Source organism: Saccharopolyspora shandongensis (assembly GCF_900106995.1).
Classification (GTDB): Bacteria; Actinomycetota; Actinomycetes; order Mycobacteriales; family Pseudonocardiaceae; genus Saccharopolyspora; species Saccharopolyspora shandongensis.
The window spans coordinates 1-50,555 of record NZ_FNOK01000066.1 but is presented as its reverse complement, the minus strand read 5'-3'; the positions used below and the strand labels follow the sequence as shown (position 1 = coordinate 50,555).

Sequence of the window (50,555 nt, the reverse complement as noted above, 5' to 3'; positions counted from 1 at the left end):
CCGGGTGTGGGTTCGGGTTCGGGGCCGGGGTCGCGGCGTGAGTTGTTGGCGATGTTGGTGGCTGCTGATCCGGATTTGCGGGTGTATGCGGGGTTGTTGGGGGATCCGGGGGCGTTGCCGGGGAAGTTGCGGGCGTATGCGGGGAAGCCGAAGAAGGATCTGCGGTTGGCTAACGCCGGGGTCACGTCGTTCATGTGGTTGAACACGATCTTGGGTGGCCGGGTTGATCAGTTGGCGTTGACGGGTAGGTACGGGCCGGAAGTGTTGCTGGGTTTGTATGAGTTGCTGCTTCGTCAGCCCCGGCGGGGTGACCGGGCGCCCAAGATCGCGTTGTTGGTGGCCGAGTTGCTGGATGTGCGGCCTGATCAGGGTTCGTCGAACTCGTGGAACCCGGGGGTCTGGTTTGCTGGTTCGTGGAACCCGCGGGACTGGTTTGGTCGTTCGTGGAACCCGCGGGACTGGTTTGCTCGCTGGAGTGGGAAGGGTCTGCCGGCGACCCGCGGCGAGAAAACCGCGCCGGAGAACCTCGAGGAGAAGGCTGCGGCGGAGGTCGTTGACGAGAAGACGCGCTCGAACGATCCCGACGACCGGGATGACTCCGGCGAGCGGGCTCTACTCGCTGAGGAGTCCGATGCGGCTTCGATCGTCTCGGCTCTCTCCGATGGGTCCGACTGGACCGATAGGACCTCCCCCGCAGAGGTCGAGCGCGACGGTGCGGGCCGGGTGCGGGAGATCCACCTCGAATCCGGCGATCCCATGACACCCGGCAAGGCCCCTGGTACGGGGCGGCCGGTGGATGTCGACGCGATCGAACCGGCGCCCCCGCTGCCGGCAGGGTTGCGACCGGTTCGCGAAGGGGATCTGTCTTCGCCGGCGGCGGGGGAGGGTCTGACGTCATCTGCGGGAGTGCGGGCGCGGAGTCGTCGGATGGGGGAGTTGAAGTCGCTGGAGGGCATCGTGGAGGCGGCGGACATTGTTCCGTATCCGCCGGGGATGCCGTCGGAGACCGTGGTGGGAGCGCGGCGTGCGCAGAAGCTGCTCCGCCAGGTCAACAGGCTTAGCGATGAGGGAAACAGGAACGATAGTCCGGTTTTTGTGGCGTTGAGCCGTTTGGTGGCCTACGAAGCGGAATGGGTCGAGGAGGCCGCCGAGGGAGCTAGGAGGGAGCGCCGTAACTGGGAGCTCATGGAGTATGCCCGCGACCTCAGCATCATCACCGGCACCTTGCGGGAGGTGTGGAGCATCCAATCCAGGCTCCCCGGTGGGGCTGGACCAGCACAGCCCTCCGACGCGAATTCCACCCAGGTGCCCTTCGGTGAGCGGGATCGGCTTTCCAGGTTGAGGGGCGACGACGAGGTGCCGTCTGCGAGCCGAAGGCCTGACGGTGGTGTTGTCTCGGCGGAGGATGCTGTCGCTGCCTCCGTGACGGACAGACCGCAGGACGAAGGTGCAGCCGTCGAGCGGACCGTGCCGTCTCGCACGGTGGATGATTTTGAGGCTCGGTGGGCCGGCTATTTGGCCGCCAATGGGGAGTTCGGTGATCAAGTTGGATTGCGGGCGGCGGCGGCCGTGCAGCGGTGGATGGGTGAGCGTCCGGAGGGGGTTGCCGGTCGGGGGCCGTCGGTCGACGAGCAAGAGCGTCTGTGGGATTCGATCACCCGTGCGGTGAGGCTGGAGATCTCGCGCCGTGCCGAATTCAACGGCTTGATCAATGCGCTTCGTAATGACTTTGCTGAGCGGACCGATACCGCGATGAAGCTGTGGGCGTATCGGATCGGCGAGGCTGCGAATCGGGTGGAGCAGTGGGAGGCGTCCGCTGACCCGGCGTCGGTAAGGATCGTCCACGGAGTGGCGACGGCGATGCTGGATCCGATGCCGCAGGCGGAGCCGGGCACGGTGGATAACGGCGTGCACGACGCAATTCTCTTAGTGCTGACCGAACTGCTGACGGATGGTCGCGATATCGCGGAGTTGATGAATGCGCTTTATGCCGACTTTGTGACACTGCTTGATATTCCATCAACAGATCCTTCGTGGCTGCGTAGTCGGGCGAAGACCGCTTCGTGGTTCGATCCCGAGCCGGTTCCCTTGCGACGTGACCAGTGGGAGAAACTGCGGCCGGCTAAGCCGGACTTCTCGGTTCAGTCCGAATTGCGGGAAGTGGCGGGTTACAGCACCCCAAGGTCTATCGTAGGAACCGAGCAGTTGGTGCGATACGACGTGCGGCGGATCAAGGTGGAGGGGCGCTGGGTTCAGGAGTACACCCTCAAATTTTTCCTGGAAACCGACTCGCTTATGGGGTTCATCGATCGCGCGACGGTCGTTGAGAAGTTACGCGCCGCGGCTGGTCGGTATTTCAACCAGGGTTACCGGTTTCCGTCGGGCGAGCAGTTCCATGTGCGGGTCGAGTTCCCGGACGATCCGGAAAATGTGCACCAGGGGATCTCCCAGGACAGCAGCATCCTCATGGATTCCGATGCGGAGCTCGCCCGGATCTTGGGGCTTTACCTGGGAATTCTGGATGAAACCCCGCAACAGCGTTGGCCCGGGTACGATGACCGGGGTGTGTTCCATCGGGACGACATGCCGGTGTCCAAGAACCAGCGGATCGCGATACCGCGCCGGAACCGGGTGTATGGCGACGAAAGCGTTATGTGGTCGGGTAGTCGTGGTGGTCGGCTGTTGCCGCGGCATCTGGCGCAGCTGGAAGAGAGCACGCGCGCATACGGTTTCCGCCCGGGGGCGGCGGACGCGGGTTCGCCGACGCTTGCCGCCATCCGGCCGGAGGATTTCGGGTCGGTGGCGCAGTGGCGGGCTTCAACGTTGGACACGCTGTTGTCGCAGAAGGACATTGATGTCGACTCGGTAATGGATGCATTGCGCTCGGTGCGGGGAAAGCGGGTCGCAGTCGAGGGACTATACCGGGAGTTCCAGGAGCATACCGGCCGGGAGCTGGATTCGGTGTTGGCCGATGTCCTAGGCGGGGAGGATGCCGCGTATGCGGCACAGTTGTTGGGAATGCGGCCTGATTCCCTTGACACCGGTGACCCCGAGCCGCCATTTACCTCGGTGCCGCCGGGACTCGGCTACACGCCGCACCTCCGGCGGGATGTGTTCGAGTACGCGGCTGCGGTTCGTGGGCACGTGTCCACAGGATTGGGGGCGTCCGATCCTGTGGTGCGGAAGCAGTCTTTCGAGGCCGCGATGCGCCTGATGAGTGTGCTGGACCGTGAGCTACGCAAGATTTGGGCGGTGCAATTGGCTTACAATACCCAGTTCGGCTCGGACTTGCGAACAGACTTGATCCAGCTGCGGAGTGATTATCACGAAGCGATCGGGAACGTCTTGGGTGACGTCATTTCGCAGCCCACTTCGATGGAGCAGATAATCGAGTGGCACCGGAAGCTGAAGAGCACCACATTTGAAAACTATTCCCTTGGTAAGACGCCTGTGCGTTATGATCACCCCGAAGAGGGCTGCTGGCTCCGAGCGCATGCCTGGGTGATGGACCTGGTGCGAATGGGCGCCTCTCCGATGAAGATCTTCGTTGTCCGCGACGACCCCATGCTGAGCTTTTATTCCCCATATGCAGAAGGTGCGTCGCCGGGCATTCCCGCGAAAGTGGAATATTACTATCACGTCGCGCCGATGGTCACGGAGCATACCAATTCCGGGCCGAGGTTTTGGGTGCTGGACTGGGCCATCAGTGCCAACAGCGACGATCACGATGCGCATCCGCTGACGATCGAGGAGTGGCTCCGTCAGATGGGTGTCAACGCCCATGACGAGCCCGTTACGTACTATACCGGTACGGCCGAACAGATACAGCAGCAGTACACCGACGACTGCAGAATCTGGCCGTCGCGCACATATGACAACGGGCAGGAGTTTCCCCAAGGTCGGGCTATCGTCTTGCTCGCGCCCGCGCACGCTTGGCCTCCGCATCCAGAGACACCAATCCCGAGAGATCTTTTTCAGGCCGATCTCTGGTTTCGGGATGACGAAAGCCACCTCATCTCGATGAACCGCACGGCCGAGCGGCGTGCCGGGCAGCGCCTGGAGGAGGCGCCGGGTGTGATCGCGGAGGTACTGGGTGCTGAGGGGCAGTTGCTTCGGCGGTCGGGTCCGGAATTGCGTGGTGGTTCTTCTGGTGTGAGTTTGCCGAGGGATGCGCCGGATGCGGTTGTTGAGTTGGCGGGGTTGGTTGGGCGTATGGAGGGGCATCTGGCGGCGTTGCCGGCGGATTTCCGTCCGGATGTGCGTGCCGGGGTCGTGAAAGCGAGGGCGATGGCGGAGCAGGGGGGCTGGACCCGGGCGGACCTGGACTGGATTGACCTTCAGCTGCCGAAGATGCGGAAGGCCGAGAAGTTGGTGCATGCGCATCGGGAGCGTAAGGCTGCGGAGCGGCGGGCTGAGGTGTTGTTTGGGGGAGGGACTTCGTTTGCCGGTGGGTCTTCTGCCGTGAGTTTGTCGGGGATATCCGAGCAGGTGTTGGGTTCGGACGTAGCGGATGGTGGGAGGCCGGTTCTGACGGCTGCGACGGTGCCTCCCGGGATGGCGGCTCCGGTCGAGGGGGGCGCTGGCTTCGGTGGGGCGGCGAAGCAGGCGGTGACCGTCGGCGGTGTGTCGGAACCGGACACGATGCCCGCGCGGACCCACCCGAACCCGGATGAGGAGTTCCGCTCGTCGCGGCCGGCGGACGACCGGGCGGAGACCACCGCCGGGGAAACCGCCGAGCGGAGCGGGGAAACCGAGCAAGCGGCAGGCCCCCGAGAGGCCGCCTACTACAACGCCCGCTGGGCCGGTGGGAAGGAACCCGGGGTCGAAGACCGCGCCTGGCAGCACACCCAGGTGCGGCAGGCGTCGTGGTTCGACCCGCTGCCGAACCCGCTGAAGCCCGGCGCGTGGGAACACTTGCGGAATACGATTCCGGATGGCTCGGTGGACCTCGTGACCAGAGATGTCCGGATGTCCAGCCGTCCCGACAAATTGGTGACTGGAAAGGGCTTCGTCAGCTACGACTGGCGGCGCTTCGAGGTGGCGCCGGGTCGTGGGGTGCAGGAGTTCACGTTCAAGGCGCACCTGAACCCTGACGTGTTCCTGGCGCCGTTCTGGAAGAGGGCCGAGCGTGAACTGCAGCTTGCCGAGGAAGCAGAGCACGCCGCCGACAATGCGGAGCTCGCCGTCCGACGACTCGAACAGCGACTGGATTCGTCGCCGGGTAACGCCGCCGTGCTTGCCCGTGCGCAGGCCAACGCCGATGCCGCTCGGCAGCGGGCCGACGCGCAGCGGGACAAGGCGCACGAGGCTGACATGGAGCTGGTGCAGCGGCAGCGCCTGATTGACGACCTGAAGCGGCGCGCCGCCGATTCGGTGGATGAGCGGTTCAACCGGGGCTACCGGATGGCCCATTCCGGCGACCAGTTCCACTTCCGGCTGGAGTTCGTTGACGACCCGGCGGAGGCTCATCGGTCGATCTTTCTCCACACCGACCCGAACGCGGGTACCAACCAGCTCATTTGGAACCCGTACACGTCCGGCTCGACGTTCGCCCACGAGCTCGGGCACTACCTCGGTCTGCCCGATGAGTACTTCGATCCGGGGACCTACACGCTCGGACGTCGGCAGAACTCGGACGGTGTGTCGCTGCCGGAGTACACGGTCCGGACATACCTGGACACGGACGAGTATCTGAGTCCGCTGCGGGAGGAGGCGAGTGCCGACGAGCGGTGGGCCGCAGAAGCGGAGACGGACGCGGCACGCGAACCTCACGATGCCGCGTTGCGAGACGAGGCGCAGTGGCTGCGGGCGAAGGCGGACGAGTCGAAGCAGCGGCTCGCGGACGCTCAGCGGGAGGTCGATGAGCTAAAGGACCGCGCGATCAGCGGGGTCACGGAGTTGTTCCGGCCCGAGCGGATGCACCCGGACGCGCGGTACTTCGTCAAGCTGGAGTTCAGCGACAACCGGGCCGAGTCGCAATTCCTCGTTGACCTCCGGCAGTCTGCCGACAAGGATCCGAGGGTCTGGGGCCTTCGGTCCAGCGGGTATGGCCTCGCCGCCAGGGTCGGTCTCCACCTGGGGCTGGAGCCCGATTTCATCCGGCGGTTGCGCAGGGACCAGGTTGGCGACCTCCAGGAGCGCCCGAAGGACGATAACCGGCTGGTGTTCAACAGGGCCGATCCGCCAATGCCCACTGACACCGCCACGGGCCGGCCGCACCGCCCGCAGAACTCCTACATACCCGATGACGGGTTGATGACCGGCAAGCAGCGGGCGTTCCTGCCACGGAACCTGTGGCGGACCGAGGAAGTGGCGATTTCGCAGGGACTGCGTCCGGATGTGATGGTGCCGGGCCCGCAGCGCCGGGCGCGGACGTTGGATCACCTGCTGTCGCGGGACTCCGTCGACGAGAACGCCGTGCTGCGTGAGCTGGCCGCGCTGCGCGGGGATCCGGCCTCCGTCCAGGAGGTGCGGGCCGCGTTCCTGGCCAATACCGGGGACACACTGGACGTGGTCCTGCGCACCGTGCTTGGCGAGGACGGTCACCAACGCGCCGTGCAGCACCTGGAGTCGCGCGGCTCGGACGACTCGGACGACCCGGCAGCCTTGGCGGCCGACGCGGGGAACTACCGGGCATCCGCTGCTGGTGGGTCTCCCGCCAGGCGTTTGTCGGGGGGTGCGTCGGCTGGGGTTGTTAGGCCGGATTTGGTTGTTGATTTGGCGGGGTTGGTTGGGCGTATGGAGGGGCATTTGGCGGCGTTCCCGGCGGATTTCCGTCCGGATGTGCGTGCTCAGGTCGGGATAGCGAGGGCGATGGTGCAGCAGGAAGGCTGGACTCCGGCTGATCTGCGCTGGATTTCCTCGCATCTGAAGGGGGTGCGGGCGGCCGAGCAGTGGTTGCGGGAGGCGGCCGAGCTGGCGGAATTGGCGTCTGGTGGGGGAGGGTCTTCGTTTGCTGGTGGGTCTGCTGCCGGGAGTTTGTCGGGGGGTGTGCCGGCTGGGGTTGTTAAGCCGGCTGTGGTTGTTGAGTCGGGGATTATGATGTCGTCCGATTTGGACGAGAATGTTCGTGCTGTAGCGCGTGGTTTTCCGGTTGAGGATGGCCGGTTGGCGGTGGTGATGAAAGGCAATGGGCACGGTGGAGTGCTTATCGGCGGCGAGAGTGCGGATGCCCGGCAGTTAGCTGATTTGATTCGAGCGGGAATGGGCGGGCGGCGGTCGATCCGGCTGTATGCCGGTGAGGTCTCGGAGCAGTTCGCGCGGGAGTTGGATGGGGCGTTGGATGCTGAGGTCATCTGGACACCGGACATGGTATTCGGTCCGGAGACCAATGGGTTTGGCACCTGGAATACGACTCGGTCTGAGCAGGTGTTGGGTTCGGGCGCAGCGGAGATTCCGGCGAGGAATACGGCGGTTGTTAGGCCGCCTGTGATTGTTGAGTTGGCGGGGTTGGTCGGGCTTATGGAGGAGCATTTGGCGGCGTTGCCGGCGGATTTCCGTCCAGATGTGCATGCTCAGGTCGCGGTTGCGAGGCAGTGGGCGCAGTTGGGGCGCTGGACTCCTGAGGACCTGCACAGGATCGGGTTGAACCTGGAGCAGGCGCGGGCGGCCGAGCAGTGGTTGCGGAATGTTCGGCCAGAGGAGATTCCGGCGGGGATTATGGTGTCACCGTCCGATTTGGACGAGGACACTCGTGCTGCAGCGCGTGGTTTGCCGGTTGAGGATGGCCGGTTGGCGGTGGTGGTGAAAGGCGATGGGCGCGGTGGAGTGCTTATCGGCGGCGAGAGTGCGGATGCCCGGCAGCTGGCTGATTTGATTCGGTCGAGAATGGGCGGGCGGCGGTCGATCCGGCTGTATGCCTGTGGGGTCTCGGAGGAGTTCGCGCGGGAGTTGGATGGGGCGTTGGATGCTGAGGCGATCTGGACGCGGGGCATCGTGTGGTTCGGTCCGGCGACCATGCCGTTTGCCTCCATGGTTGGTGGCTGGTATTTGGACGAGCACTCCAAGATGCGTCCTAACTATTCGCAGGGCAGCTGGGAGACGACCCGGAAGGGCGAGTGGCAACCAGGACAGGCCCCCGCTGACGTTTCCTTGCCGCCGGGCCAGAACGGGCTGAGTCCTAACTGGGTGCACCTGCGCACGGAGTCGGCGCGGTTCCGCACGGAGCTGCGGCCCGACCTGGCATCGCTGCGGAATTCCGACCACATCGGGAAAGTGGCCCGAGCGCGCAGCCAGATCACGGCTGCTGATGACCAACTCACCCAGATCTACAACATGGTGGATGCGCCCGCGCCGGAGGCGCCGCCCACCACCGTCACGGCCGCCGACTCCGCCGAGACCGACGCGTTGCTCAAGACGGCGACCGACGAGACCACCTCGGCCGCGGCGAGTGTCGAGCGTGCTCGGCAGCAAGCCGAGAAGTTGACGGCGGCGCAGCAAGACCTGACGGCGGCCAGGCAGCGGCAGGACGAATTGCGCGCGGAACTCGATGCGGCTCGGCAGAACTTGATTCAGAAACGGCGCGGATTTTTAAGGGTGTCCCGCGAGCGGGCGCAGCTACTGCGAAACCAGCACGAGAACCAGGGACCTGTGCCGGATGCGCTGCTGCTTGCCCAGCGCGCCGACGCGGAGGCGCGCGCGGAGGCGCGCGTGGAGACCGCTGCCGCAGAGTTCACCGCTGTGCGGGAGCGGATTGAGCAACTGGCCACGGCGGATCAAGAAGCGAGCGAACGCACCGCCGAGGCAATTGCCCGGGCCGAAAACGAGCGTGGCGCCACTGCGGAAGCGGCCAAGACCGCCACCAAGGCCGTGACCCAAGCCCGTATCGCGGCAGACCGTGCCGACGTGACGGTCCGGCAGGTCGACCTGCCGCCCTACGCCGCCGACGGTGCGATGGGCAGCGGGAAGATCTGGCAGACCGGCAATATCGACCCCGAGGACGTTCTTACCGCCCTACCGGAAGATTTGCGGGAACCCGCCCGAGCCGCGATCGAGGAGCTGTTCTCCGACGCCAAGCTCACGCGAACCCTGCGGCGTCTTGCCGACGAAGGCATCCGGATCGAGGTCGGCTCCCGCGAGTTGCACCTGAAGTTCGAACGCACCGCGTCGACGCCCGTGCGCCTGCCGCAGGCCGACGGAGTCATCGAGTATGGCATTCGCTACGCCGACGCGGGCCTGACTGTCGGGCAGGAACAGAGCCCCCAGTTCGGCATGCTCGGTGTCGTGCCCAACATGGTCGGCGCGGCGGCCAAGGGCGCGGTTCGCAACGTAATCTTCAACCCCTCCGTGCGGCCCTCAATGGGGAAGAGCGAGCAGCGCAGCCTCGTATCGGCAACGGAATTTTCGCGCGGGCTGAGCAGCCGGGTTCCCGAGCGTAATTTCGTCGTCGACGGTCGGTTCGTCATCGACGTGCGGGAAGGAGAGAACCCGCCGGAGACGTACCGGACCGACGAGATCACCGATGTGGCACTGATCTGCTACGACGGGGAGGATGTGCCACCCGCCACCACCGAGCCCGGCCCGGACGATCCAGTGCTGCCCCTTCCGGCCTCAGCCCTGCACGAGGTGTTCGCCGTGCCACAAGCGGCCGCCATGCGGCGAATTCGTCAGCAGGTTCTCGCCAAGTTGCCACTGTCGGAAGTAGGCGTCGGTGTCCGTGATTCGGTGTCGCGGGAGTTGGCCGAAGACAAGGCGATCGTGAAGTTCGAGGAGATCACCGGTGGCGGTTACCGGCCAAGCCCGTTGCGGTTGCCGGGCGCGAAGCTGAACACGCTGTCGCTGGAGGTGTCCGCGGAGCTGCGCTCGGTGCGGCGGGTTGACAGCCGCGCCGTTCCGGCCGTGAATTTGGGGCAGAATGCCGGTAGCGAAACGAAATTTGACACCAGCGAGGCGCAGTCTGCGAACGCCGAAGCCTCGGTGACGGTGGGGCCTGGATTCGTCGCCGATGTCAACGAGAAACGACGCGGCCTCGGCTCCTACACCACGATCACACCCTTCACGGTGTCCGGTTCGGCGGGATCGGGCGAGTCGCTGACGCAGGTTCTGGGCATCAGCGCCGGGAAGAAGAGCGTCACCAGCATCGAGAGCGATGCCGTCCTGGTGGAGGCGACGCTGGATGTGCGGGTTGAGCGGTACTCCACGAATCCGACTCTGGAAGGCTCGGATACCGGTGCGGAGAAAGTGTTCCTGTGGATGTCTGCGGACGACTTCGCCCGGCTCGAGGAGATTTCCGCGGCACACTCCGCCCGGCAGATCGCCGAGGAGCAAGACGCGCCGCACGAAAGTCCGACGGTGCCGGATGGACTACGGCACCGCCAGAACTTCCGTGACCTGGTCGAAAGAGTGCGTCCGGACATTCCCCGAACGCTGGTCGAAACCTCGGACGGAAGAGTTGACGCCCGGCTGGAGAACGAAACCGCCGAGCAACTCGTACTGTCGATCCTGGCCGACTACAGCAAGCGTCCGGAGATCACGATTCCCGCGGGCGAGCCCCGGCAGCCCGACATGCTCGCGGCCGGCAAGAGCACCGGTGGCGGTGTGGTGGACCGGGCGCCGGGAATCGAACGGGTGCTTCCGGAAGTGCGCCGATTGCTGCGCGAGTCGGCGGGGAACGAGCTCGCGTCGCTGACCCACGACAAGCGGGCGCTCGTCGAGACGCAGTTGTCCTCGGCTTTCGGCGCGTCCGCGCTGTTCGGCTTGTTCAACGGAGAGTTGCGCGATGTCACCAAGACGATCCGGGTCGGTGATCAGCTGGTGACGATCAAGGTCAAGCCGGAACTGGGTGCGCTGATCGGCACCGGCAAGGTCGAGAAGGCCACCGTGGACTTCACCGCGAAGAACGCCATCCGCGGCGAGATCAAGGCGAAAGCCGGCACGCAGCAGCGGATCGGCGTCGAGTCGGGGGCCGTGATCGGCACCAAGCGCAAGGATTTCTGGCGCAACATAGGCTTCCTCTTCGGCGCGTCAGCCCAGTTCTCACACGGGTACAGCAGCACCGCCGCGCAGAGTTACAAGGTCAACCGACGCGCGAAGTACAAAGGGCCCGCAGTCACCTTCGACCGGCAGGTGACCTGGTCGATCTCCGTTTCGACGAAGGCCGCCACCCCGGAGACCGAGCAGCCGGAGTCGCAGACCGAGCAGACCGAGCCGGCTGAGGCACAGAACGTGCAGCCAGACCCGTGGTACCGCTGGCTAGGCCTGTTCCGCGGGCAGGCAAACCGGTCTGATGCGCCGAACAACGGCGACATCGAGCTCACCACTCTGTCCGACAACTCCTCGACATCCGACAGTGACACGGACAGTGTCCGGAGTTCCGGCGGTGCCTCGACGTCCAGCAGCGCCACGACGACCGGCCGTTCCACGATCGATGGCTGGACGCGCGTGCTGGTTCCGGAGCCACTGGCACCCACCACTGCGCAAGGTGATCTGACGAACCTCGGTACGGTCATCCGAGACTTCGACTACGCCAACCAGGACGACAACCCGTTCCAGGTGAACGTCGAATTCCTCATGCCACAGGGCGTGGCAACACCGTCCACGGTGCTCAGCGAGCCCATCGAAGACATCCTGCACAACCTTGCGCGCTCGAAACAACACGACGCAACACCGGACCCAGAGGACCCGCTGGCAGCGCCCCTCGACCAGCTGCTGGCACCCGGCGGGCTGCCCATCACCGGCGGCCGGGTGCGGCTGCGGCTGTTCGACGCCCATCCGATCGACACCGTTTCGGACAAGCTCAGTCTGGAAGGGGTCGCCGAGGGCGGGCTGAAGCTCGACGGTCAGGAAACGAGAGGAATAGGCGGCGAGGGACGTTTCCGCGTCCCCACGCTGATGCAGTTCGGGAGCAAATCCGGCAAACGAGCCCACGTGGCCCCGTCGTTCACCGGCCGAGGAACCTTCAGTCAGGAGAAGGGAACCACCTACGGTCTTGGCACCGCACGCCGACGGACCGGCAAGACACGCGGAGCGACCCACCTTTACCGGGCGCATGCCGTGTTCGAGATCACCAGCTACGGGGAATCGGACGCGGCCGCGGAAACCGAGCAGATCGCGGTCAACGGCGGCGTCGAATTCCTGCTCGCGGACGCCGTCGCGCAGCGACTGCACACCAACCCCGCTCGGGAACCGGACGCGGAGGGACAGCCACCGCAGACCCGGCACCTCGACCTGCCCGCCGGGGTGGCGGCGAAGCCGAAACCGGCGACCGAGGTGCGCTATCCTCCGGAGTTCGTACTTTCCGGCGCTGCGCTCGGCCCGACCATCGTCACCGAGATCTCCAATGCGCACGAGGTCGCCCCGCTGATCAAGAGCATGATCTCCGACCATGCTCCCGGTTTCGGTACGGGTCGCTGGCTGGAGGTGCCGACCGGGATCGGCGGGTCTGTGGAAAAACTGGCGTCGTCGACCGCACTGGGTGCTCGGTTCGGCCAGGCGACGACATCCGGGACGTCGTTGCTGGCCGCCCGGCCGTATATGGGCGGCACCGAGACGATCGAGTTCGTCGTTCGCGCACGGTACGCGCCGGACGCTCAGGCCACGCCGAACACGGAGATCAAATCCGACACGTTCTTCCAGAACACCGAGAAACGGGCGCAAACCGAATCCCGGTCGAGCGGTGGTGGCCTTTTTGGAAGTGTTCTCGTAGCGCGCAGCTTCAACGGCAAACTGCGCCGGGCGGGCGCGCACCCGGACGCGGGCTACGGCAAGGAATGGTCACGAAGCCAACGCGACACCGACAGCGATGCGTTCAAGCGGCGGGTGACTGCGGGGGACGAGACCTCCTACTCCTACACCTGGCCGACCTGGTTCCAGGTCGAGATGTATCGGTCGTGGACTCCGAACGCGGTGCTGAACAACCTGCTGCTGACCGCGCCGAGGCGGGGTGTCGAAATGTGGTCGGCGATGCGGGACGACACCCGCACACCGGAGCAACGGCGGTTCACCAGCGATGGCACGGCCCTGTTCACCATCCCGGGGGGCCTGACCACGACCACGCCGCCGGCGCCGCGCCCGGTGCGGATCAGCGGCCGGCCCGTGCCCGTCGGAGGCGCGGTGGAGCTGGGATCGCTACCGCAGGATCTGAGTGGGATGGACGTGATCCCGCTGGCACTGCCCGGAAGCGAGCGACTGTTCCCGTGGCTGGCTGCGGTGCTGGCGCATACAACGCAGCAGCCGACCAACGACGCCGATCCGGCGAGTTCGGAACCGTCGATGCAGGCGCCCACCGGCGGCGGCTGGGTCCGTCCGGCCACCCTGCCGGCGCAACTGCTGTGGCAGCTCGGTGGAGAAGAAGGCTTGACCGCGATGACGCAGGAACTGCTGGACGGCCCGGTGTCCTTCCCCGCCATGGTCGAGACCGGAATGGTCTGGGACGACGAGCACGGTCTCGCGGTGCGCCTGCGGTTCGCCGAGGTCGAGTACGTCAACTCCTTCACCGCGACCGGCGGGCTGACCCACGAGCAGAAAACCGAGCAGGAAGTCACCCAAACGGACACCAGCAACATCAGCGCGACTTTGCCCGGTCTGGCCATGGTGCAGGGCAGCGATTCCAAGGCAAAGAGCGGTAAATCCGGCAACCCGGCCGGGGACATGCTCCTTCCCGGCGAGAGCAGCACGCTCGACCCGTCGGGCGGGGTGTCGGGCAGCAGGTCGAAGCCGCGCGTCCAGGTTTCCACCCGCGGCAATGCCCAAGAGGTCACCGCCGAGATGGAGGGCACCTACCACGTCTACCGGGCGGGCAAGGCGATCTACACGCTCACCGATCAGACCGAGCACCGTACTCTCTTTGTCGCCCTGCCGGGAAAACCAGCCGAAGTCGAGGTGACCATCGACAACGGCGGGTACTTCGCCGTGGAGTCCGCCCAGGCGGCGGCGAACAACCTGCCCGGACCGCCGCCTGAGCCGTCCCCGCCGGCCAGAGCGCCGGCCCCGGCACCGGCCGCACTGCCGGACGTCTGGACACCCAACGCCGACGACCAGGACGCGGCGGCGCTGCTGCCCAAGGTCGGCGGCCACCTGGTGGTCGGGATTACCGCATCCGGTGACAACCTCACGGTGCCCGAGCTGGCCGCGCGAATCGAGCAGCTGCCTGGCTGGGCCAGGCGGCCGATCGTGCTGGTGGGAACTGACGGATCGCTCGACCTGGCCGGTGCGGCTGAGCTGCGTGACATCCTCGGTGTCGACGTGATCGCGGCCGACCAGGAGGTGTGGCATGCCGCCGATGGCCGAGTTGTCACCGGCGATTTGTCGTTCGTCCGCAGCGGGTTGCCGACGTGGAGCGAATGGGCCGAAGCAAGACTCGGCGGCGAGGTCCGGTCCGCGACAGCAGGGCACTGGTACCTGTTGTCGGCCGCGGGCGGCATGCGGCAGCTTCCTGGTGCGGATCTTGTTTCAGCGATGGCAAGCTCCGGCTCTTCGGTGCAGGCGGGGACCGCGCCAAGATTCGACTTCCGTTGGGGTGTGCGCAGCGCGCCGGTGAGTCTTCCGATCCATGGGGCGACCGAAGCCGCCGAATACAGCGGATGGACCCGGTCGCCGCATCACGCCGCCGCTGTCCCCGAAGGCAGTCGGCCGCTGCTGGTGCTCGGGCACGACGGCACGGTCATCCCCAATGCCGAGGTCACCGAGCTGCGAAGTACCGGCGCGGATGTGTTGGCACGGGTAAACCGAGGCCGGGGGCCGAAGTGGATGCTGCACCGGGCGGACGGAAGCCAGCCGCGGCCAGTCGAGCCGCCCACCGAACTGACCCGTTCACCACGACCGGAACCGCTGCTGTTCCGGGGGCCCGGCGATTCCACCGAGACGATCGAGCAGGCCGGGGAGTCGGCACCCGTTTTGCCGGACGGCACCCAGATCGTCGGTGTGCACGTGACGCCCGACGGGCGGGCGGTGTTGCCCGACGGCCGGAAGGTGACGCCCGAAGCCTTCGCCGACGAGGTGCGAAAAGACCGGCGTTTCGTCCCGGGACCGGCAGTCGCGTTGCTGGGGTGCGGCGCGCATCGGCGACTAGGGCGGGGCGAATTGACGTTCGCGGAGCGCTTCGCCCGCGCGTTGCACATGCGAGTGTGGACAGCGAGGGTCGATGTGGTTCAAACCGCGGACGAGCTCGTTCATGCTACGAAGGTCTCGGTCGCCGAGGACGGCAAGGTGTTGCCGAAGTTCGTCGACGGGCTGGGCACCGGGCACTGGTACCTGCTGGGCTCCGAGGGCCAACAGCTGTGGAGGTCAGGGCCGGAATTGCGTGCCGCGGTGAACGGCTCGGCGCCGCCGCGTTACGTCAACGAAGCACCACCCGCGGTGATCAGGTGGACGGGTCGGCAGGAGCGGGTCAGCGCGAGAGTTGAGACTACAGAGATCGGGAAAGGCAGCCGAGCAGTATTTTCGGAAACATCAGCACCGGATGACGAGTGAAGCGTGACCGGGCGGACCACCCGAGTTCTGGTACCGACAACGTGCCGAGGAGAAGGAAATGACCACACCTGACCAGAAAGCGGACGTAACGGCCGCCATGCACGAAGTACTTTTACGGCAGGCCGGATTCGCACCGGACGAGTTGGTCACGCAGGCTCGTGCCTGGCTCGCGGACGACCGGCTCGACGAGGTCGCCCGCGCGGTGGCATCCACCGCCACGCGGTACGTCCTGCCGCTCACCGAAGGGGATTTGGGCGTGCTCGCGACCGTCTTCGAGACGGAGGGTGCATCGCCGGACGTCCTGCAAGGCATCGAACCCGTGATCGACGATCCGCCGCTGGTGTGGCAGTTCAGCGCCGAGCCACCGGATTCCGGTGGCTCCAACGACGATTCCGTCGTGGCAGCACTGATCGAAGTCCTCAGTGGAGAGCCTGCCGCGCACGGAATGTGGCGTGCATGGCGAATGTCCCCGGATGGCGCGCCGTACCCGCCTCCGCGAGCGGTCTACGTCGTCGAAGCCGACGATGACGACCTGCCCGCGCTCACCGCTCGCCTGCAGCAAGCGCTCATCGCCGCCGGTGAAGCGGCTCCGCAGGTCGAGGTCACCCCGGTCGTCGGCCCGGTGCCCACGTACCAGCGCGCGGCCCGCGCTTACGGTGCGCTCCTGTGGGCTGCTACCGAGACGCCGGAAATCACGGTGGCGCGGGTTTTCGACGCGGTGGACCCGGCTTCCGGTCCGAGCTTCGCCCCGGACCACCCCCGGATGGACAACGAGGCTGAACGCGGCCAGATCCTCGACTACCTACGCGCCGGCGCTGCCCTAATGACCACGACGGCCACCCTGGACGACGTCGTCGACCCCTCCCGCGGCGCGGTCGTCCCCATGAGCCTCCGCACCGACGGCACCTGGATCTGGCCGGACACCATCGCGTACTACCTGGAACACCACCATCTGGCCCCGGACCCCGACCTAGTGGCGCACATCCGCGACGCCGGCCTACTTCCCCCGGAGCTGGACGCGGTAGCGATACATCGCGCAATGGACGTCCTACGCCGGCCCCCGGAGGCGGAACCAGTCTGGACCCGCTGATCCGGATCAGATGAGGCGAAGGACCCCGGTAAAGTCTGTTCGCCGCCCCGTGAAGACGGGCACGGCCGTTGTTGATCAGGTGATGTCAGGACAGCTGATCGCAACGGGTGGCGTCGGGGTCGTTCGCCGCTCCTGCCTCCCAGCGCACCTTGGAGACCGTCATCCCGAACGAACCGTCGGTGTACACCAGCCACGGAGTGTTGATAGCCGCCGGATCCCATTGCTCGGCCCGGTTCTCGACGAAGCAGCGCAGCGGCAGCTTGACTGTCACCGGCTTCCCGGCAGGCAGCCGCTTGAACAGGTTCGTGGCGGTGACCTTTGCGCGGCACGGGGAGGTGCAGTGCACCTCCATCGACACGGTGCTCGACGGCGGTCTGTGCAGTGTCGCGTCGAAGACGATCGCACCGTTGTCGTCGAAGTAGCGTGAGAGGTCTTGGTTGCCGCCTGATCCTGGCTGGCTTTGGAAGTAGACCTGGCCGCTGCCTTGGCCGGACCAGTTCATCTTGAGTCCGCCCATGCCGTCCAGCCGCACCGTGACCGGGCCTTCCTTGGTCTGGGCCCCGTTCGTCCAGATTTCGGTGCCGGTCCGGCCCTGCTCGGAGCCGATGAGTCCGACCCACGGCTTCGCCGCCATGCCGTCGAACACCGGCAACGGCTCACCGGGCTGCGTGCTCCCGGCGATGGGTTCGGGGCCTGGCGTTTCGGCGCTGCTGGCGGTGACGTAGGTGGTGATGGCTGCGACGACGGTGATGACGGTGATGCCCGCGGCGAGGGGGATGAGCCATTTCTTGCGGGTTTTCTTGGGTGGTGTGGTGCTGGGTAGTGCTGGCGGGAACGTTCTGATGGTGGGTGGTGTGGCCGTTGTGGTGATGATTTCGGTTGGGGTTACGGGGATGATTTCGGTTGGGGTTACGCGGTTGTTGCTGGGTTGGGGTTTGGCGGCGCGCGTTGTGGTGGTGGCAGCGCCGAGGGCGACGGTGTGTTTGGGGTGGAGGGCCGCGCGAATGGGTTTGTTGAATTCGTGGCTGAGGGTTTGGTGGATGAGGGGGATTCGGGAGGAACCGCCGGCGAGGAGGATGGCGGAGACGTCGTCGGCGTGGATGCCGGCTGAGGTGATGGTGCGGTGAAGCGCCTCGATGGTGAGTTGCAGCGAGGGGCGGATCATGTTGTTGAGGTCCTGGCGGGAGACGTAGACCTCGTGGTTTCCGGTGGGGAGGGGGATGGTGAGGGTGAGGTCAGGTTCGGCGGAGAGTTGTTCTTTGGCGTGGGTGGTGAGGGTGTGGATGGTGGCGAGGGCGGTGGCGTGGGTGGGATCTTCAGGGTCGAGGGTGCTGATTGCGCCGTCGAGCTTGTCGTCGAGGTGGGCGCGGAGGGTGTCATCGAAGTCGATGCCGCCCATGTGCTCGATGCCTTCGGGGGTGCCGAGGATTTCCATGCCGTGGGGTTGGACACGGAGGATGGTGGTATCGAAGGTGCCGCCGCCGAGGTCGTAGACGGCGATGATTTCGCCGTTGCCGAGTCGGCGCTCGTTGGTGTAGTGGGTGGCGGCGGCTTCGGGTTCGGTGACGAGTTGGTAGTGGGGGATGCCGGCGAGCCGGGGGACCTCGGCGAATTGCTCGCGGCGGTAGGGGCCCCAGATCGCGGGGCAGGTGAGGGTGATGGTGGCGGGTGGTCCGCCGCCATAAGCGGTGCTGATGTGGGTGAGTACGTCGCGCAGTTGGGCGGCCATGAGGGCGGCGGGGGTGTAGGAGGCGCCGCCGAGCATGAGGCGGGTGGGGTCGCCGAGGCGGCGTTTGAAGCCGCGGGCGAGTAGGGCGGGGTTGGTGGTGGCGTTGCGGGAGTTAGCGGCGGCGAGGCCGGTGAGCAGGGTGCCGTCGGGGCCGGGGGTGGCCATCGAGGGGACGACGATGTCGGGGGACAGGGTTGCCATGCGTACCCCGGTGGGGGTTGCTACGGCGGCTGAAGTGAACGAAGTTCCGAGGTCGATGCCCACGCCATACCACACGGCGTCTTTCCTTCCCATTGCCACGCAAGGTGAAGCTGATCACAGCTATTCGGAACCACGCTATCGCCACAGGTCGACGGGTAGCTAGTGCAACCTGTGATGTTGTGCCCCTTTGAACACCGGGGATGGCCCCTTATTACAGGCTCTTCGTACTGATGTGTGGGTGGTAGTTGGCCCGCGAGAAGGGGCACGTCGTTGCTGTGTCTAGGTTTCTGAGCTGTCGAGGAACAGAAACCACAAGCGCTCCGCGGTGCGGAAGATGGCCGAGTTGGACGTCGGCTTCCAGCTTGTGGCCCGACACCTCGACGCCACCGACCGGCCCGCCGAGTTCGACCTCCTCGGCTACAGCTGGCACCTCCTGCCGGAGGTGTTCGCTCCCATCCACACGGCTTCGACCGAGCTGTTCTCCGACTGGCTCCCTTACCCGGCGGGAGGCTCGTTCCTGGAGATCGGGTGCGGGGCGGGCGTTACGGCTGTGCTGGCCGCGCTGCGCGGCTGCGCGCGGGTGGCCGCCGTCGATATCAGCGGACAAGCAGCAGCGAACACCGCGCTCAACGCCACCCGGCACGGCGTCGGTGACCGCGTGTCCGTCCACCAGGGCGACCTGTTCGGCCCGCTCGACCGGGACGATCGCTTCGACGTCATCTTCTGGAACTCCAACGTCATCCCAACGCCCGAGCACTTCGACTACTCGCACGACATCGAGCACGCCATCTTCGACCGCGAGTACCGCGCGCACCGACGCTACCTGGCGGAGGGCATGCAGCGGCTCACGCCCGGTGGGGTGTTGTTGCTGGGCTTCAATAGCCTCGGCGACCGCGTGTGGCTCGACCGAATCGCCGCCGAATTGGGGCTTGAGTTCACCGAATACCGGGGTGAGACCCGCCATTCAGGCCACGTCGCGGTGACGTTCCAGCTGCTCCAGGCGGTCAAGCGTTAGGTGCGGGAGGGGGTGGCCGCGCGCAGCAACGCGAGCGCGACGGCGACACCGCCGAGTCCGTTGCCAACGACGACGTCCGTGGTGCGGTCGAGCAACGGTTCCGCTGGGTCAAAGGCGTGGTGCGCCCAGCGTCGCGCCCTCGACGAACTTGCACGGGAGCAGTTCCTGCGGTGTGGTGCCGTGTTCGAGTACCTCGGTCAGCGCCTGCACCGCCCGGCGCCCCATCTCGCGCCTGGGGATGCGGAAACCGGTAAGCGCCACGTCGTCCGGTGCCGGCCGGGTAGCGGCGCCGAGCGAGAGCACGGCGAGGTCGCCCGGCACGGAGAGCCCGCGCGCGCGTCCGGCGAGCACGATCGCGGCCCCGTCCGACACCTCTTCGGTGAGCACGGCGGTGACGCCCACTTCGCGCAGCTGGTCGAGCCGTGCGGTCTGCACATGCACCCCTTGGACGCCATGTGCGGCAACGGCTTCGTGGAAGCCTTGCAGCCGATCCGCGGACGACTCCGCGCCCGCACCGGGCCCCACGTACGCGAACCCGCGGTGGCCGAGCGCGACCGCGCGGTCCACCAGGTCTCGCACCGCGGTGCGGTAGTCGGCGCCGACGTGCGGCACCGGGCCGCCCGCGTCGTCGCGTCGTCCGATGGAGACGTACGGGATGCCTTCGGCGAGCAGCTGGGCCAGGTCGTCGCGGTCGACCGTGCGACCGAGCAGCAGACTGCCGTCGGCGAGCCGCACCCGGCTGTCGTCGCTGAAGATCCGCCGCCGCGCCCCAGCGGCCTTGGCGCTGGTGAACAGCAACAGGTCACAGCCGACATCCTCGGCCCGTTCCTCGATGCCTTCGAGGAACGGCTGGTAGAAGTTCGCGCGGGTGCTCGGGAACACCGCCTCGTAGGTGAACACGCCGAGGATGCGGTTGCGCCGGTCGTGCAGTCTGCGGGCGATCGGGTTCGCGACGTAGCCGGTCTTCCGAATCACCTCCAGCACCTGCGCACGGGTTTCCGGCGCGATCCGGACGTTGCCGTCCCGCCGGTTGTTGAGCACCAGCGACACCGTGGCCTGGCTGACTCCTGCCATCCTGGCGATGTCCCGCTGGGTGAGCCGTCGGGCCACGAGCACCCCCGCTTGCCAATTCGAATTGGCAGGGATTTTGCGTCGTCGGCCCACGTGTCGTCAAGCACTAATAATTCGAATTATCATCTTGACCTGCGGCTGCCGAGCCGACGACGGTTACCAGGCCACAAGGAGGTAGGCCCGTGACTACGTTCAGCCGTCGCAGCCTGATGACCGGCGCCGCCGCTCTCGGACTGCTCGCCGCATTGCCGGCCCGCGCACTCGCACTGCCCGCGCCGCCGCCCACCACACCGATCCGGCGCCTGTTCGCACCCGAGGAGCAGCGGTTCGCGCCGTACCTCAGAGCGGTCTCGCCGATGGTCGCCGACATGGACTCGAGCGGCTTCTTCGCCGGAGGCTGGTGGCGCAGCCCGGCGGTGTCGTACAACGCCCGCGTCCAGGAGCACGTCTACACGCTCGCCTGGTTCGCCACGCAGTCCCGCACGTGGAACCCGTACCGGGGCAACGCGGATCTGCTCGCCGCGCTCGACGCCGGGCTCGGGCACTACCTGGGGTTGCAGCACGCCGACGGCTCGTGGCCGGAGTACTCGCCGACCGAGCACTCGCTCGCCGCCACCGGCTTCGCGATGGGGTACCTGAGCAAGACCAACGCCCTGCTGCGCAAGGCGAACGTCATGACGCAACGCCAGGCGCAGATCACCTCGGCGCTGAGCAGAGCGATGACGTGGCTCCTCAACCCGGCCAACGGTCGCGTCTGGCAGCCCACGATCCACTACGCGAACCAGGTCACCGCCGGGCTCGCCGGCGCCGCGCTCGCGCTGAACCAGGCCCCCGATCCCTCGCTGCGACAGCGGTTGACCGAGGCGTTCGCGCGCCTTGCCGCGAACGGGCAGAGTCCCGCGGGCTTCTTCTACGAGGAGACCGGCGCGGACACCAACTACAACTTCGAGGTGATGCTGCCGGAGATGGCCGACGCGTGGCGCCAGTCCAACGACGCCAACCTCGTCACGATGACGCGCCGGTACACCGACTGGCTCGGCTACAACCTGCTGCGCGAACCCGACGGCTCCGGCTGGTTCGCCAATGTCGCCCCGAACTCCCGCACCACGTCGCGGTTCTACGCCGACGTGCGGCCGGACCCGGAACGTACCGCGCTGAACAACCAGTTCGTGCCGGTGGTGCCGAACTTGTCCGCGTTCCTGTCCAGCCGCGAAGACCTCGCCGCCGCACGGGCGGCCTGGGCGGCGGACCCGGCACCGGTGCCCGCACTCGTCAAACCCGACACCTCACCGCGCATCCTCAGCCACTCGATCTACGGCGAGCGCTATCCAACCCGTGCCCAGCGCACGGCCGCGATCGCGGAACTTCCATACCGCCGGGCGCACTTCACCGAGATCCGCAGCGACCAGGGGCAGAACTTCCTGTTCCTGCGCAGGCCGCAGTTCTACCTCGGCGGCTACTTCGGCACGAGGCGCGCGACCTCGCTGGCCCGCACCGGTCTGACGTTCCTGTGGCACCCGGTGGCGGGCACGGTCGTCCAGTCGATGAACAACAACGACCACGCCTGCTGGGCGACGGTCTTCCCGGGCCACGTGCCGGACGCGAACGGACCGCAGCAGGCGGAGTTCCTGGGCGGCGAGCCGTACCGGTTCCGCTACCGCACCGCGAGCGGCTCGGTCGTCACCGACGTGACCGTGCAGCCCGACCAGATGACCAGGTCGGTGCGGGCGAACGCACCGGCAACCGAGCAGATCCCGTTGGTGGTGAAGGACTCCGACACCGTCGCACTCGACGCGCGAGGGCTGACGCTCACCCGCGGCCGGGTGGTGCTGCGATTCGACTGGGCACAGCCGCGGCAGCCCGCGATCAGGCCCGCCTCGATCACCTACCCCGGCCGCCGGATGCACATCCTCACCGTGCCGCACGACGGCACGTTCACCGTGACGATCTCAGCTCTTCGTTCATGATCAGGAACGCGCCGAGCCCGTGGAAGTCGTTGTCCATTCGCGGGCGCTCCAGGTAGTACCGGGCATCGCCGACGTTCGTGCCGATCACGACGTCGGAGATCCTGGTCCGGCCGTCCGAGCCGATGGACACCTTCGCCAGTACGCCGCGGTACCCGCGTTGCGCCACCGGCCAGAACGCCGGGCTCACGTAGCCTCGCTCGACCGCCCGCGCGAGGGTGTAGGTGAACATCGCCGAGCACGATGTCTCGGTCCAGTTGCCTGCCAGACCCGGTTTGACGGGCAGCTGGAACCACCGGCCGGTTGCGGGATCCTGCCAGCGCCGGTAGCCGTCCGCGAGGTACCGGACAATCTCGACGAGCGCGGCCCGGTCCGGATGCGTGCGCGGAAGTTCTTCGAGCACGTCGACGGTGGCCATGCCGAACCACCCGACCGCCCGGCACCACACCTCCGGCGAGCGCCCGCTGGTGTCGGCCCACTCGGAGCGGCCGGTCTCGTCATAGGCGTGGCGCAGCAGGGCGTCTTCGTTGCGCAAGTGCTCGAAGTAGGTCAGCAGCTGACGCGGCGGGCCGGTGTGGTCACCTGCGCGAGCCAGGAACGGCTGTGCCATGAAGGCACCGTCCGACCAGAGTTGACCGGTGAACGCGACGTTGTGGATCAGGGCGCCGTCGCTGGTTCGCGGGAAGGTCGCGACCCGCTTGACGATCCTGTTCGCGGCCAGGCGGTAGCGCGAATCGCCGGTGGCCGGCGCGAGGTCGAGGAAGACGTTGCCCACGAGCATGCTGTCGAGGTCGTTGTACGTGTTGCCCGTGCTGCCGTCCGTAGCGACACGCGCCGAACCCCACGCCTTGACATAGTTGAGGTAGCGGGTGTCGTGAGTGCGTTGGTAGACCTGGAAAGCCGCGTGCAGGAACAACGCGTCGGTGTAGCCGAGGCCGAGCGACGTGGCGGGCCGTCGCGCCATCGTCGAGTCCACCACCGCGGTGGACCAGTCGCTTGGACTCGGCGCGGTGGCGCCGTTGTCGACGGACAGTGAGTCGAGGTTCGGCCCGCCTTCGGCCGTGGTCGCGGCGAACGCGGGAGTGGGTGGCGGAAGTAGCAGGAGGAGAGCCAGCACTACGAGCACTACGCGCAGTCTTGACATCATAAGCCCCCAGCGGGTGGTCCAATGAGATCGCTCTCACTCTGGTGCCGCTGGAAAATGCTGGTCAACAAGCTAATCGTCATTATCTGGAACGGCCTGGTAGTAGACGGCCCGTTTGGCGTAGCGGGTCGCGAGATCGCGGAACTGCTCGAGCCCGTCAGTGCACGCATGTGACCACCGATTTGGTTCAGCTGGACTTCGCCGTACGTCAACCTCGCGGCCCGGACGACGCCTCGTCGAGGCTTTGCCGGGACATCCGGATTCTCGATGCTGAACTACTCGCGGTCTGCCCGACGTGTGTCCGGTGTACGGATGGCGTGAGGAGCCGACCGCGATGACAACGACCCTGTTCCGCCGCCCAGGGCGGGAGAAGCCGCCGGAGATGCCGACCGGCGAGCTCGCGTTGGAGGAACCGCCGACGCTGCCGGAAGCCAGCGGCGGCAAGGACATCCTCTCTTCGCTGATGATGATCCCGATGATGCTGGGCACCGGCGTGTTCATGCTCATCTACATGGGCAGGATGAACCCGATGCTCGGCCTCGGGATGTTCGGCCTCATGCTGCTCATGGCCGTCTTCATGGTGTTGATGCAGGTCACCCGCGGGGGTGTGGAGCGCCGTCAGAAGTTGCGCGGCGACCGCAAGGACTACCTCCGCTACCTCGGCCAGGTCCGGAAGCAGGTCCGCACCGCAGCGTCCAGCCAGCGCGCCGCCCTCGCCTGGCGGCATCCGGATCCGGCGGCGCTGTGGTCGGTCGCGATGACCGGCCGCCTGTGGGAGCGCCGCGCGGCGCACGTGGACTTCGCCGAGGTGCGGCTCGGCACCGGCTCGCAGCGGCTGGCGCTGAAGATGACGCCCCCATCCAGCAAGCCCATCCAGGATCTTGAACCCCTCGCGGCCAGATCACTGCGGCGGTTCATCAACGCCTACACCAGCGTCGCCAACCTGCCGACCGCGCTGTTCCTCCGGGGGTTCTTCAAGATCCGGTTCAGCGGGGACGAAGACGCCATCCGAGGCACCGTCCGGTCGATGATCGCCCAGCTCATCACCTTCCATTCGCCGGAAGACCTGCGGGTGGCGGTGTGCGCGAGCCAGGATCGTGCGTCGCTGTGGGAGTGGGTGAAGTGGCTGCCGCACGCGCAGCACCCGCTGGAGCAGGACGACGCCGGGCAGGTGCGGCTCCTCGCCGACGGGGTGGACGCACTGACCGACCTGCTCGACACCGAGCTCGGCGAGCGCGGTCGGTTCGAAGCCGCCGCGTCGCCCAATCGCGACGAGCCCTACGTGGTGATCGTGCTGGACGGCGTCTCCGTTCCCGGTGAGTCGCGGCTGGCAGGCACCGGCTACCGCAACTCGATCGTGCTGGATCTCAGCGATGCCGTCGAAGGCAACGTCGGTACGTCCGCGCTGCGGCTGGACGTGACGAAGGAGCAGGTCGAGATGGTGCGCACCAGCCGCACCGGCAAGGAGATCCGTACCCGGCTGTGCACCCCGGACCTGCTCAGCCTGCCGCGGTCGGCGGCACTCGCGCGGGTCGTCGCGCCGTATCGCCTCGGCGGCACCACCACCGACGTCTCCGAGCCGATGCTGGTCAACTTCGAGCTGCCTCGGCTGCTCGGGGTGTCCGACCTGGACGAATGGCACCCGCAGACGATCGCGCGCAACGGCCTGACCCGCGACCGGCTGCGCATCCCGATCGGCATCGCGGAGGACGGCACCCCGGTCGAGCTGGACATCAAGGAGTCCGCACAGGGCGGGATGGGCCCGCACGGGCTGCTCATCGGCGCCACCGGGTCCGGCAAGTCGGAACTGCTGCGCACCATGGTGCTCGGCATGGCGATGACCCACTCGTCGGAGACCCTCAACTTCGTCCTGGTCGACTTCAAGGGCGGTGCCACGTTCCTGGGGCTGGACGGGCTGCCGCACGTGTCGGCGATGATCACGAACCTGGCCGACGAGGCGCCGCTGGTCACCCGCATGCAGGACGCCCTGCACGGTGAGCTGGTGCGTCGGCAGGAGCTGCTGCGTTCGGCGGGCAACTACGCCTCGCTGCTGGACTACGAGAAGGCGCGGCTGTCGGGCACCCCGCTGGACCCGCTGCCGACGTTGTTCGTCATCGTCGACGAGTTCAGCGAGCTGTTGGCGGCCAACCCGGACTTCGCCGAGTTGTTCGTCATGATCGGCCGGCTGGGCCGCTCACTCGGCGTGCACCTGCTGCTGGCCAGCCAGCGCCTCGACGACGGCCGCATTCACAAGCTGGAAAGCCATTTGTCGTACCGGATCAGCCTGCGCACGTTCTCCGCGATGGAGAGCCGCTCGGTGATCGGTGTTCCCGACGCCTACCAACTGCCCGCCTCTCCCGGTAATGGATACATCCGCACGGACGTGTCCACGCTGATCCGGTTCAAGGCCGCGTACGTGTCCGGCCAGCACCGTCGGCGCACCCGTGAGGAGCGCCAGGAGGAGGTGCGGCGCCAGGTCGTCCCGTTCGGCATGGCCAGACTGGCTCGCGACGAACCGCCCGCTCCGCCGCCGCCTGCCCAGGACGACGAAAAGGACAACAACGACACCGGTGTCGACCGCGCGGCCAGCGGCGAATCGGTGCTGGACGTGGCCGTGGAGAAGCTGATCGACCACGGCCCGCCGGCGCACCAGGTGTGGCTGCCGCCGCTGGAGAACCCGCCGGCGCTGGACCACCTGCTGCCGCCGCTGGTGCCGGATCCGGTGCGCGGGCTCGTCGCGCAGAGCTGGCCGGGGTGCGGTCGCCTTGAGGTTCCGGTCGGCGTGGTCGACAAGCCGTTCGAACAGCTGCGTGACGTGCACCTGGTCGACCTCGCGGGCGCGGGCGGCAACGTCGGTATCGCCGGCGGTCCGCAGTCGGGCAAGAGCACCCTGCTGCGGACTCTGATCACCGCGCTCGCGCTCACCCACTCGCCGTCCGAAATTCAGTTCTACTGCCTGGACTTCGGCGGCGGGACGCTCTCCGCTCTCGAGCGATTGCCGCATGTCGGCGGTATCGCCAGCCGGATGCAGGAGGAGCAGGTCGCCCGCACGATCGCCGAGGTGCAGACGATGCTGACCCACCGCGAGCGGCTGTTCACCGAACATCGGGTGGAAGGCATGGCGTCGTATCGTGCGCGGCGTGCCGCCGGGGAGTTCGCCGACGAGCCGCACGGCGACGTGTTCCTGGTCGTGGACGGCTGGGGCTCGCTGCGAACCGACTACGAACAGCACGACATGACGCTGCGGCAGCTCGCGCAGCGCGGGCTGGCCTACGGCGTGCACCTGATGATCACCGCGAACCGCTGGTCGGACGTGCACAGCGCGTTGCGTGACCAGCTCGGCACCAGGTTGGAGCTGCGGCTCGGTGACTCCATCGACTCCATGATCAACATGCGGGCGGCCGCGTTGGTGCCGCAGATTCCCGGCCGCGGTCTGACGGCCGACCAGCGGCATTTCCTCGGTGGCGTGCCGCGCATCGACGGAATGCCCACCACCGAAGGGCTGGCGGAGGCGACTCGCGACCTGGTGCAGGCGATCCGGGAGACGTGGCGCGGACCCGCCGCGCCTGCCGTGCGGATGTTGCCTTCGGTGGTCCCCGCCGAGGAGCTGCCGGACACGGAGCCGGGGCCGCGTGTCCCGCTCGGTTCCGGGGAGCTCGACCTGCAGCCGGTGTGGCACGACTTCCGCACCAATCCGCACCTCACGGTCGTCGGCGACACCGGCAGCGGGAAGACGGCGGCTCTACGGCTCATCGCGCAGGCCGTCACGCGCGTCAACAGCCCGGACGACGTTCGCATCGTGGTGATCGACCCGCGGCGGACGCTGGTGGAGTCGGTGCCGGAGGAGTACCGCGAAGGGATTGCCGTGGCCAAGCAGGCCGCCGAGGAGCTCGCCCAGAACCTCGCGGCGCGGTTGCGGGAACGGATTCCCGGCGCCGACATCACCCCCGCTCAGCTGCGCAAGCGGGACTGGTGGAGCGGCCCGGAGTACTTCGTCCTCGTCGACGACTACGACCTGCTGACGAGCGGCATGGGCGGGCCGCTGGACCCGATGGTGGAGCTGATCCCACAGGCCGGCGACATCGGCCTGCACCTGGTCGTCTCTCGCGCGGCGGCCGGCGCCGGGCGCACCAGCATGGAGTCCTGCATCCGGCGCATGCAGGAGTCCAACACCCCGGAGCTGACGCTGTCCATGCCGCCGGGGGAGATGCCGCTGCTCAACGGCTCGCGGGGACGGTCGTTGCCGCCGGGACGCGCGGTGCTGGCCACCCGCCGGGAGGGCATCGGGCTGCAGATCGGCTGGACGGAGGTCCCGGAATGAGACGAGTACTGGCCGTCGCCGCAGCGGCGCTGTTCGCGGTGTCGGCAGCTCCGGTCGCGTTCGCGCAAGGGCCGACCGGGCAGTGCACGCCACCGGCGGAGACGACCATTGAGCGCACGTCGTGGGCCCAGGAGCGAATGGCTGCGGACCGGGTGTGGCCGCTGACCAAGGGCTCGGTCACCGTCGCCGTGGTCGACACGGGTGTGAGCGCGGGCGCTCCGGCGTTGAGTGGCGCCGTCGAGCGCGGGACGGACCTGCGCGGCGGGCTCGGCAATGGCGACTGCTTCGGGCGGGGCACGTTCATCGCGGGCTTGATCGCGGCGCGGCAGGGCCGCGGTCCGTTCGTCGGGATCGCGCCAGGGACGTCCATCTACCCGGTGCGGGTCAGCGACGACCCGCCCAAAATCCAGGACCACGCCGCGCTGTCCCGGGACATCGCGGCCGGGATCCGGTCCTCGGTCGACGCCGGTGCCCGGGTGGTCGCCGTGGGACTGGTGTCCACCATCGGCACCGAGGAGCTGAAGGCCGCCGTGGAGTACGCGACGAGCCGGGACGTGGTCGTGCTCGCGGCGGCTGCGGTGCCCAAGAAAGGACAGCTCGCGTTCCCGGCCCGCTATCCCGGCGTGGTCGCCGTGGCGCCGGTAGCCGCGGAGGGTCCGCTGACCGAGCTGCCCTACGGAGCGGCCCCCGACGTGGCAGCGCCCGCGAACGACCTGGTGGGCATCGCCCCAGCAGGTGCGGGTAACCGCGTTGGCTCCGGTATCGAGCTGGCCGTTGGCTACGCCGCGGGCGCCGTCGCCCTGGTCCGCAGCTATCACCGGACGCTGTCCGCGGCGCAGGTCGTGGACCGCCTGCAGAAGACCGCGGACCAACCCGCCGGCCGCTTGCCGAACGAGTACATCGGCTACGGCGTGGTCGACCCGTTCGCCGCGGTCACCACCATCCTCGATACCGACCCCCCGGTGCAGGCGGTCGCCGAACGCCTCTCGGTCCCCCTGCCCGAGCCGCCCGACCCGGAACCGGGCAACCGGGCGCTGTTGTTCGCCGGTCTGGCCGGCGCCGTCGCCCTGCTCATCGCGGGTCCGGCCATCGTCGCCACCAAAGAAAAGCGACGACGGGAGGGCTGATGGCTGCCCGCAGGCACTATGGAGACATCTTGCCCGCGGTTCCGCGAATTCCTACCGGTGAACTGAAAGCATCCGGTGTACGTGCAGTAAAAAGAAACCGCCGACAAGGTTCGCTGGAGGAGGGCTTGGCGGCGGTGGACGGGTAGCTGCTGTTGGGGCGTTACGGCACCGCAAAGGCTCGCGTCCCCAATGACCGGCAGAACCCCGAGAACGCGAAAGATCACCCGGCAAAACGGCCCAGCTAGGCACAACGGGCATCCATCTTGCCCGTTGAGGCAGAGTGCGCGTCCAGGACACCTATCGAGCTTGACTCCGCTGTACGGCACAGCTGAATCTTTGCTGTGTAACCCATGTGGAGCATGGCACGGCAAGTGTCGAGCAAGGAGCGGGTCGTGGAGTCTCTCGCTGACGGCGCTGTCCTGGTCGACCGCGACAACGAAGTGCGGCGTCTCAAGGACGCAGTCCGCCACGTCGTACAGGGACGCGGCGCAGCGGTGTGGATCGACGGTGAGCCGGGCATTGGCAAGTCGGCGCTGCTGGCAGCCGGGCTGGACGGCGTCGAAGAACTCGGCTGCCAGGTGTTCCGGGCAACCGCCGACGAGTTCGCGCGCCGTTGCCCGCTGCTCGTCATGCTCGAATGCCTTGGTATCACGCCGAATTCGCCTGAGCCGGACCGGCGGGCCATCAGCGATCTGCTGTCCAGTGCCGCCGCCGACCCGTCAACGGTTGCCGCCGACCGGTTGTTGGCGCTCATCGAGGGCATGTGCACCACTGCACCGGTAGTACTGGTGATCGACGACATCCAGTGGGCCGACGCGGCCAGCCTTCTCGTCTGGCACCGACTGGGCCGGATGATCGGGCGCCTGCCGTTGTTGCTGATCGCCGCCTGCGGCCCTGCCCCGCACCGGCCCGACCTGGCACTGATTCGTCGCGACCAGACCGCCATGCGAACCTCGGTCATCACGCTGAGCCCCCTCGGTGAAGCGTCGACGGCCGAACTCGCCGGGCAGCTGCTCGACGCCGACTCGGTAGGGCCGACGCTGCGACAGGTTCTGCAGGGTGCTGCCGGAAACCCCTGTTATGTTCACCAGATCGTCAATTCCCTGCAACGTGATGGTTACCTCACTCGTTCGGCGGGGAACGCCGTCGAGCTGACCTCCGAATTGGCGAGGATGCCCGAATCGTTGACGACAGCCATTTCGGCTCGGCTGCGCCATGCCGACGACACCACGTGGGGCGTGTTGCGGATGGCGGCGCTTCTCGGCCCGGCGTTCTCGGTCGCCGATCTGAGCGCGGTGTGCGGCCGCTCGGTGGCCGACTTGGCCGGAGTCGTCGAACAAGCCATCGCCTCCGGCATCCTGGTGGAGTCCGGTGCCCGACTGGAATTCCGGCACACCGTGGTCCGGCAGGCACTGTATGAAGGCATTCCGACCCCGCTTCGACTCGCACTGCACAACCAGGCGGCCCGCGCACTGGGCCCCACCGGCGCCCGGATCGAGTACGTTGCCGGGCACCTGCTCGCTGCTCTCCCCGGCGAGACCGCCGTCGGCCTCGACGACTGGGGCGTCGACTGGCTCGTGCACAATGCCCGCAAGCTGGCCCACCGTGCCTCGGAACTGGCGGTCGACCTGCTCACCTCCGCTTCAGACGCACTGGATCCTGACGACCCGCGCCGCGAACCGTTGCGGATCAGGTTGGCGGAGGCGCTGCTGCTGCTCGGCCGCACGGAGGAAGCCGAGGAACTGGCCGAAGCAATCCTGGCCGACACCCGAGACCCCGAAATCACTGCCGAGATGAGTTGGCTCCTCGCGTGGTCGCTGACCATGTGGGGCAGGCTCGACAAGGCCCGGATCGTGATCGAAAACGCCATCGGCGGCGGAAAGCCAAGCCATGCCGGAAAGGCCGGCAGAACATCCAATATGGATAGTCGCTGGATCGCTCGCCTGCACGGACTGCTCGCCAGAATCACGCTTTCCATCGGCCAGGTCGAGATCGCGGAGGCGGCGGCCCGACGAGCGCTCGACGCGGGACGGGAGCTCGGCGACCGGTTCGCGACCGGTTTGGCACTACACGCGACCGGGGTGATTTCCGCCCAACGATGGGATCTGGCCGGGGCGGCTGCCGAATTCGATCGCGCACTGTCCGAGTTGGGCAACGATCCTGAGTGCACCGATCAACGGCTGCTGATCCTGGCCGACCTGCGCGGCGTGCTCTTCGAACTCGGCAAGGTCGACAAGGCCGAGCAAACCGTGCGGGAAATGCAGGCCATCGTGCAACGTTATGGGACGTCGCCCAGGCGCGGCGCGGCGCGGCTCTGTGCTGCCGAGCATTTCCATGCCACCGGCAGGTGGGACGAAGCGGTCGCCGAACTGGAAGCGGCGATGGAGTGCTACGACCGGATGGCCGCCACGCACCAATCGCGACTGCGTTGCCTGGCAGCGGCCATCGCAAGTCACCGCGACCAACGCGACACTGTGGAAGAACATCTTGCCGCGGTGTCCGAAAGCCCGGACCGCCGCACGGAGTTCGCGCTGCTGGCGCAATCGACGTGGTACGAAAGGGACGGTCGTCAAGATGATGCAGCGGCAGCTCTGGGCGCTGCGCTGGCCCGCGACGAGCACCCCGGTACCCGGCACACCTGGCTTCCGCTGCTGGTCCGACTTGCGCTGGCCCGCGACGACCGCGACACCGCAGTACGGGCTACGGAGGCATGCGAAGCCGATGCCGCCTGCGGGTCAGCGCCGGCCATCGCGGCGGCAGCTCGACATTGCCGAGGGCTGCTGGAGGGCGATCCGGCGTTGATCGACGTCGTCGTCGAGGCTTACCGGCGGATGGAGCAACCTCTGAAACGCGCTCAGGCGCTGGAAGATTCCGCCGTCCTGCACGCCAGACGCGGCGATCTCGGTGCTGCCCGCGCTGCATACGTTGAGGCGACCCGCATCTACACCGATCTGGGCGCCAAGTGGGACCTGCTGCGCGCCGACTCCCGGCTGCGCCCGTACGGGATGCGTCGACTGCGCGCACGCCGCCGAAGTGCGACCACCGGGTGGGAAGCCCTGACGCCAACCGAACTCAGGGTTGCAAGACTCGTCGCGGCAGGCCACGCCAATGCGGACATCGCGGCGATTCTCTTCGCGTCCAGGCGAACCATTGAGGTGCACGTTTCGCGTATCCTAGCCAAGCTTGGGGCGCGCTCTCGGGTCGAGATCGCCATCGAAGCCGCCCGGCAGCCGAGCCTCGACCAACACGTTCCACTGCCAATGCCCGAAAATGACCGCCTCTGCGGCTGAATCAACCCCACGTTCCACCCAAAGGCATTGCAGTTTTTCCAACCTCAGTTTGCGTGGCGGTGCGGGTAGCGGAACCTCAGAGGCTCCCTGGTCTGTGGGTGCCCCTCCTGATGTATGTCCAATACACGGCGGAGGGGCCGTCCTCGCCAGGAAGCCTCTGAGAACCCGCGGCGGTGCAAGTGTCGTAGGTGGGCTATGCGCCTGCGGCGCATGCGACACCCCATCGACGTGCACCTTTGGGGCCCGCGGCTGCGGGTTGACCAGGATGAAAAAGGCTCATTGCAGTTGAGGGCGCCGTGACCAACTTTGCTTGGGCACGGCGCCCTCACTCGTCATGACCATCACGTTCGTGTCACGGATTCGGCCCTGCGGAAGTTCTTCTGGTTGCCCTTATTTACCCAATTTGACGGTGTACGTGAGTTCACTGATTTTCCGGCTCGCTACAAGAGGAAACCTGGTCGTACAAGCAAGTGATCGAGCACAACCGCGGTACGTCACAGCGCCGCCGACGGGTCGCGCGGACAGCTCGCAGAATTGGACCAGGAGTGGTCATCATGGTGAATTCCACCGCCTCAAGCCGGGAGGACAAGGCACGCGCCAGCGAGTCGTACGGCCCCGCTCCCGACCCGCAATCCGTGGTCAATCAGCTCTACGGCGACTATTTCGCGGCTCTGCAGCTCTACGTCAGCCGGATTATCTCCGATCCGTACCAGGCCGAGGACATCGTCCAGGAGACGATGGTGCGCGCCTGGCGGCACGCCGACGCGCTCAGCCGTCCCGAACTCGGTTCGGCCTGGGGCTGGCTGAAAAAGGTAGCGCGGAACATCGCCATCGACAAGATCCGTGCTCGCCGGGCACGTCCCGACGAGGTCGAGGAGTCCGCGGGCGTCGGGGTCGGCATCCTGGGAGACCACTCGGACGACGTGCTCACATCGATGTCGGTGGCCAATGTGCTGCTAGAGCTCATCCCGGAACACCGCAGCGTGCTCTACGAAGTGTACTTCGCCGACCGGACTGCGGCCGGCGCAGCCGACGTCCTCGGAATTCCCGTAGGCACGGTCAAATCCCGCCTGCACTACGCACTCCGCAAGCTGAAGACATCGGTGGAGCCAACCGAACTCGTAGCATGAGCCTAGCGGGGGCGTGCTGGGCCCCATAGATGCTGTTTCCAAACTCGTCTTGCGTGGCGGTGCGAGTCGGAACCTCAGACGCCGTCGGGTCTCCGTCTCGGTAGCCGCGCGCCTTGGGCTGGCCGACAACCGGCAGCCGACCGCTTGCTGCGGCTGCTGCGGCTACTGGTATCGCTTGATGTCTTCTCCGGAGACGAGGTAACGGGCTATCGCTTGACCGAGCGGGAATCTGTTGCGTGCCACCGTAAATGGCTCGATGCGCCACATGTGTGACATCTACGGTCAGGAGTTCTACTCAGCGTGGGGTGCGCCGCGCTGCCCGCGATTGCTGAGGGGGTCCCTGCCTTCGAGCGTGCCTACGGCCAGTCGCTCGGCGAGTATCTGCGTACCTGCGAGGAGTTCCGCTCCGGCCTTCAGCACGTGATGAACGCAGGGAACGCCTTCCTGGACAAGGTACCGGTCCGGTTCGACTTCTCCTCAGCGCGCACGGTCGTCGACGTTGCCGGGGGAGCGGGCGACCTGCTGGCGAGTGTCCTGCGGCGATATCCGGTATTCGCGGTGTGCTGTTAGATCTACCGCACGTCCTCCCCTAGCCGAGAAGAACATTGCCGAGCGCTGTGGAGCGCGGGCGTGCGGATTCGTCGCGGGAGACATGTTCGAGTCCAGGACTGGCCGGATCTGCACTTGATGATGATGGTGGGAGGCCGACAGCGCACGGCGGCCGAGTACCGTCAGCTGCTGGACGCTGCGGGGCTGGTTTTGACCGCCCTCCGTGCCCTTCTGAACCACACAGCTTGCATGTTTGCCCCACTTGAGTGGCGCTGCCTTTGCTAACTGAGCAAGACTGCGACTGCTCGCCAACGTGTTCATCCTCTCATCCCCGAAGCCGCGTGATCCAGGACTGGCTCGACACGACTGTGTGAAGTCATCCGGTCACCACTACCTCGTTCTCCATGCCGCAAAGTTCGCGCCCCGTAAAGGAAAAGAGGTCCTCGGCAATGCAAGACGACCTAACGGAGCAGATACGGACTCTCAGCACCTGGCTTCGTGATACGGACAGTTTCACCGAAACCGTTGCCCACTGGCTGAACAGCCGGGTTGACTATGTCTCGTTGTGCCACGAGTACTGCCTCGTCACGCCCGAACATGCTGCGGCACTGGATGTTTCGGCAGGCAGCAAGGCGTTACACCGACGCGGTTATCTCGAACGGGAATCGACCGGCTTTCGGCAGCGGGTGGCCGAGGTACGAGCCGTCGTGGTCGAGGACCGGCTGCACCCGGAAGCCCGGCAATCGCTGGAGTCCAAGAAGGTCCCGCTCGGTAAGATCCTAAGCCGCCACGGGATGCGGCGGCACACCCATGACATCACCCGCGTCTCAACGGTCGATGCCAACGGCCGACAGGTATTGCGCGTGGCGGCGACGGTCACGATGGCCGGTGAGCTGGTCGCGGCCGTCGACGAGATCGTCTATCTCCAACTGTTCAAGCCCGGGCCGTCGCAATGCGACACCGCGGACGATGCCCCGGTCGTCGACAGACTGCCGAACGCCCGAAGGTCACAGGAATCGCCTATACCCCGGAGGCCGGCACATCGCGCGTGACCGAAGGACCTGGAGGATGACCCGCGCGTGGCCGACGTGGTGGACATGGGCGTCGGTTCCGACGAGCACACCGCCTAATGACCGAAACATTCCTTGCCTGGCCGGCCGATGAGCAGCAGAGGAGCCGCACACTATGCGACTGATTGTGGGCATGACAGGGGCAACGGGTGCGGTGTTCGGCGTCCGCCTGCTGGAGGCCCTGCGCGAGCTGCCCGAGGTGGAGACCCACTTGGTGCTCTCGAAGTGGGCGCGGCCCACTCTCGAGCTGGAGACTGGCCTGTCGGTGCGCGAAGTCACCGACCTCGCCGATGCCGCCCACAGCCCCGGAGACCAGGGGGCGTGCATTTCCTCCGGCTCCTTCCGCACCGACGGAATGATCATCGCGCCGTGCTCGATGAAGACCCTGGCCGGCATCCGGGCCGGCTACGCCGACGGGCTGATCGGCCGCGCCGCGGACGTGGTCCTCAAGGAACGCCGCAAGCTGGTGCTGGTCCCACGTGAGACCCCGCTGAGCGAAACCCACCTGGAGAACATGCTGGCGCTGACGCGCCTTGGAGCGCAGATGGTGCCACCCATGCCCGCCTTCTACAACCACCCGGAATCCGTGGACGACATCGTCGACCACATCACCGCGCGGGTGCTGGATCAGTTCGACCTGCCGACGCCGAACGCCCGGCGGTGGGTCGGCATCCGTGTGGCACGCGAGCAGCGTTCCCCGCAGAAGCTGCCCGCGCCGCGGTCCCTCGCTTTGAACGAACAAGGAGAGTCCCATGCCGTATGACGACCTGCGCAGCTTCCTGCAAACCCTCGAGAAAGAGGGCCAACTGCTGCGCATCGCCGACGAGGTGATGCCCGAACCCGACATCGCCGCGGCCGCCAACGCCGCCCCTCGCCTAGGCGCCGCCGCCCCGGCCCTGTACTTCGACAACGTCAAGGGCTTCACCAATGCCCGGATCGCGATGAACGTGCACGGCTCCTGGGCCAACCACGCCCTGGCGTTGGGCATGGATAAGAACAGCGGACCCAAGGACCAGGTGGACGAGTTCATCCGCCGCTGGGCGAACTTCCCGGTCAAGCCCGTGTACCGGGACAATCCGCCGTGGGCGCAGAACACGGTGGAAGGCGATGAGATCAACATCTTCGACGTCCTGCCGCTGATCCGCCTCAACGACGGGGACGGCGGTTTCTACATCGACAAAGCCGCGGTCGTCTCCAAGGACCCGGACGACCCGACCTCGACGGACAAGCAGAACGTCGGTATCTACCGGATCCAGGTCAAGGGCAGGCGCAAGCTCGCTCTCCAGCCCGTCCCCATGCACGACATCGCGCAGCACCTGCGCAAGGCCGAGGAACGCGGCGAGGACCTGCCGATCGCGATCACCCTGGGCAATGACCCGGTGATCTCCATCGTCGCCTCCACGCCGATGGAATACGACCAGAACGAGTACGAGCTGGCCGGCGCACTGCGCGGTGAACCCGCCCCGATCGCCCGCTCGCCGAAGAACAACCTGCCCGTGCCGTGGGGCAGCGAGATCGTCATCGAAGGCGTCATCGAGGGCCGCAAGCGTGAGATCGAGGGCCCGTTCGGCGAGTTCACCGGCCACTACTCCGGTGGGCGCAACATGACGGTGATCCGGATCGACAAGATCTCCTACCGCACCGACCCGGTCTTCGAGCATCTCTATCTCGGCATGCCATGGACCGAGATCGACTACCTGATGGCCGCCAACACCTGCGTGCCGCTCTACACGCAGCTCAAGAAGGATTTCCCCGAGGTCCAGGCGGTCAACGCGACCTACACCCACGGCCTGGTTGTGATCGTGTCCACCAAGAAGCGCTATGGCGGATTCGCCAAGGCTGTCGGCATGCGCGTGCTGACCACCCCGCACGGGCTCGGCTACGCCGCCACCGTGATCGTGGTGGACGAGGAAGTGGACCCCTTCAACCTGCCGCAGGTGATGTGGGCGCTGTCGACCAAGATGAATCCGGCCGGTGACCTGGTCGTCGTCCCGAAACTGCCGGTACTCGGACTGGCCCCGCAAGCCACCACACCGGGCATTGTGGACAAGCTGATCATCGACGCCACCACCCCCGTCGCGCCCGACACGCGCGGCAACTACGGCAACCAAGTCCTGGACCTGCCCGAGATGGGCGAGTGGCTCACCAAGCTCCAGTCGCTCGCCGCCCGCTGACCCACCAGTCGAAGGGACGACCTGCCATGGCCCCACAAGAAACCGTCTGCCCGCGCTGCGCCCACGAGACCGTCGACAAGCTCTACAGCTCGCCGGTCCCCGGCGTCTGGGACGTGCTGCAATGCCAGCAGTGCCTCTACACCTGGCGCACCAGCGAACCTGCCCGTCGCACCAGTCGCGACGCCTACCCCGACAGGTTCAAGATGACGCTCGAGGACATCAAGGCAGCCCGCGAGGTTCCCGCCATTCCTCCGCTGCGCTCCGCGTCCTGACGCCAGAGCCGTCACCATCCGCGGGAACCGGGTTCCCGCGGACCATTTCCTAGGAGGCTGCGAGATGACACCCGAGCCACATGACACCCTGATGTGGGAGGCCCGAACTCAGCCCGGACGCCGGGACGAACTGCTCGCCTGGGTGGAACAGACCGCGGTGCTCGCTCTGCTCGCCGAACCCGGCTGCCTCGACGCCAGTACCTACCTGGGCGGCGATGACCGGGTCGTGGTCATCGCTCACACCACCGGCACCGCGCCCCGCCTGCCGGACCCGCCCGACGAGCTGCTGCTACGCGCCGTACACCGATGGCCCTTCCGCAAACACGCCTTCTATCGCAAGTGACGACCCGGCAAAGTCGTTTGGCCCTGAGTAAAGGACGGGCACGGCTCTTGTTGATCAGGTGAGTGTCCAGGTCCCATGATCGCGTGAGAGAGGCCCGCGCCCTGGAAGCACTACTCACCCGGCACGGCTTTACCCAGCCGGTGTGTCAGCTGTGCGGTAAGGACCACCACTACGGCCACAGGTGGGAAGAACTGCGCAACTACGTCGAGATCGTGACCGTGCCGGACGCCGGCGACGAATTCCTGGTCTGCCGTGGCATGCCACGCTCCTGCCTGGACGGTGCTGCCCAGCAGCAGGTCCATCTGGACCGCGCCGCCGCCGAGCAGCTCGGGATACAACTGCCCCGGCCCACACTGCGCCTGATCGATTTGACAAGGACTGCCATGCACGTGGATTCCTTATGTGCCCAACCAGCCGGACCGATCTCACCGGGTGTCATCAAGAAAGTTGGCGAGTGGACGCTCGAACGTCTACCAGAAGCCACGAAACGGGCGTTGGATGACGACTCCGTGCCCTCCGCGTTCCTCGCCGAGATCGATTCGGTGGTGCTCACCGACCTCCCGGACGTGGTGGATCTCACCCAGGTGGAGGCTCGACGCCTCCTCGTTGATCTGGGTTTCTGCGGTAGCGCTGTCGCCAGGGTCGCGACGGAAAGCGGTCACGACGTCGCCCACCTGCTCGGCACGCTTGGTGTAGGTGCGCACCGACGCACTTTTCGCGACTACTACGCGGATCTCGCGACGCGATCGGGCGTGGGTCACCCACCACGGCAGACGTTCGTGTCCACGATCACCTGGAACGCACCAACGATCGAAGTCCGGGTGGACGATACCGTCGCCGCGACCTTGCCGAGCGTGTTCGACGACCAGCGGACAAGGACGTGGACCGGAACCTCTGATGAGGCAAGCCTGTGGCTCCTGTTCAAGAAGTGCGCCGGTCTCGGTGCGGTCGCCAACGTAGCACTCGCGCCCGTGGTCTTCGGCGACCTCCCGGTCGACTCCCCTGACGCGCCGGGCAGGCTCGCTGTGGCTACGGCGGCGATGGAGGAGATGCAGGATCAGATGCGGATCTTCAGCATGGCCGGCAACCGCGCCGGGGGTATGTCCGCGGACGTCTTCATATATGGAATCCGCCAGTTCGGTGTCCCCTGGGAGGACGGTGCAGAGGCGCCGAGCGGTCCCCACGAGGCCGAGTGGATCAAGCGGGACGTAATGCTCGGGCTCAGGAGCCCGAACTACCTCGCGGACGTTCGCCGCAGGTATCCGATGCTGCTGGAGCCGGACGTTCACGCCATCGAGAAGGCGATCGGACAACCGTCGCTGGCGGAAAAGTTACGCGAGGCATGGCGATCTGACCTGCGCGACGAGGTTGACGCGGCAACCAAGGCGAGGCTGGCCGCCACCACCTTGGCCGCCCGGTCGCTGTGGCGCGCGACCGGCCGGTGCTCGTCCGCACACCTCGGCTTGGCGCGGAAGTTCCTGTTCAGCCACCTCCGCAAGCAGGCACGCACGTCCACGCCCCCGACCGCGGTGTCCAACGATTCGGGCATCACCGGGATGACCGAGCAGGACGTCGTACGCCTGGCCGAGCAGCGTCTGCGCGGCGTGTTCGACGACATCCTCCGGCACGTCGACCCGAAAAGCTTGGTGGGGGCCGAAGCTGAACTCGGTCGGCGTCCGAGCCCCGCCTGTACCCTGGTCGTGCCCGGGATCGATGCCGGCCGAGTCCGAGATCTCCCAAACCGTCGATGCGGCGATCGGACGTCCGAGTCCGGCCAGTTCGCCTTGGATCCTTCTGTGCCCCCACCGCGGGTACGCGGGCCAGGCGAGGATCGTTGCGGGTTGGATGGGGAAGATGTCGTGCCAGCGGCGGCGGGGGAGTAGCGAGGACAGGGCGGCGAACCAGAAACGGTCCGTTAGCTTGTACCGGACTTGACCGGTGATTTGGCGGCGGAGGAACAAGGGAATCGGATACGAGATCGCGGCCGGGCTCGGCGCGCTGGGCTGGAGCGTGGGAATCGGGGCACGGGACGAGCAGCGCCGGGAGGATGCCGTGGCGAAGCTGCGCGCGGCCGGCGTCGACGCGTTCGGTGTGCTTCTCGACGTGACCGACGACGCGAGCGTTGCGGCCGCCGCTGCGCTGATCGAGGAGCGCGCTGGGCGGCTCGATGTGCTGGTCAACAACGCCTGCCCCGGCTACGTCGCGACCGATCTCAACGGTTTCCACGGAACCAGCACGCCCGCAGAAGGCGCCAAGATCGCCATTCGGCTCGCCACGCTGCCGGACGACGGCCCGACCGGAGGGCTGTTCGACGACACCGGGAATGTGCCCTGGTGAGACGCCCCACGAAAGTCTCTGGGCTGTGCGGGACCTGCGCGAGCGGCGACCGGAGGCGAGCCCGGAGGAACTCGCGGAGTTAGCGGGATTCCTTCAGAACCCTGGAATCCGCCGCAGCGAAACGGGGGTGCGTCCACAACGGACGCACCCCCGCACCATGCACCGGATCAGTACTTCGGCGGCGAGGCGGTCGCCGGTGACATGTCACAGCGAGTTTGTTACTTGTTTCGCGACGCGTTCGCCGGATCTGATCGCGCCGTCCATGTAGCCGTTCCAGATGGTCGCGGTTTCCGTGCCGGCCCAGTGGATGTGGCCGACAGGCGCGCGTAGTGCTTCACCGAGGTCGAGCCAGGTACCTGGTGTGAACACGCCTCCGTAGCCGCCGCGGGTCCATTCTTCTTCCAGCCAGTTCTTCTCGATGTATTCGAGCGGATCAGCGGCTTGTTCGCCGAAGTACCGGGTGAAACATTCGATCACGTCTCTGCGTCGCTGTGTCGCGGACATCTGATCGGCCTGGCGTCCTTGTTCACCTTCGATGAAGCCAAGCAGCACGCCCACATTCGCATCCGGCGGTGAATTGTCGAACGTGGTTCGCACGAGCCCCGTGTCGCTGGTCGCTTGTCCGGCCAGACCGGCGGCGCGCCAGAACGGGGTCGGATAGACGCATTGCACCTTGATCACGCTGCCCATCGGGATGCGTTGCGTCAGCTGGTCACGGGTTCCTGGCAGCGGAGGCGTGTACCGGATTCGGGCGGCTAGCGCGGGCGGTGCGGTCACGACACAGCGTTTGGCGCGCACGCTGAAGTTGTCGCCGTGCACACTGACGCCTGCGGGGTCCTGTTCGATTCTGGTTACAGGTGCGTTCAGGAGGACGCGGGGACCGAGTTCGCGTGCCATTTCAAGCGAGATGCGCTGCGATCCACCGACGATACGGGATTCCTGGGCTCCGTCGGAGGTGCGTACCAGCCGGTCGAGTCCGCCTGCAGAGGCGATGTAGAACAGCACGTGAAGCAGCGACACGTCACGAGGCTCGACCGAGAGAACCGCGTTGATCACCAGTGATATCAGCGATTTCGCGCCCGGCTGGGCAAGATGATGATTCATCCAGTCTTCAAAAGTCTGGCCGTCCAGGGTACGTGCGTCATCCGCGGTCCAGGGCGCGTCGAGTGGAACTTGCTGTGCCATCCTGTCGAGTTCCTGGATCGCGGCGGCGGCTTCTGCCGCGCCCACCGGGTCGCTGGGCGGAATCCGGTTCAGTCCGAGGTTCAGCGGATCCGCCGGGAACACGTGGCCGTACCGGGTCAGTTTCCCGTTGTGGTAGTCGGCGTAATCGCCGGCGTCGTAGGTCTTGAACGTTTCCAGGCCGAGCTGCTGGATGAGACCGAGCACCCGGTCCTGTGTCGGCCCCACCCACTGGCCGCCGACCTCCACGATCGTGCCCGGGTCGGCTCCCGGCGCTGTCACGGCCTGATTGACGGTACGGCCGCCGACGCGGTCGCGTGCTTCGACCACGAGTACCTCGCACCCCGCGGCGACCAGCTCGCGAGCGGCGGTAAGCCCTGCCAATCCCGCACCGACAACAACGACCTGGGTCTCGCTGCGCCCGGCGACGGGAGTCGACCCTGCGATGGCACGCGGCGCACCGGGCGCGATCAGCGCCCCGGTACCAGCCGCGGCCATACCGGACAGCAAACCACGACGTGTGAACCGATTCATGTCCTCTCCCGTACCGCTCGCCTGGGTTATGAACATCCGGCTGCCGGCAAGGTGACCGAGCCCCCGGATCCACATCGTGGTGGCCGCCGACTTGTTGTTGACAGTTGCACCAACTCGACCATGACGAGGTGCGACAGCGCCAGAGCTGATCAGGAGTCTTGCCTATGCGAGCCAGGACATGATGGGCAACCGGGCACGCGTCGCGCTTCCCCGGTTGCGGCGGCGCCGTCTCTCACGCCACGGTATTGCCGTCACGCCTGGCGCATACGGCCCGACGCTGCAGTGAGTCGGGTTGGCAACGTAGCACCGTTGCGCGGCTCATTGCCCTTGACGCAGGGGTGGACCAACACGGCGATTCGAGGAGACCGGCATGTCGCAACCCAAGTTCGTGCTGCTGACTGGCGCCTCTGGCGTGGTCGGTACGGCATTGCGCCCGGCGCTGGCTCACCACAGGGTTATCAGCCTGACTCATCGTGCCAAAATCGACTCCGAGTCGGTGATCGGCGATGTGACCCAACCGTTCCTGGGGCTCGATGAGCTCACATACCAGATGCTTGTGTCCAATGTGGATACCGTGGTGCACTGCGCGGCGAAGACCGACTTCGGCGCCGGAGCCGATGCCGCGCACCAGCTCAACGTCGTCGGCACGAAGCGAGTCCTGGAGTTCGCTGCTGCCGCGCAGGCCCGTGTCATCTACGTGAGCACCGCATTCGTGGCCCGTAGCAAACTCACCCGGTCGGCACAGGGATTGATGTCCGAGGGGGCGGTTCGCCCCGAAAATTACCTCGACTCCAAGCTAGAAGCCGAGGAGCTGCTTCGCGGCTCGGAAGTCCCAGTGGTGATCGCCCGCCCCTCGGTGGTGGTCGGTGATTCGGTGACCGGCGCCATGGCCAATTTCCAGGGCGTCCACATGGTCGCCGCAGGCATCCTCAGGAGCAGGTTTCCGCTTCTTCCGTTCGCAACTGAAGAGCTGGTGGACGTCATACCGCAGGACCTTCTCGCTGCAGGGCTGCGGGCGTTGGTGGACGCGGATGTGCGTGGCGGCGAGTACTGGTTGACCGCGGGGCCCCACGCGCTGACCTCCAGGCGGTTCGTCGACCAATGCGTGGCCGTGGCCGAGGAATCGGGCATCGATGTCACGCCGCCGCGGTTGGTATCGCCGGACATGGTGGATCGGTTGATCCGCCCGGTATTGGCCGATGTTCTTCCTCCGTCCGCACGCAAGCAGTTTGACGACCTGCTGGCCATGGCCGCTTTGTTCGCCGGTGCCGAGCCGTTCCCGACCTCCTTCGGCGCCCTTCCCGGTGACCCGGCAGCGTTGACGCTGCCCTCGGCAGAGTGGTTCGAGTCTGCCTTCCGCACGTCAGTGCGCTTTTTCGCCCATACCAAACGCCTTGTCCCCGCCGCAGCTGCCGGGGCGATGGTATGAGCGTTCATGGCATCCAGCACGCCGGTTCACGGCAGACGTCGGAACGCTACCGCCGCCACATCTCCCGTGGACGGGCCCGACTGGCCGACATGACCGGCGGACTGACGGAAGTGTCCTCGCGTGGCAGCCGAGTTGTCGACGCTGATGGAAAGACGTACCTCAACTGCGGCGGATACGGCGTGTTCCTCCTCGGCCATGCCCACCCGTCCGTGGTAGGGGCGGTGGTGGAACAGGTTCACCGGCACCCGCTGACCACACGGCTAATGCTGGAGCCCACGGTCGCCAGTGCTGCCGAAACGCTCGCCGGCGTCGCCCCGGACGGGATGGACTACGTGCATTTCGTCAACTCCGGAGCCGAGGCCACCGAGGCCGCGATCAAGCTGGCACGTGCCCATGGGCATGCGCACCTCATCTCCGCGGTCGGCGGCTACCACGGCAAGACCACGGGTGCGCTCAGCATCACCGCCCGGGAGCTCTACCAGGCTCCGTTTCGGCCGTTGCTGCCCTCCGTTGACCACGTTCCCTTCGGCGACGCACAGGCGCTGGAAGAGGTATTGGCCGCAGCACCACCGGCCTGCGTGGTGGTGGAACCGGTGCAGGGAGAGGGTGGTGTCGTTGTTCCGCCGCCCGGATACCTGCGCGATGTCGCGCAGCTGTGCCGGAAGTACGGGGCGTTGTTCGTCCTGGATGAGGTGCAGACCGGACTGGGCCGGCTTGGTCACTGGTGGGGCGCGGACAGGGAATCGGTCACCCCTGACATTCTACTGGTGGGCAAGAACCTTTCCGGGGGAGTCGTGCCCGTAGCGGCCATGGTCGCCACAGCAGAGGCGTATTCGCCGTTCAATCGCGACCCGTTCCTGCACACCTCGACATTCGCCGGGTCGCCGATCGCTGCTGCCGCCGCTGAGGCGGCGATCCGTGTGATCGTGGCGGAAAACCTCGTCACCAAGGCCAGCGAGTTGGGCGAGTACCTGCTCCAGGAGTTACGCCGAATCCTGTTGCACCACTGCGGTCACCTGATCACCGACGTGCGCGGGCTGGGTCTGCTGATCGGAGTGGAGCTGGTCAACGAGCAAGCCACGGGTGAACTGCTGATGGAACTGCTCGACCACGGAGTGCTCGTCAACCATTCACTGAACGCGCATCGGGTGCTGCGCTTCACCCCGCCGGCGGTCCTGACTTCCGAGGACGTTCACTGGCTTCTTGAGGCGGTTACCCGAGCCGCGGAAACCCTCGCGCGCCGATGCCCACCCAACGCTGTTGTGGAAGGAACCCCCTGATATGCCGACTGTTACGGTCGAGTCGCTTGTGCCCGCCGCCATGGGGGCCGACGCTGCCACTGTCTTCTCCGCGATCTGCGACGTCGAGCGCTTCGCCGATCAAACCGATGAGGTCCGCAGCGTCACCGTCACCGCAAGGCAAGACGGCACCCAGGATTCGGAATGGGCGGTCACGTTTCGCAACGGCATCCTGTGCTGGTCGGAACGAGACCGGATCGACCACTCCGCAAGGACTATCACGTTCCAGCAACTCGACGGAGACTTTGAACGCTTCGACGGCGAGTGGGCGGTTGACGAGTTCGGACCCGACACGATCGTCAGGTTCACCGCGCACTTCGATCTCGGTATGCCGAGCCTGGCGGCGATCATCGATCCGATCGCGGAGGAGGCATTGCGCGCAAGCATCCAAGCCATCCTTCGCGGCCTGCTCGGCGAAGAACTGGTCTTCCTCGACACCGCCTCCCACCCGGTCGCGTCCGATGCGGAAACGCCGTCGTGAGGTCGCCGTCTTTGCCGTATTCTCCGCGCTTCTCAGGTTTGACCACGGTTCGGGATCCGCTGTCTCGTTGCGCCCGGCCGAGCGAGCAGTCCGAGGAGGACGGTGCTGCGGCGATGCCGACCAACTAGCGCTGCCATGCGATGCGTTGCCGTTGGGGTTCCCGCGAGGGCCGATTTCGCGACGGCCGGCCCCCGCGGGATCTCCTCCTGTCGGGGGGGACGTGCGACAGAAGGAGGCAATCGGGCCACGTGCCACGAGCTGACCCGAGCAATACTGGCCGAGTTGCAGCAGTGGCAACAAGAGTTGTCCAGGCATCATCGTCGGCCATTTCGGGCAGCCATTTGGCAGATTCGGTCAAACCCGTCAAAGTGTGCGGCGTCGGGCGGTCCGCGAACGTCTTCATCCTGGGTTCGGTCTCGTGTGGTTCCTGGAGGTCCACGCTGGTCGTCGGTGGCAGCGGTCCAGACCAGAGCCGCCGAGGCGTCGCACTCACGGGTTCGCGTGCCGGACTGTACTTTCGTGCAGGGCAACGAGCACGAAAGTACCTAGTCTGGTTCGGCCACAATGCCCAAATTTATAGACTCTGAGTACCGGCTGGTCGTCGCGAACCGACGTCAGATATTGAGATGGTGTGGCACACATCCACTCCGCCTCACCGGCGCATGTTAAAAGCATGAAAACGCTCCATCGTCTCGTGCAGAAATCATTGAGCAACGGAGTTGGCCTGAATGACAGTCAGCGCTGTGATCGCGGGGTTGGGGGCATGGTTGCCTCCCGGGGTTGTCACGAATAACGATTTGTGTTCGAGGCTGGACACGTCCGAGGAGTGGATCGAGAGTCGCACGGGCATTGTGGAGCGTCGGGCTGTCTCGGGCGGTATGGCGACGCTGGACTTGGCGGTGGAGGCCGGCGGTCGTGCGCTGAAAGCAGCCGGGGTTTCCGGGGTCGATGCGGTCGTCGTCGCGACGACCTCACCAGATCGGATCTGTCCGGCCGGGGCGCCGGAGGTGGCGTCCAGGCTTGGGCTGGGACCCATCGCAGCTTACGACCTGACCTCTGCGTGCAGTGGCTTCGTCTATGGCCTTGCCACCTGCGCCGGACTCATTAGCGCCGGGATCGCAAAAAGCGTGCTTTTCATTGGTTCCGAAGCGTTCTCGACCTTCATCGACCCGGCGAATCGCACCACTGCACCTATCTTCGGCGATGGAGCCGGGGCGGTGGTGCTGCGTTGCGGAAGCCCGGAGGAGCCGGGCGCGATCGGACCGTTCGATCTGGGAAGCGATGGCGCGCAAGCCGATCTGCTGGCCATCAACGGTGGTGGCTCACGGCAGCGGTCCGCTACCGGGCTCGGTCATGGCGAGGTGCCGACCGAGGACTGGTATCTATCGATGGCCGGACGGGCGATCTATCAGCAGGCGATCGCCCGGATGACCGAATCGTCACTTGCCGTGCTCGATCGTGCCGGCTGGTCGGTGACGGAGGTGGATCGCTTCGTCGGACACCAGGCCAACATCCGCATCCTCAACTCCGTCGCCCAACGGTTGGGTATCGCTCCGGAGCGGGCTTTGATCAACATCGATCGAGTCGGAAACGCCCTGTCTGCGTCCATCCCGCTCGTCCTGGCCGGCGCCGCCGCCGGCGGCGAACTGCGCCCGGGGGACAGGGTGTTGATCACCGCATTCGGGGCAGGGCTGTCGTGGGGTTCCACAGTCTTGGTGTGGCCGGACATCTCGATAGACAGTCCACTGTGAATTTTTCAATCAAATCCATTAAGGAGACCGCGATGAGCGATTTGTACACCCGACTCGGCGAATTGCTGACGAGCACATTCGATGTCGAGACGCCGGATCTGAGGCCCGACGCCTCGCTCGACGACCTGGGCCTGGACTCATTGGCGCAGGTAGAACTGGGCGAATTGCTCGAGCAGCATTTCGGGGTTGAGGTCACCGATGCCGAGATGGAGAAAATGGCCACGTTGACCGACATCCTCGAAGCATTGGAGAAAAAGGGAGTGACCGTCTGATGTCCGGATTCGCGGTGGCGGTCACCGGCCTCGGGCTCATCACGCCGGCGGGGATCGGCGTGAAGGAGAACTGGAACCGAGTCGCCGAAGGTCATCCGACGGCGGCCACCGACCTTGAGTTGGCCGGGCTCCAGGTCGATTTCTCCTGCCGCGTACCGGGTTTCGATCCCGCCGCGAGTCTCGGCAAGCACAACGCCTGGCGGCTCGACCGCCACCAGCAGTTCGCCCTCGTAGCGGCGCGCGAAGCCGTTCGTGATGCGGGACTGTCCGAGGAGAACTGGGATGTCACCAGAGTGGGCGTTGTTCTCGGGACCGGCGCCGGCGGAACTTCGACCATGGAAGCGCAGCAGACCAAGTTGCTGGACAGCGGCGCAGCCAAGGTCTCGGCGATGACCCTTCCCATGGGTCTGTTGAACATGGCGGCCGGTCAACTGGCGATCGAGCTCGGGGTGCGCGGTCCGAATCTCACGATCTGCACCGCCTGTGCCTCCGGCACAAGCGCGATCGGCGTGGCGCGGGACCTGATCCGCTCCGGCGCGGCCGACATCGTGATCGCCGGGGCGACGGAAGCAGCGGTGACACCGCTGTTCGTCGCTGCCTTCAGCCGGATGCGAGCCCTGTCCAGGAAGAGCCACGATCCACGCTCCGCGTCCCGGCCCTTCGATGCGATGCGGGACGGATTCGTCATCGCCGAGGGCGCCGCGGTCCTGATTCTGGAAAGCGAGCGCCATGCGTTGGCCAGAGGCGCTCGGGTGCGCGGGCGGGTTATCGGCTACGGCGCGTCTGCCGATGGCCACCACGTGACGGCGCCCGATCCGGAGGGCAACGGGGCCGAACAGGCGCTTCGTAGTGCGTTGACCGACGCTGGTCTCACGGCGCGTGAGGTCCAGCACGTCAATGCCCACGGCACCTCCACGCCCCTCAACGATGTCGCCGAAGCCGCCACCATACGGCGGGTGCTCGGTGACCACGTCGCAGTCAGCTCCACCAAGGGCGTGACCGGGCACGCGCTCGGTGCCGGCGGGGCGATCGAAGCGGCATACGGGATCCTTTCCCTCCAACACGGGTGCATTCCTCCCACGGCCAACCTGGAAAACCCGGATCCGCAGATCGAACTCGACCTCGTATCCAAGACGGCACGCCCCTGCGCACTCGAGGTCGTGCTGAGCAACTCCTTCGGCTTCGGGGGGCAGAACGCCGTGCTCGCCCTCGCAGCCTCGTAAACCGGCCAGCTCGCGCGTCCGGTGCGTGAAAGGTACTGAGAATGACAAGCGTTACAACACAATACCTTCCGGCCGCTTCGGGAATCCCGCAGGCCGAGCCGGAAGTCCGGGAAGCAGCGGAGGACCTTGCCGCACTCGTCTACGACGGTAGGTTCGATAGTGTCCACGCCGATCTGCGAGCTGCGCTGGAAGATCCGGTGTTTGATCAGCGCCACGGCCTGGCGCCGCTGGAGGCAGGCCGGTTGTCCTACGAACGGGCCCGGTTCCTCCACGGTCGCCTCGGACCGGCGGCCGAGCTGATGCGCGATCAGCTCCGGATGTTCGCGATCGGCGAGTGGTCGTGCCTGATCGACACCACCACCCTTCCGATCCTGAACATCCACTACAACCTCTGCCTAGGGACGATCCTCCAGCACGGTGCAGGACGCGACGATCTCGCGGATTACATCGACGAACTGGGCAGCATGTCGTCGATCGGTCTGCTGATCGCCACCGAACTCGGCCATGGCAACAACATCGCGGCCCTGGAGACCGAGGCCGTCTACGACCACGCCAGTCGCGAGTTCGTGCTGAACACCCCGCACGCCCGCGCGCAGAAATTCATGCCGAACACGGGGATCTCCGACATCCCGAAGCTGGCAGTCGTGATGGCCCGGCTGAAGGTCGACGGGGCGGACTGTGGTGTTCTCCCGTTCATCGTCAGGATTTCCGACCACAACGGCCTGTGCGAAGGGGTGCACGTCACAAGGCTTCCGGAAAAACCGGGGTTCGCCCTGGACAACGCGGTGACGCGGTTCGACCACGTCCGGATTCCCCGCCGGAATTTGCTGACTGGAGACATGGGACAGCTTACCGACGATGGTGTGTTCCAAGGCGCCGTCGGTAGTAAGCGCAAGCAGGTCCTGCGCGCACTGGACCGGGTGACCCCGGGGCGTATCTGTCTGGCTGGTGCGCTCATCTCGGCGGGCCGCGCCAGCGTGTACATCGCCGTGCGGTACGCGGAGCAGCGTTTGACGGCTGCGCCCGGTCGCGGGGAAGTGCCGATCCTCGCCTACCGCAGTCAGCAGATCGCGCTGTTCAGCTCGCTCGCGCAGGTCTACGCAATGACTTTTCTCGTCAACCATGTCAAGACGGAATACCTGTCCCGCCACAGCGGGAACGAGGCCGAGGTCGACCAGTTGATCTCGATCGCCAAGGCACTGTCGAGTTGGGAGATGTCAAGGGTCATCCACGTCTGCCGTGAGCGGTGTGGTGCCCAGGGCATGTTCTCGGTCAACCGCATCGCGGATTACGTGCCGATGGCCCAAGGGGTGGTGACGGCTGAAGGCGACAACCTGCCACTTCTCGCCACCGTGGCCGCACAAATGCTCGCGCGCCGAGGCCGATCGGCAGGCAAGACGACACCATCCGATCCGGCAAGCAGCGACCTGCTGACAGGCACGTTCCAGCTCGACTTGCTGCAGTATCGGGAAGACAGCTTGCGGCGGGAAGCACGGCAGGCGATGACCGAGGAGACCCGCGGTGACGGAACGTTGTTCTCCGCCTGGAACCAGAACATGACTGCGGCCACATCCATGGCACGCACCCGTGGCGTGCGACTGGCACTGAAGGAATTCCTGACCGCCGTGGAAAACGCGGAAACCGAAGACGGCCGCACCGCCCTGCGGTTGCTGGCATGCCTCTACGGACTCCTCGAGGTCAACAGGGACAGCGGTTGGTATCTCGCGAGAAACGCGCTGACGGCCGAGCAGGTCGAACGACTCCCGCGCGAGATCGAATCGATGTGCGAGCAGATCCTTCCGCACTCCCGGCTGCTGGTCGACGGGTTCAAACTCACGCCAGAACTCCTGCGGGCACCGATCGCAGATGATGACTACATCACGGCTGTCAGCAGGTTGGTCGGTCACGGTCTCCCGGCTCCGCGCACCGCAAGCCGTTGACCTTCCCCACATCGGTGAGAGCTCGTGAGTCCGTTGAGGCATAGCACCCCAAAGGGACTCACGAGCCACTGACCCGCAGCAATCCGAGAGCCCCGAAAGACCACCTGACACCGAGCTTCCGGAGGATCCGATGACCGCAGTGGCCACCCGGCCGGAAACCGAGCAGGCGCAACGGGATCCGCGCGATCCCGACGTGCGGCTGGAGCAGCT

Annotated in this window: 28 protein-coding genes; 23 read left to right on the top strand and 5 right to left on the bottom strand. The window is 66.5% G+C overall.

Going from position 1 to position 50,555, the window contains the following annotated elements; translation table 11 throughout:
* On the bottom strand, nucleotides 1–194 hold a 194-nt coding region (locus BLW84_RS48665; protein ID WP_218157659.1), incomplete at its 3' end, for a hypothetical protein.
* Between the two features lie 4 nt (nucleotides 195–198).
* Here BLW84_RS48665 and BLW84_RS39910 point away from each other — a divergent pair.
* Together BLW84_RS39910 and BLW84_RS39905 are read left to right on the top strand one after the other, a co-directional pair.
* Nucleotides 199–15,408 (top strand): protein-glutamine glutaminase family protein, encoded by a 15,210-nt coding sequence (locus tag BLW84_RS39910; protein WP_218157658.1) that lies wholly within the window; start codon nucleotides 199–201, stop codon nucleotides 15,406–15,408.
* A 58-nt stretch (nucleotides 15,409–15,466) separates the two neighbouring features.
* The gene (locus BLW84_RS39905) at nucleotides 15,467–16,498 is read left to right on the top strand and encodes a hypothetical protein (RefSeq protein WP_093276756.1); all 1,032 of its coding nucleotides are present in this window, start codon (nucleotides 15,467–15,469) and stop codon (nucleotides 16,496–16,498) included.
* Nucleotides 16,499–16,583: 85 nt separating this feature from the next.
* Here the strand turns inward: BLW84_RS39905 and BLW84_RS39900 are convergent, their stop codons facing one another.
* Complete coding sequence (locus BLW84_RS39900; RefSeq protein WP_245761713.1) at nucleotides 16,584–18,428, bottom strand: Hsp70 family protein; 1,845 nt, start codon at nucleotides 18,426–18,428, stop codon at nucleotides 16,584–16,586.
* Nucleotides 18,429–18,762: 334 nt separating this feature from the next.
* On the opposite strand from BLW84_RS39900, the gene BLW84_RS39895 reads away from it, so the two are divergent.
* On the top strand, nucleotides 18,763–19,443 hold the full coding sequence (locus BLW84_RS39895) for a methyltransferase domain-containing protein (RefSeq protein WP_093276768.1): 681 nt from the start codon (nucleotides 18,763–18,765) through the stop codon (nucleotides 19,441–19,443).
* A 108-nt stretch (nucleotides 19,444–19,551) separates the two neighbouring features.
* Here BLW84_RS39895 and BLW84_RS39890 read toward each other — a convergent pair whose 3' ends face one another.
* Nucleotides 19,552–20,553: a LacI family DNA-binding transcriptional regulator gene (locus BLW84_RS39890; RefSeq protein WP_245761712.1), complete on the bottom strand. Its 1,002-nt coding sequence runs from the start codon at nucleotides 20,551–20,553 to the stop codon at nucleotides 19,552–19,554.
* Between the two features lie 143 nt (nucleotides 20,554–20,696).
* Between BLW84_RS39890 and BLW84_RS39885 the strand changes: the two genes are divergently transcribed.
* Nucleotides 20,697–22,481, top strand: coding sequence for a hypothetical protein (locus tag BLW84_RS39885; RefSeq protein ID WP_093276751.1), 1,785 nt, complete (start codon nucleotides 20,697–20,699; stop codon nucleotides 22,479–22,481).
* Here the strand turns inward: BLW84_RS39885 and BLW84_RS39880 are convergent.
* Nucleotides 22,450–23,604 carry a glycoside hydrolase family 88/105 protein gene (locus BLW84_RS39880; protein WP_218157656.1) on the bottom strand — a complete coding sequence of 385 codons (1,155 nt, stop codon included), beginning with the start codon at nucleotides 23,602–23,604 and terminating at the stop codon, nucleotides 22,450–22,452. The genes BLW84_RS39885 and BLW84_RS39880 overlap by 32 nt on opposite strands.
* A 352-nt stretch (nucleotides 23,605–23,956) precedes the next feature.
* Between BLW84_RS39880 and eccCa the strand changes: the two genes are divergently transcribed.
* The 12 genes from eccCa to BLW84_RS39815 all read left to right on the top strand — a co-directional run bounded on the left by eccCa (nucleotide 23,957) and on the right by BLW84_RS39815 (nucleotide 40,235).
* Nucleotides 23,957–27,943: a type VII secretion protein EccCa gene (gene eccCa / locus BLW84_RS39875; RefSeq protein ID WP_218157655.1), complete on the top strand. Its 3,987-nt coding sequence runs from the start codon at nucleotides 23,957–23,959 to the stop codon at nucleotides 27,941–27,943.
* Nucleotides 27,940–29,070, top strand: a complete 1,131-nt coding sequence (locus tag BLW84_RS39870) for a S8 family serine peptidase (protein ID WP_093276749.1) — start codon at nucleotides 27,940–27,942, stop codon at nucleotides 29,068–29,070. The genes eccCa and BLW84_RS39870 overlap by 4 nt, the downstream gene beginning before the upstream one ends.
* 392 nt (nucleotides 29,071–29,462) lie before the next feature.
* A complete protein-coding gene (locus BLW84_RS39865) occupies nucleotides 29,463–32,360 on the top strand; it encodes an ATP-binding protein (protein ID WP_245761711.1) in 2,898 nt (965 codons plus the stop codon).
* A 554-nt stretch (nucleotides 32,361–32,914) separates the two neighbouring features.
* A complete protein-coding gene (locus BLW84_RS39860; protein WP_093276742.1) occupies nucleotides 32,915–33,490 on the top strand; it encodes a sigma-70 family RNA polymerase sigma factor in 576 nt (191 codons plus the stop codon).
* Nucleotides 33,491–33,790: 300 nt separating this feature from the next.
* A complete protein-coding gene (locus tag BLW84_RS39855) occupies nucleotides 33,791–34,060 on the top strand; it encodes a methyltransferase (RefSeq protein WP_093276739.1) in 270 nt (89 codons plus the stop codon).
* A gap of 428 nt (nucleotides 34,061–34,488) precedes the next feature.
* The gene (locus tag BLW84_RS39850) at nucleotides 34,489–35,091 is read left to right on the top strand and encodes a hypothetical protein (protein WP_093276737.1); all 603 of its coding nucleotides are present in this window, start codon (nucleotides 34,489–34,491) and stop codon (nucleotides 35,089–35,091) included.
* A 133-nt stretch (nucleotides 35,092–35,224) separates the two neighbouring features.
* Nucleotides 35,225–35,872: a non-oxidative hydroxyarylic acid decarboxylases subunit B gene (locus tag BLW84_RS39845; protein ID WP_093276735.1), complete on the top strand. Its 648-nt coding sequence runs from the start codon at nucleotides 35,225–35,227 to the stop codon at nucleotides 35,870–35,872.
* Nucleotides 35,862–37,283 (top strand): non-oxidative hydroxyarylic acid decarboxylases subunit C, encoded by a 1,422-nt coding sequence (locus tag BLW84_RS39840; RefSeq protein ID WP_093276732.1) that lies wholly within the window; start codon nucleotides 35,862–35,864, stop codon nucleotides 37,281–37,283. Before BLW84_RS39845 ends, BLW84_RS39840 begins: the two co-directional genes overlap by 11 nt.
* Nucleotides 37,284–37,309: 26 nt before the next feature.
* Entirely contained in the window at nucleotides 37,310–37,555 is a 246-nt protein-coding gene (locus BLW84_RS39835) for a non-oxidative hydroxyarylic acid decarboxylases subunit D (protein ID WP_093276730.1), read from the top strand.
* Nucleotides 37,556–37,619: 64 nt separating this feature from the next.
* Nucleotides 37,620–37,898 (top strand): hypothetical protein, encoded by a 279-nt coding sequence (locus BLW84_RS39830; protein ID WP_093276727.1) that lies wholly within the window; start codon nucleotides 37,620–37,622, stop codon nucleotides 37,896–37,898.
* A 212-nt stretch (nucleotides 37,899–38,110) separates the two neighbouring features.
* Nucleotides 38,111–39,781 (top strand): hypothetical protein, encoded by a 1,671-nt coding sequence (locus BLW84_RS48060; protein WP_177226953.1) that lies wholly within the window; start codon nucleotides 38,111–38,113, stop codon nucleotides 39,779–39,781.
* A gap of 55 nt (nucleotides 39,782–39,836) precedes the next feature.
* The gene (locus BLW84_RS39815) at nucleotides 39,837–40,235 is read left to right on the top strand and encodes an SDR family NAD(P)-dependent oxidoreductase (protein WP_093276723.1); all 399 of its coding nucleotides are present in this window, start codon (nucleotides 39,837–39,839) and stop codon (nucleotides 40,233–40,235) included.
* Between the two features lie 204 nt (nucleotides 40,236–40,439).
* Here BLW84_RS39815 and BLW84_RS39810 read toward each other — a convergent pair whose 3' ends face one another.
* A complete protein-coding gene (locus BLW84_RS39810) occupies nucleotides 40,440–41,951 on the bottom strand; it encodes a flavin monoamine oxidase family protein (RefSeq protein WP_093276721.1) in 1,512 nt (503 codons plus the stop codon).
* A gap of 370 nt (nucleotides 41,952–42,321) precedes the next feature.
* Between BLW84_RS39810 and BLW84_RS39805 the strand changes: the two genes are divergently transcribed.
* From BLW84_RS39805 to BLW84_RS39775, 7 genes are all read left to right on the top strand, one after another.
* Entirely contained in the window at nucleotides 42,322–43,380 is a 1,059-nt protein-coding gene (locus BLW84_RS39805) for an SDR family oxidoreductase (protein WP_093276718.1), read from the top strand.
* Nucleotides 43,377–44,660 carry an aspartate aminotransferase family protein gene (locus BLW84_RS39800; RefSeq protein ID WP_093276716.1) on the top strand — a complete coding sequence of 428 codons (1,284 nt, stop codon included), beginning with the start codon at nucleotides 43,377–43,379 and terminating at the stop codon, nucleotides 44,658–44,660. Before BLW84_RS39805 ends, BLW84_RS39800 begins: the two co-directional genes overlap by 4 nt.
* A 1-nt stretch (nucleotide 44,661) precedes the next feature.
* Nucleotides 44,662–45,159, top strand: coding sequence for a type II toxin-antitoxin system RatA family toxin (locus tag BLW84_RS39795; protein WP_093276712.1), 498 nt, complete (start codon nucleotides 44,662–44,664; stop codon nucleotides 45,157–45,159).
* 728 nt (nucleotides 45,160–45,887) lie between these two features.
* On the top strand, nucleotides 45,888–46,910 hold the full coding sequence (locus BLW84_RS39790; protein WP_093276710.1) for a beta-ketoacyl-ACP synthase III: 1,023 nt from the start codon (nucleotides 45,888–45,890) through the stop codon (nucleotides 46,908–46,910).
* Between the two features lie 32 nt (nucleotides 46,911–46,942).
* Nucleotides 46,943–47,182 (top strand): acyl carrier protein, encoded by a 240-nt coding sequence (locus BLW84_RS39785; RefSeq protein ID WP_093276707.1) that lies wholly within the window; start codon nucleotides 46,943–46,945, stop codon nucleotides 47,180–47,182.
* Entirely contained in the window at nucleotides 47,182–48,405 is a 1,224-nt protein-coding gene (locus tag BLW84_RS39780) for a beta-ketoacyl-[acyl-carrier-protein] synthase family protein (protein ID WP_093276705.1), read from the top strand. The genes BLW84_RS39785 and BLW84_RS39780 overlap by 1 nt, the downstream gene beginning before the upstream one ends.
* A 41-nt stretch (nucleotides 48,406–48,446) precedes the next feature.
* Nucleotides 48,447–50,345 (top strand): acyl-CoA dehydrogenase family protein, encoded by a 1,899-nt coding sequence (locus BLW84_RS39775; RefSeq protein ID WP_093276702.1) that lies wholly within the window; start codon nucleotides 48,447–48,449, stop codon nucleotides 50,343–50,345.
* The last annotated feature ends 210 nt before the right edge of the window (nucleotides 50,346–50,555 follow it).

Coding starts and splice junctions, on each gene's coding strand:
- BLW84_RS39905 (WP_093276756.1), top strand. CDS start 15,467: ATGACCACACCTGACCAGAAAGCGGACGTAACGGCCGCCATGCACGAA.
- BLW84_RS39900 (WP_245761713.1), bottom strand. CDS start 18,428: ATGGCAACCCTGTCCCCCGACATCGTCGTCCCCTCGATGGCCACCCCC.
- BLW84_RS39895 (WP_093276768.1), top strand. CDS start 18,763: ATGGCCGAGTTGGACGTCGGCTTCCAGCTTGTGGCCCGACACCTCGAC.
- eccCa (WP_218157655.1), top strand. CDS start 23,957: ATGACAACGACCCTGTTCCGCCGCCCAGGGCGGGAGAAGCCGCCGGAG.
- BLW84_RS39870 (WP_093276749.1), top strand. CDS start 27,940: ATGAGACGAGTACTGGCCGTCGCCGCAGCGGCGCTGTTCGCGGTGTCG.
- BLW84_RS39860 (WP_093276742.1), top strand. CDS start 32,915: ATGGTGAATTCCACCGCCTCAAGCCGGGAGGACAAGGCACGCGCCAGC.
- BLW84_RS39850 (WP_093276737.1), top strand. CDS start 34,489: ATGCAAGACGACCTAACGGAGCAGATACGGACTCTCAGCACCTGGCTT.
- BLW84_RS39845 (WP_093276735.1), top strand. CDS start 35,225: ATGCGACTGATTGTGGGCATGACAGGGGCAACGGGTGCGGTGTTCGGC.
- BLW84_RS39840 (WP_093276732.1), top strand. CDS start 35,862: ATGCCGTATGACGACCTGCGCAGCTTCCTGCAAACCCTCGAGAAAGAG.
- BLW84_RS39835 (WP_093276730.1), top strand. CDS start 37,310: ATGGCCCCACAAGAAACCGTCTGCCCGCGCTGCGCCCACGAGACCGTC.
- BLW84_RS39830 (WP_093276727.1), top strand. CDS start 37,620: ATGACACCCGAGCCACATGACACCCTGATGTGGGAGGCCCGAACTCAG.
- BLW84_RS39810 (WP_093276721.1), bottom strand. CDS start 41,951: ATGAATCGGTTCACACGTCGTGGTTTGCTGTCCGGTATGGCCGCGGCT.
- BLW84_RS39805 (WP_093276718.1), top strand. CDS start 42,322: ATGTCGCAACCCAAGTTCGTGCTGCTGACTGGCGCCTCTGGCGTGGTC.
- BLW84_RS39800 (WP_093276716.1), top strand. CDS start 43,377: ATGAGCGTTCATGGCATCCAGCACGCCGGTTCACGGCAGACGTCGGAA.
- BLW84_RS39795 (WP_093276712.1), top strand. CDS start 44,662: ATGCCGACTGTTACGGTCGAGTCGCTTGTGCCCGCCGCCATGGGGGCC.
- BLW84_RS39790 (WP_093276710.1), top strand. CDS start 45,888: ATGACAGTCAGCGCTGTGATCGCGGGGTTGGGGGCATGGTTGCCTCCC.
- BLW84_RS39785 (WP_093276707.1), top strand. CDS start 46,943: ATGAGCGATTTGTACACCCGACTCGGCGAATTGCTGACGAGCACATTC.
- BLW84_RS39780 (WP_093276705.1), top strand. CDS start 47,182: ATGTCCGGATTCGCGGTGGCGGTCACCGGCCTCGGGCTCATCACGCCG.
- BLW84_RS39775 (WP_093276702.1), top strand. CDS start 48,447: ATGACAAGCGTTACAACACAATACCTTCCGGCCGCTTCGGGAATCCCG.